The sequence below is a fragment of the Terrabacter sp. Root181 genome (genome assembly GCF_001428505.1).
Classification (GTDB): domain Bacteria; phylum Actinomycetota; class Actinomycetes; order Actinomycetales; family Dermatophilaceae; genus Terrabacter.
In genome coordinates this window covers 283,291-340,245 of the sequence record NZ_LMHU01000010.1, presented here as the reverse complement: position 1 = coordinate 340,245, position 56,955 = coordinate 283,291, and the positions used below count along the sequence as shown (strand labels likewise).

Sequence of the window (56,955 nt, the reverse complement as noted above, 5' to 3'; positions counted from 1 at the left end):
CGCCGTGGTGTGGACGTCGTGACCGCACGAGTGGCTCACGCCGTCGGTCCGCGACGCGAAGTCGAGCCCGGTCTGCTCACGGATCGGGAGGGCGTCGATGTCGGCCCGCAGCGCGATCCGGTGGGAGGGGTTCGGGGCGCCGAGGTCGGCGACGAGCCCCGTGCCGCGCAGCCGGCGGACGCCGATGCCGGCCCGCTCGAGACACTCGGCGACGAGGGCCGTGGTGCGCACCTCGCCGCGTCCGAGCTCCGGGTGCGTGTGCAGGTCGCGGCGGATCGCGACCAGCTCCGCGGCGTGCTGCTCGACGGTTCGGGCGATGGCCTCGAAGGGCAGCGAAGCGGAGCGGTCGGTCACGAGCACGAGAGTCTAGCGAGAGGATGGGGGGCGACCCCCGCAGGGTGGGTCGCCGCGGCCGGTCGGACGATGGATGGAGAGGTCACGCGTGGAGTCGGAGGCACCCACCGGGACGCCCCTGGGACCGGAGGCCGTCCGTCACGTCGTCGGGCTCGTCGACCGGGCGCTGCCCTTCACGACCGTGACGTGCCGTCCCTCCCCCGCGACCGTCTGGAACGCCGACGTCGTGGCCCACGTGCGGGCCGGCGCGGACCCCCTCGCACCATGGCGCTCGGCGCTGCACACGCAGATGGAAAGACGCAACGCCGCCACCGTGCGGCCGCACGTGCCCGCCGCGTTCGTGCTCCAGTGGTGGTGCGAGGTGGCGGCCACCCCGATCGCGTATGCCGCCGCGCTCGGTCCCTGGCTGCTCGTCCCGTCGCCCACCGGGCTCGGTCTCGAGCTCGCGCCGGCGCTCAACCCGTTCCGGGTCGTCGTCGCCCCGGAGCGGACGTCGCTGGAGGTGGACGACGACCCGGCGCGACGTCTGGGACGCGGCCACGCCGCATACCTCGCGCTCGTCTCGGAGGTCGTGACGGCATACGCCCCCGACGTGCGGATGGGCTCGCGGCAGCGGTGGGGCGTCGTCGAGGACATGTGGGACACGGCCGTGCGGCTCGCGCGCGGTGCGGCGGGCGAGAGCGTCGGGGCGGAGCCGACCCGGGTGTCGTGCTGCTTCATCTACGCGATCCCGGGGATGCGCGAGTGCGCGGCGTGCCCCCGCAGCGGTCGGGGGTACGTCGGCGTCCCGGGCCGGCAGAACTAGGGTGTCGGCCATGCCGCAGCACCTGCCGGAGTCCGACCTGCTCGTCGTCCACGAGGAGGTGCGCGAGGCCCTCGATGCCGGGGTCGGTGTCGTCGCCCTCGAGAGCACGATCCTCGCCCACGGCCTCCCCCACCCCGACAACATCGAGATCGGCGGGCAGATCGAGGGAGCGGTGCGCGCCGGAGGGTCCGTGCCAGCGACCATCGCCGTGCTCGACGGTGTCGTACACATCGGCCTCGGTGACGCCGAGGTCGAACGCGTGTGCACCGACCGCGACATCGCCAAGCTCTCGGTCAGGGACGTGGGTGTCGCTGCGGCACTGGGTCTTTCGGGCGCGACGACGGTGGCGTCGACCTCGGCGCTGGCGCACCTCGCGGGTATCCGCGTGTTCGCGACGGGGGGCCTCGGTGGCGTGCACCGCGGTGCGTCAGAGACCTTCGACGTCTCCGCCGACCTCGGGGTCATCGCGTCCACACCGGTGCTCGTCGTGTGCGCCGGCGTCAAGTCGATCCTCGACGTGGCCGGGACGCTCGAGACCCTCGAGACCCTGTCGGTGCCGGTGCTCGGCTACCGGACCGACGCGTTCCCCGGCTTCTACCTGTCCGACTCCGGACAGCCCGTGCCGTGGCGCGTCGAGTCGGCGGCCGAGGCGGCCCGGGTCGTCGTCGCGCGCAGCCGTCTCGGCACCGACACCGCCGGGGTCGTCCTCGCCAACCCGCTGCCCGCCGACCGCCAGGTCGAGCGAGGGCTGCACGACCGGCTCGTCGAGGAAGGACTGGCGCTGCTCGAACGTGAGGGCGTGCACGGCAAGGAGGTCACGCCGCGGCTCCTCGAGTACTTCCACGACCACTCCGGCGGCGAGTCGCTCCGCGCCAACGTCGAGCTCGTCCTGTCCAACGCGCGGCTCGCCGGTGAGGTGGCGGCTGAGGTCGCCACGCAGTCGGCTGGGACTACCGGCGGTGCTGGCGGTGCTGGCGGTGCCGGCGGTGCCGGCGGTGCCGGCGGTGCCGGCGCCCCGGCCTCGGGCGCATGAGGACCCGGCCGGTCGTCGTCGTCGGTGACGTCGGGCTCGACGTCATCACCCGCCCCTCCGGTGACATCCGGTGGCACTCCGACACGCCCTCCGCCGTCGCCCTCGTGCCCGGCGGTGCCGGGGGCAACTCCGCGTCGTGGCTGGCCGGCCTCGGCGCCGAGGTGACCCTCGTGGCCCGCGTCGGCGCCGACGCCGCAGGCGCGACGTGTCGGAGCGAGCTCGAGTCCGCCGGCGTGACCTGCGCGTTCGCCGTCGACCCGACGCTGCCGACGTGCATGGTCGTCATCCTGCTCGACGCGCACGGCGACCGGACGATGTTCCCCGACCGCGGCGCCAACAAGGCCTTCTCGGTGGCCGACGTCGACCTGGCCGCGCTCGGTCTGCCCGCCGACCCTCGGCCGCACCTGCACCTCTCGGGCTACGTGCTCTTCGACGCCGGGTCGCGCGCCGCCGGCCTCGAGTCGCTCCGCCAGGCGCGCTCGCTCGGGTGGACGACGTCGGTCGACCCGCAGTCACCGGCACTCATCGAGCGCGAGGGCATCGAGACCTTCCTGTCGTGGGTCTCGGGCGTGGACCTGCTGCTGCCCAACGAGAACGAGGTCGCCGCCCTGGGTGGGCTGGCGTCGATCCTCGACCACACGAACGAGGTCGTCGCGACGTACGGCGCCGCCGGAGCCCGATGGGTCGGCGCCGCCGGAGTCGACGAGTCGGCCGAGGCGCCGGTCGTCGAGAACGTCGACGCCACCGGGTGCGGCGACGCCTTCAACGCGGGGCTCCTCTCCGCGTGGCTGGGCGGCGAGGACCGGTCGAGCGCCCTGCGCGCCGGGGTCAGCGCCGGCAGCGCCGCGGCGGCCCGCGTCGGAGCGCGACCGAGCTAGACGGCATACGCCATCGTGCGTGCCCGCGGCACAACGGGCCGACCGGCCGGGTCGAACGGGGGTGAGGCCGCGGACGACGCGTTGCCGGCGCTCGTTCCGGCCGACCGGCTCCTGTGGAGGACGCCGGCGAGTGCCGGACTCCCCGGGGCACGATCGGCTGATGCGCGCAGTCACCGCCCTGGTCCGGCTCGGAGGCACCGCCACGCGACGACAGCTGCGCCTCGCCGTGCACTGGCGGCACATCGACGCAGCGCTCGAGGCGGGTCTCGTCGTGCGGACCTCGCACGGCCACTACTGCCTCGCCGGAACGGATGCCGCCCGCGCGGCAGCGCACCGGCTCAGCGGCGCGGCGTCGCACACGACCGCCGCACAGCACTGGGGCTGGAAGGTACGGCTGCCGTCGGCAGAGCCACACGTGACGGTCCGGTCCAAGCGCAGCCTGCGGCCCGGCGCCTCCGACGGGGTCCTCGTGCACTGGCGCGACCTCGATCCCGACGACGTCACCGAGGGCTGGGTGACCACTCCGGTGCGAACGGTCATCGACTGCTGCCTCGACCTCCCGTTCGCCGACGCCTTGTCCGTGGCCGACTCCGCGCGCCGTGCCGGGATGCGCTCGTCGGACGTGCTCGCCCGGAGCGACTGGCTGCTCCAGCGGCAGCGCCACCGGGTTGCGCGGGTAATCGCGGCCTCCGACGCGCGGGCGACCGGCCCGTTCGAGTCGTGCCTGCGGGCCGTCGCGCTGCAGGTGGCCGGACTCGTCGTCGAGCCGCAGACGCGGATCCGCTACGACGACTTCGATGCGCGGGTCGACCTCGCGGACGAGGCGCTGCGGATCGTCCTCGAGGCTGACAGTCACGAGTTCCACACCGAGCGTCGAGCCTTCGACCGGGACTGCCGCCGCTACAACGGCCTCGTCACCCGAGACTGGCTCGTACTCCGATTCACCTGGGAGCAGGTGATGTTCGAGCCCGAGGTCGTGCGGCGTGCCATCGAGGACGTCGTCGCACTGCGTCGTTCTCAGGGCAGGCGTCGCCTCCGGACGGGTCGGGTAACCGGAACGAAGTCCGGAAAGGCGTCGTGATGCGGCTTCCCGGACCTCGATCCGGCCGGTCGGCCCGTTGGCCGGGCCGGGACGGGTGGGACGGGCTCAGCGGACGGGCCGACGGCATACGACGGGCGTATACAGCCTGGCTCAGAAGGTCTCTCGGGGCTGGTAGACGCCCCACACCTCACGCAGCGCGTGCGCGACCTCGCCCCCGGTGGCGCGCGCGGCGAGCGCCTCCTTCATGGGGTAGAGCAGGTTGTCGGTGCCGAGAGCCGCGTCCTGGAGGCGGCTCAGGGCCGACTTCACGGCGTCGTCGTCGCGGTCGGCGCGCAGGGCCTCGAGGCGCGCCCGCTGGTTGGCCTCGATCGTCGGGTCGACACGGAGCGGCTCGTAGTGGTCCTCCTGGTCGAGGACGAAGCGGTTGACGCCGACGACGGTGCGCTCGCCGTTGTCGATCTCGAGCTGCACGCGGTAGGCCGAGCGCTCGATCTCGCCCTTCTGGAAGCCCTGCTCGATGGCCGCGACGGCGCCGCCCTTGTCCTCGACGGCCTGGATGAGGGCCAGGGCGGCCGTCTCGATCTCGTCGGTCATCGACTCGACGACGTACGAACCCGCAAACGGGTCAACGGTCTTCGTCACATCGGTCTCGTAGGCGATGACCTGCTGCGTGCGCAGCGCGAGGCGCGCGGCCTTCTCGGTCGGCAGGGCGATGGCCTCGTCGAAGGAGTTGGTGTGCAGGGACTGCGTGCCGCCGAGCACCGCGCCGAGACCCTGGAGCGCCACGCGGACCAGGTTGACCTCGGGCTGCTGCGCGGTGAGCTGCACACCGGCGGTCTGCGTGTGGAAGCGCAGCATCATCGACTTCGGGCTCTGGGCGCCGAACTCCTCCTTCATGATTCGCGCCCAGATGCGGCGGGCGGCTCGGAACTTCGCCACCTCCTCGATGAGGGTCGTGCGCGCGACGAAGAAGAACGAGAGGCGGGGCGCGAAGTCGTCGACGTGCAGGCCCGCGGCCTGGGCGGCGCGGACGTACTCGACGGCGTTGGCGATGGTGAAGGCGATCTCCTGCACGGGCGTCGCCCCGGCCTCGGCCATGTGGTAGCCGGAGATGGAGATCGTGTTCCAGCGCGGCATCTCCTTGTGGCAGTAAGCGAAGATGTCGGCGATGAGGCGCAGGGACTCGCGCGGCGGGTAGATGTAGGTGCCGCGGGCGATGTACTCCTTGAGCACGTCGTTCTGGATCGTGCCGGTCAGCTGGTCACCCGCGACGCCCTGCTCCTCCGCGACGAGCTGGTAGAGCAGGAGCAACGTCGAGCCGGGCGCGTTGATCGTCATCGACGTCGAGATCTTGTCGAGCGGCAGGCCGTCGAAGAGCGTGCGCATGTCGTCGAGGCTGTCGACGGCCACGCCGACCTTGCCGACCTCGCCGTGCGCGATGGCCTCGTCGGAGTCGTAGCCCATCTGCGTCGGGAGGTCGAAGGCGACGGAGAGGCCACCGGTGCCGGCCTTGACGAGCTGGTGGTAGCGCTGGTTGCTCTCCTTGGCGGTGCCGAAGCCGGCATACTGGCGCATCGTCCACGGACGACCGGTGTACATCGACGGGTAGACGCCGCGCGTGAACGGGTAGCGGCCGGGCGCGCCGAGCTTGCTGTCGGCGTCGAAGCCGTCGAGGGCCGACGCGTCGTAGACGGGCTCGATGGGCAGGTCGGACTCGGAGCGCGCACCAGTGCTGTCAGCCATGCTGCCGAGCGTATCGGCGTGACGGTCCCCCACTGCCGACCGGCGGGCGAACGTTGCCGATCTCACGTCACCGAGGGCGTATGCCGTGAGCCCGGGTCGCGACAGCCTGTGGCCTCTCGACGGGGCCAGACGGCAGATTGTGGCCTTTCGACGGTTGAGGGGTCAGGCGTCGACGGGCCAGCTGCGGGTGATCTCGGCCTTGTGGGCGGCCCACTCCCCCTCGAGCTCGCCGAGCCGGTCGGCGAGGAACTCGAGGAACGCGACCGACAGCTGCAGGCGCCGGCCGGCCTCGGTGTCGAGGCCACCGACGGCGGGCACACCCGCGCGCAGGCTCGTCTCGATCTGGGACAGCATCCGGTCGCGGGAGAGCATGGCTCCGTGCCACGCGTCGGCCTGCACGACGTAGACGTCGCGGCGCGACCCGCGCTCGCGCTCCTTGCCGATCATGTAGGTCTGGGTCAGGTAGCGCACGGCCCCGGACACGGCGGCCGGGCTCACGTCGAGCGACTCGGTCAGCTCCGCCGCGGTCATCCGGCCGTCGTCGTCGGCGAGCAGCTGGGCGAAGACGCGGGAGGCCAGACGCGGCATACCGGCGTCGGTGAGGGTGTCGCCGAGGCGCTCGACGTAGGCGGAGACCGCCCGCTCGTCCCGAGCAGCCCGCTGTCGCACCACCGTCACCACTCCTCCTCCGTCGCCTGCGTCGACCCTAACCCAGCTCTCATAGCATTCAGTAAACAGTGAAAGTTGTGTATTGTCGATCCATGACCTCCGCCATCCAGGTCCACGACCTGCGCAAGACCTTCGGTCACACGGTCGCCCTCGACGGGCTCGACCTCGACGTGGCCACCGGTGAGATCCACGGCTTCCTCGGCCCCAACGGCGCCGGCAAGTCGACGACGATCCGCATCCTGCTCGGCCTGCTCCGCGCGGACGGCGGCAGCGCCACGCTGCTCGGGGGCGACCCCTGGAACGAGGTGGAGTCGCTGCACCGCCGCCTCGCCTACGTCCCCGGCGACGTCGCCCTCTGGCCCAACCTCACCGGTGGCGAGGTCATCGACATCCTCTCCCGGCTGCGCGGGGGCGTCGACGAGAAGCGCCGAGCCTCGATGATCGAGCGTTTCGACCTCGACCCGACCAAGAAGGGCCGCTCCTACTCGAAGGGCAACCGTCAGAAGGTCGCCCTCGTCGCGGCCCTCTCGTCCGACGTCGAGCTGCTGCTCCTCGACGAGCCGACCTCGGGCCTCGACCCGCTCATGGAGGCGGTGTTCCGGGACGTCGTCCACGAGTTCCGGGAGGCCGGTGGCACGGTGCTCCTCTCGAGCCACATCCTCTCCGAGGTGGAGCAGGTGTGCGACCGCGTCAGCATCATCCGTGCCGGCGTCAACGTCGAGTCGGGCACGCTGACCGACCTGCGCCACCTGGGCCGGACGACGGTCCGGGCCACGCTCGCCCACCCCGTCGACCCTTCGACCCTCTCGGGGATCCCGGGAGTGGCCGATGTCGTCGTGACCGGGGACCGCGTGACGTGCACCGTCGGCGGCGACGACCTCGGACGACTCCTCGAGGTGCTGGGCGCCCACGGCATCACGGCCCTCACGAGCGCGCCGCCGACGCTCGAGGAGCTGTTCATGGACCAGTACCGCACGACCACGACGGCGACATCATGACCACGCTGGTCGCTCCCGCCCGCCCGGTCAGCATCGGCCTGACCGGGACGACCTCGCTGCTGCGCCTCGCGGCCCGCCGCGACCGGGTGCTCGTGCCGGTCAGCGCGTTCGGGCTCGCCGCCTTCGTCGCGCTGTCGGCCCAGGCGACTTTCGCCCTCTTCCCCGACCTGAAGTCGGCGCTGGCGTCGATGGCGTCGACGCTCGCCAACCCGGCGCTCGTCGCGATGTACGGGCCGATCTCGAGCCTCGGCATCGACTCCATCGCGACGCTCAAGTCGGTGCTCCTCGGGGGCGTCTTCCTCGCGCTGCTCGCCTACGTCGTCGTGCGGCGCCACACGAGGACCGAGGAGGAGGCCGGACGTCTCGAGCTGCTCGGTGCCGGCGTCGTCGGTCGCCGGGCCGCGCTGACGGCGGCCGTGCTGCTCGGCACGTCCGCCGTGCTGCTCACCGTCGTCCTCACCGTCGTCTGGTCGGTCGCCGTCGGCCTCGACCCCGCCGGCTCGGTCGCCCTCGGCGTCTCCTGGCTCGTCATGGGCCTGTCGTGGGTGGGCGTCACGGCCGTCGCCGCCCAGCTGACGTCGAGCACCCGCGGGACGGCGGCGTGGTCGCTCGGTGCCCTGGCCGTCGCGTTCCTCGTGCGCGCCGTGGGCGACACCGCCGCCGACGACAGCCCGGCGCGGTTCCTGTCCTGGCTGTCGCCGCTCGGCTGGGGCGTCAAGGTGTCGCCCTACGGAGCGAACCGCTTCTGGGTGGTCGTGCTCGGCCTCCTGCTCTACGTCGTCCTCGTGGCAGCCGCGTACCTGCTCCTCGAGCGCCGCGACCTCGGGTCCGGCGTGCTGCCGAGCCGCGCCGGCCACGAACGCAGCACCATCGGCACCGCGGGTGCCCTCACTCGTCGGCTCGCCCGCGGCACGCTCCTCGGCTGGGTCATCGCGTACGTCATCCTCGGCCTCGTCCTCGGGTCGATCGCCGGCAGCATCGAGACGTTCGTCGACTCGCCCGAGGTCGCCGACATGCTGCGGTCCATGGGCGGCGACGCCGGCTCCATCACCGACATCTACTTCGCCACGGAGCTGCACTTCGCGGCCGTCGGCGCCTCGGCCCTCGCGATCGCCCTCGTCACGCGGATGCACACCGAAGAGACGACGAACCGCCTCGAGGCCCTCCTCGCCACCCCGGTCCGGCGCGTCAGCTGGGCGCTCGGGCACGTCGCGCTCGCGGTCGTCGCGTCGGCCGTCGTCATGGTCGTCAGCACCACCGTGGCCGGACTCGTGCACGGAGCCGACGCGGGCGACGTCGGCGGGACGGTCGCACGCCTCACCGGAGCCGCGCTCTCGACCCTGCCGGCGGTGTGGGTCGTGATGGCCTGTGCGCTCCTGCTCTACGGCGCACTGCCCCGCTTCACCGGCCTGGCCTGGGCCGCGCTCATCGTCTTCCTCCTGCTCGGCGAGTTCGGCGACCTGCTCGACCTGCCGCAGTGGCTCGTCGACCTCTCACCGTTCACGCACCTGCCGGCGCTGCCGGGCGGCACGTTCGAGTGGGCGCCCCTCGTCGCGCTCACGGTCGTCGCCGCCGCACTGGGCGCAGTGGGCGTCGCGGCGCTGCGGCGTCGCGACATCGGCTGACCTCACCAACGGGTTCGGGCATCGCCGGACGGGTCGGTACGGTGTCCCCCATGACAGGCATCCCCGGCTTCTGGGCCGTGATCCCCGCCGGCGGCTCGGGCACCCGGCTGTGGCCCATCTCCCGGCGCAGCTCGCCGAAGTTCCTGCACGACCTGACGGGGTCGGGACAGTCGCTGCTGCGGGCGACGTGGGACCGCCTCGAGCCCCTCGTCGACGACCGGATCCTCGTGGTCACCGGGGTCGCCCACGAGGAGGCGGTGCGCCGCCAGCTGCCCATGCTCGGCTACGACGCCGTCATCGGGGAGCCCTCGCCGCGCGACTCCATGCCGGCCATCGGGCTCGCCGCTGCCGTCCTCGAGCGACGCGACCCCGAGGCCGTGCTCGGCTCCTTCGCGGCGGACCACGTCATCACCGAGCCGGACAACTTCCAGCGCGCCGTCGCCGAGGCCGTCGTCCTCGCCCGGCGCGGAGAGCTCGTGACGATCGGCATCGAGCCGACCGAGCCGGCCACCGGCTTCGGCTACATCCGGCTCGGTGCGCCACTCGACGTCGAGGGCGCGCCGAGCGCCCACCGGGTCGACGAGTTCGTCGAGAAGCCCGACCTCGAGACCGCGACGCGCTACCTCGAGAGCGGGGAGTACCGCTGGAACGCAGGCATGTTCGTCGTCGGCGCGACCACCCTGCTCGAGCTGCTGGCCGAGAACCACGTCGAGATGGTCGACCACCTGCGCACCATCGCCGGGGACCCCCGCCGGATGCGCGACCTCTGGCCGTCCCTGCGCAAGATCGCCATCGACCACGCGGTCGCCGAGCCCGCGGCAGCCGCAGGCCGCGTCGCGGTCGTGCCCGCGGCCCTCGGCTGGGACGACGTGGGCGACTTCAACTCGCTCACCAAGCTCGTCGCCGAGTCGACCGAGCTCCCCGGCATCACCGCGATCGGCCCGGTGGACGACATCATCAGCATCGACTCGACGGCCACCGTGGCCGCGGGCGGGCGTCTCGTCGCGCTCATCGGGGTCGACGACCTCGTCGTCATCGACACCCAGGACGCCCTGCTCATCACCCGACCCGACCGCGCCCAGGAGGTCAAGAAGGTCGTCGAGACCCTGACCGCCCGGGGTCGCACCGACCTCGTCTGAGCCGGGGCGAGCCGTGACGAGCGCCCCGGACACGTCCGTCACGAAGCCGGCTGCGGCGCCGGCCCCGGGGCGCAGCCCGACCGCCTCGGCGACGGCCCGCATCGCGACCGTCGGGGCCGTCGTCCTCGCCTGGGCCGTCACGCTGCCGCGGCTGGTGCCGAGCACCTTCGGCGACCACGGCACCTACGTCTCGGTCGCCGAGCGCCTCCTCGCCGGCGACCGCCTGTACGTCGACGTCTGGGACAACAAGGACCCGCTCTTCTACTACGCCCTCGCCATCGGCGGGCTCGTGTCCCCGCTCGCCGATGTCGTCCTCGAGGTGCTCTGGGTGCTGGGCGCCGGCGTGTCGGTGCTCGTCCTCGCCCGTGCGGCCGGGGCGAGGCGCGGCCTCGCGCTCGTGGCGGGTCTCGGCGCGACACCCCTGCTGCTCACGGGCCCGGCGTACGAGAGCGGGATGACCCACCTCCCCGGCCTCGCCCTGCTCCTCGCCGCCGTCGCGTGCGCGGTGCGCTCGCGCTGGGTCGTGGCCGGGGTGCTCGTCGGCCTGCTGCTGTTGACCAAGCTCATCCTCGCCCCGGTGGTCGCCGGGGCGCTCCTCGTCGTCGCCCTCCACCGTCGGTCGACGGGCGGACCGAGGGGGCTGGCCCGAGCCGTCGTCGGTGCGGTCGCCCTGCTCGCGGTCGGGATCGGCGCGATGTGGCTGCGCGGCGAGCTGCCCGGCTGGCTCGAGAACTTCCGGCTCAACGCGGACTACGCCGAGGGTGAGCTCGCGGCCTCCCAGTACGGCCCCGTCATCGGTCACCTCCTGCGCGCCTTCCCCGAGGACGGTCGCGGCGCCGGCATGGTCACGGTGGCCACGCTCGTCGTCGTGCTGCTCGCGATCCCGCGCTCGTGGCGACCCCGCGCGTCGGACACCGCGTCGCCCGTGCCCGACACGGCCCCCGACGGGACGCCCGACACCGCGCCCGACACCGCGCCCGACGCCGCCGGGCAGACCATCTCCCCCGCGGTCCTCTGGGACCTCGTCGTCGTCTCGCTGGCCCTCGGGCTCGTCGTCATCGCGGCCACCGCCACCTGGCCCCACCACGCCCAGACACTCTCCGGCCCGGGCGGGTTCGCGGTCGCGCTCGTCGCCGCGCGCCTCTCCGACCGGGTCACGCACTGGCGTGCCGTCGCCGTGCTGCTGCTGACCGGCTACCTCACGGCGGGGGCGCTCCACCCCTACTTCACCCTCACGGCCGCCCGCTCCGTCCCGGCGAACCTGCAGCTGCTCCAGCGCGACTCGCCGGACAGCGTCGTCCTCGACGCCCTGCCGCAGGTGCGCACCTACGCCCGTGCGGGCTCGAACGACGCCACCGCGCACGCGGTCGGGCTGGGTCACCTGCAGCTCGTCTGCCCCCGCTTCCACCAGTACTCGCTCGAGCCGGACGCGATCCTCGACCTGACAGCCGACTGCCTGCCGCGGGCAGACGCCGTCATCGTCGACGACACCGTGCGTCCCGAGGCCGGCGAGTCCGGCTGGAACGCCTACGTCGCGCGCGTCCGCGCCCTCGTGGCCACGGGCTACGACTGCGTGCGCACCACGGGGTCGCAGGTCTGCGTCCGCCGCGCCGGCTGAGACCGGCACGCCTGGCCGGGCCGCCGTGCCGCGCCCACCGATCCGGCCGAACCCGCACCACGATCCCGACCGCGGGACGATGGTGGTGGCATGAGCTCGATGCTGCCCGAGGAGGGCGAACACCTCACCACCGGCTGGGAGGACGACCTCGCACCGGCCGACTCGCTCGTGCGCCAGGCCGTCCTCGCGCACGTCTCCTGGGCGCGCGCCCTGACCACGGCCGCCCGCGGCGCGTTCTCCGAGGGCCCGACCTGGTGCGCCGGACACGGCGGCGGCGCCTCGGCACTGCTCAACTGGGCCATCGTCACGAGCCCACCTCGCGACTGGGAGCAGACCGTGGGACAGCTCTGGGCGGCATACCCCGAGGGCGTGTCCTCCATCGTCATCAGCCCGTTCCCGACGCCCGACCTCACCGCCCACGGGCTGGCGCTCGTCGGGCACCCGCCGCTCATGTTCCGACCCACGTCGACCGTCACCCCGGCGCCGTCGAGCTCGCTCGACGTCCGCGAGGCCACGACCGAGCAGCACCTGCAGGACGCGGAGCGGGTGCTCGTCGAGGGCTACCCCATGCCGGACATGGCGGACCTGCCGCCGGGGGACTTCTACCGGCCGGACGTCGTCGTCGGGCCGACGCGGGTCTTCGTCGGTTACGACGGCGACACCCCGGTCGCGACGGCCGCGGCCCACTCGGCTGCCGGCGTCACCGTCGTCGAGAACGTCGCGGTGCTCGCCACGGCCCGTGGCCAGGGCGCCGGCGCCGCGCTCACGTGGGCGGCGACGACGGCGTGGCCCGACCAGGGCGCCGTCCTCATTGCGAGCGACGACGGCCAGCCCGTCTACGAGCGGCTCGGCTACCTGCGCATCGAGCGCTGGACCTGCTGGCTGCGCCCCTGACGCACCCACCCGACGTCTAGCGTCAGGCTGGATCAGCTCAGGCGGTCCGCGTCAACGGGCCAGCCAGCTCAGCCAACGGGCGCTGGCACTCCTGTGGCTCGCACACGAAGGTCCACCAACGCTCGACCTCGCCGGGCGACGACGGGCTTCGGTCTGTCCGCCTCGGCGAGCTGCTCACGGTAGAGCGTGCCCCGTCGGCCCGACGGGTCGCCGACTTCGTCGGGAACCCCGACGAAGACACCGCGGCCGGAGGCGGGCTCGTGGCGCTCATCGGCGTCGACGACCTCGTCGTCGTCGACACCCAGGACGCCCTCCTCAGCACGGCGCCCGAGCGTGCCAAGCAGGACGAGCAGATCCTCGAGACCCTGACCGCCCAAGGACGCCTGGACCTCACCTGAACGTCGGCGCTCGGCGTAGCGTCAAGGGTGGCCACCCCCCCATCGAGAGGAGCCCCCCATGGAGGGCCTGCGCAGCAGCGAGTGGTACGGATCGGAAGACCGCAACGGCTACCTCCACCGAGCGTGGATGCGTCGTGGGGTGCCCTCGAACGCCCTGTCGGGAGAGCGACCGCAGATCGCGATTGCCAACACCGCCTCGGACCTCACGCCGTGCAACCTGCACCTCGACGAGGTCGCCGAGTCGGTCAAGCACGGGGTGTACGAGGCGGGCGGGATCCCCCTGAACCTGCCGGTCGTGTCCTTGGGCGAGACGCTCGTGCGGCCCACCGCGATGCTGTGGCGCAACATGGCCGCGATGGCCATGGAGGAGATGTTCCGCGCCAACCCGATCGACGGCCTCGTGCTGCTCGGCGGCTGTGACAAGACGATCCCCGCGCTGCTCATGGCCGCCGCCTCCGTCGGCATCCCGGCCGTCGTCGTCCCGGGCGGACCGATGCTCAACGGGACCTTCCGCGGCCGGCCGCTCGGGTGCGGGACCGATGTGTGGAGACTGAGCGAGGAGGTGCGCGCCGGGAACCTGTCGCAGGAGTCCTTCCTCCGCAGCGAGTCCTCGATGATCCGCAGCAAGGGTCACTGCAACACGATGGGGACCGCCTCGACGATGGCCGTCATGGCGGAGGCGCTCGGCACGACGCTCCCGGGCCTCGCCGGGACCCCCGCGGCCGACGCCCGGCTGCTGGAAGGGGCGCACGAGTCTGGCCGGCTCGCCGTCGAGCTGGTGCAGGAGGGTCGCACGATCGGCGACGTCGTCACCGCGGGGTCGTTCACCAACGCCATCGTCGCCCTCGCCGCCGTCGGTGGCTCGACCAACGCTGTCGTCCACCTCCTGGCAATCGCCGGCCGACTCGGCATCGAGCTCAGCCTGGATGACTTCGACAGGGTTGGTGCCGCCGTGCCGCTGCTCGTCAACCTCCAGCCCGCCGGCGAGTTCCTCATGGAGGACCTGTTTCGGGCCGGGGGGCTGCTCGCCGTCCTCGCTCAGGTGCGCGACCTGCTCGATCCGACGCCCATCACCGTCACCGGCCGGCCGCTCGTCGACTACCTCACCGACGCGCCGGTCTGGGACGAGACGGTCATCACGCCCCGCGACCGCCCCCTGCTGCCCGATGCCGGGATCGCGGTCCTGCGTGGCAACTTGGCTCCGCGCGGCGCCATCGTCAAGCCTGCCGCGGCGTCGCCGCACCTGCTGCGCCACCGCGGACCCGCCGTCGTCTTCGACTCGGTCGAGGACCTGCACGCCCGGATCGACTCCCCCGACCTCGAGGTCACCGCCGGCTCGGTGCTCGTGCTGCGGGGCTGCGGGCCGATGGGCTACCCCGGTATGCCGGAGGTGGCGAACCTGCCCCTGCCGCAGCGGCTGCTGCAGGAGGGGGTCCGTGACATGGTGCGGATCTGCGACGGACGGATGAGCGGGACGGCATACGGGACCGTCGTGCTCCACGTCGCGCCCGAGGCAGCCGCGGGTGGACTCCTGGCCCTCGTCCAGGACGGCGACATCATCGAGCTCGACGTCGCGAACCGGACCCTTCACCTCGACGTCCCCGAGGAGGAGATCGCCCGTCGCAGACCCCCCCAGACGCTCGTCGACGGGTTCGCCGCCCCCCGACGCGGCTGGGAACGGCTCTACGTCGACCACGTCCAGCAGGCCGACACCGGCGCGGACCTCGACTTCCTAGTCGGCGCCACCGGCCCGGGGGTGGCCCGTGAGTCCCACTGACCCCGTCATCGGCTCGGTGCGGCGCGTCGCGACGGCGGACGGACCACGCTGGCTGGTCCGCTCGGAGGACGGAGACCGGCTGCTCGACGGCAGCCTCAGCGACCTGCTCGCGCTGCCGCTCGACGATGCCCGCGCCACGGTCGAGGCGGCACCGTTCACCGACCTCGCCGGGCCGGTCCTCGCGCCCGTCGACGGCCAGGAGGTCTGGGCGGCCGGTGTCACCTACGCGCGCAGTCGCGACGAGCGGATGGCCGAGTCAGCGAGCGCCTCGGTCTACGACGAGGTGTATGCGGCGGAGCGGCCCGAGCTCTTCTTCAAGGCGCCCGGGTGGCGCGTGGTGGGCCCGGGTGACCACGTCGGCATCCGGGCCGACTCTGGCTGGGACGTCCCCGAGCCGGAGCTGGCCCTGGTCTTCACGCGCGACGGTGAGCTCTTCGGCTACGTCCCCGCCAACGACGTCAGCAGCCGGTCCATCGAGGGTGAGAACCCCCTCTACCTGCCGCAGGCCAAGGTCTACGACGGCGCGTGCGCCCTCGGCCCGGCCATCGTGCCGGTATGGGTCGCGCACGAGCCGTTTGCCATCGACCTCACCATCGAGCGCGGTGGTGAGGTCGCGTTCCACGGCGCGACCGACACGAGGCAGCTGACCCGAACGTCGGCGGACCTCGGGGCGTGGCTCACCGCGGCCACGTCCTTCCCGGACGGCGTCGTCCTGCTGACCGGCACCGGGATCGTCCCGGATGAGACCTTCACGCTGCGGGCCGACGACATCGTGACCGTCACCATCGACGGTCTGGGTGCCCTGACCAACCCGGTCCGGGTCGTCGGGCGGGACCTACGTGACCACGGAGGAACACGATGAGGACCCCCCACGAGCCCGAGACGCCCACCCCCGCCGGAGCCGCGGCGCAGCTCGGCGGGCTCCTCGACGTCGCGACGTCGGCGGCCCCCGTCCTCGCGGCGTCGGCGCCAGAGCAACGGGCCGGCTGGCTCCGGGCCGTGGCGCACCGTCTCGAAGCCGGGGCGACCAACCTCGTCCCGCTGGCGCAGCAGGAGACCCACCTGCCCGAGGCACGGCTGTCCAGCGAGCTGGCGCGGACGTGTTTCCAGCTGCGGCTGCTGGCCGACGAGATCACGCTCGGTTCCTACCTTCGCGCGACCATCGACCACGCCGACCCCGGCTGGGGCATGGGACCCCGACCCGACCTGCGACGGATGATGCGCCCGCTGGGGCCGGTCGCGGTGTGGGCGGCGAGCAACTTCCCGTTCGCGTTCAGCGTCGCCGGGGGCGACACGGCGTCCGCGCTGGCCGCCGGCTGTCCCGTCGTGCTCGTCGCCCACCCCGGCCACCCCCGGCTGTCCGCGGCGACGGGCGAGCTCGTAGGCGACGCGCTGTCGGGCGCCGGGGCCCCGGCCGGTGTGTTCGCCATGACCGAGGGGGTCGAGACCGGCAGGGCGCTGATTCGTGACCCTCGCATCACTGCCGGCGCGTTCACCGGCTCGATCAGCGGCGGCCGTGCACTGTTCGACCTCGCCGTCTCCCGGCCGGTGCCCATCCCGTTCTACGGTGAGCTCGGCAGCGTGAACCCCGCCTTCGTGACCCGCGGCGCATCGGAGCGCCGCCCGGTGGACGTCGCCGATGGCTTCGTGGCCTCGATGACCCTGGGGGCAGGACAGTTCTGCACGAAGCCGGGGCTGTTGGTCGTTCCGCGCGGATCGGCTGTCGTCGACCTCGTCGGCGAGCGGGTTGCGAAGGTCAGCGGGGCCCCGCTGCTGAACGAGCGGATCCGCCTGGGGTATGCCGCGTCGCTGGACTCGCTGGCCCGGCGTGACGGCGTCGAGGTTGCTGCCGGGAGGATGCCCTCCGCCGATGACCCCTCCGACGCCCCGGCGCCGACCCTGCTGCGCTCGACCGCGGCGGCGCTTCTGGCCGACGCCCGGCTGGGGGAGGAGGTCTTCGGACCGGCCGCCCTCGTCGTGGAGTACGACGACGAGGGCGAGCTCCTCGCCGTCGCCTCGGGTCTGGCCGGGCAGCTGACCGCGACGGTCTGCGGTGATCCGCAGGACGCACTGGTGGGGACGCTGCTGACCACCCTGGCCGGACGCGCCGGGCGGGTCCTGCTCAACGACTGGCCGACCGGGGTGTCCGTCACCTACGCCCAGCAGCACGGTGGGCCCTACCCGGCGACGACCGCGGTGGGCACCACCTCGGTGGGGATGGCAGCCATCGACCGGTTCGTCCGGCCGGTCGCCTACCAGGGTGTCCCCGAGCCGCTCCTTCCCCCCGCGCTCCGCGACGCCAATCCCTGGGGCGTCCCGCAGCGCATCAACGGACGACTGGGCTGACCTGCCAGGGCGCGAGCCCGGGGGCGAGCGTGGCGGCACAGCGGGGTAGGCCCGCGTCTGCGAAGCCGGCGGGCCTCCGTGCCACCCGCTCGACGGGCCGCGGGGAGAGCAGCGACGGGCTTCGACACGGAGGGAGTCGACGTCAGCCCCTTGGCGTGGGCACTCCCGTGGTCTCGCACACGAAGGCCCAGAACCGCTCGACCTCGCCCGGCGTCTCGACGAGCACCGGCGCGTAGTGCGTGGAGCGTCTCCGGCGGTCGTGCCAGAAGCCGCCCGAGCCGATCGGGTCGCCGGTCGCGGTCAGCCACACGGCGGTGTCAGCGCCCTGCTCGGCGTTGCGCAGCAGCGGCCCGGTGACCTTCGCGAAGCCGGGCAGCGACTCCGTCACGCCCGGCGTGTCGGCCCATCCCGGGTGCATCGAGGCAACCATGATGTCGTCTCCGGCCAGCTCCCGCGCCCACAGCGGGGCCAGCACGAGCTGCATCCGCTTCGTGCGGGCGTATGCCGCCGTCCCCGAGTAGGTGCCCTGTGTGTACTCGAGGTCGTTGACCTCCAGTCGCTGGGCGTACGCGCCACCGGAGGTCACGAGCACGACGCGGCCGCCGCCCCCGAGCGACTCGCGGAGCCCGAAGGTGAGCACGTGCGGACCGAGCACGTGCGTGGCGAGAGCCAGCTCGTGCCCCTCTGGCGTGACCGTCCGCGTCGGTGGCATGACGCCCGCGTTGTGCACGACGGCGTGCAGCCGCGGCACGTCGGCGACGAACCGGCGCGCGAACTCCGCGGTCGCGGCGAGGTCGCTGACGTCCGCGACGTGGGACGTGACCTCGGCGAGAGGCTGCTCCTCGAGCAGCCGCGAGCGGGCGTCGTCGAGACGCGAGGCGTCCCGGCCGGTGATGTGCACCACCGCACCGAGACGGGCCAGACCTCGCGCCGTGGCCAGCCCGAGGCCCCCGCTCGCGCCGGTGACGAGGACATGGCGTCCGACGAGGGCGCCCGGCACCGGGTCGTGCGGCCACCAGGCCCGACGCACGGTCGGCCCGATCTTCGTGTAACCGAGGACGAGGGACTTGTCCATGACCCAGTCGAGGACCGCGGTCGCTGCGTGGAGCACCATCCGCCCACCCTAGGTGGCGGCTCGCAGGCGTGGGGAGCGTCGCTCCACCCCCCGTGGCGCACGTCACACTAGAGTGTGCGACGGCGCCCGACCAACGACGGTGGAGGTTCGCAGGATGAGTGAGACGAGGCTCGACCCGGCTTCCGGCGGAGGAGGGTCCGTCGCCGGAGGCGTCGGCTCTCCGGGACGGGCGCAGATCCCCGAGCGCACCCTGCGCGGCGACCGGTGGTGGGTCCAGCCGGTCATCATCGTCACGCTGCTCGTCCTCTGGCTTCTCTACGCGCTGGTCCGGACCTCCATGCAGCGGTACTACTTCGTCGAGACGTACCACTACCTCACACCGTTCTACTCCCCCTGCGTGACCGCCTCGTGCGTCCCGGATGCGCGCCACCTCGGCACCTGGATGGGTGAGCTCCCGCCGCTCGTCCCGTATGCGTTCTTCCTGCTGCCGATCCTGCTCGGCTTCCGGCTCACCTGCTACTACTACCGCAAGGCGTACTACCGGTCGTTCTGGCTCTCGCCGCCCGCCTGCGCCGTTGCCGAGCCGCACGCGAGGTACACGGGCGAGACGCGCTTCCCACTCATCCTGCAGAACGTCCACCGCTACTTCTTCTACGCCGCGCTCGTCGTCTCCGGGATGAACACCCTGGACGCCTTCGACGGCTTCCACGGCAAGGACGGCGGCATCGGCATGGGGCTGGGCACGCTCATCATGCTCGTCAACGCCGGCTTCCTCTGGCTCTACACGGCCTCGTGCCATTCGTGCCGACACCTCATCGGTGGCCGGCTCAAGCACTTCTCCAGGCACCCGGTGCGCTACCGGGCCTGGACCGTCGTCTCGCGCCTCAACACCCGGCACATGCAGCTGGCCTGGACCACGCTGGCCACTCTCATGGTGACCGACGCCTACATCGCCCTGGTCGCCTCCGGGGCCGTCACGGATCTGAGGTTCTTCAACTGATGGCCGCCGACCTGGAGCACTTCGAGTACGACGTCGTCATCGTCGGGGCCGGCGGGGCGGGCCTGCGGGCCGCGATCGCCGCGCGCGAGGCAGGACTTCGCACGGCCATCATCTGCAAGTCCCTCTTCGGCAAGGCGCACACCGTGATGGCCGAGGGCGGCATCGCCGCGAGCATGGGCAACGTCAACAGCAACGACAGCTGGCAGGTGCACTTCCGGGACACGATGCGCGGCGGCAAGTTCCTCAACTCGTGGCGGATGGCCGAGCTGCACGCCAAGGAGGCCCCCGACCGCGTGTGGGAGCTCGAGACGTACGGCGCCCTCTTCGACCGCACTCCGGACGGACGGATCAGCCAGCGCAACTTCGGGGGCCACGAGTACCCCCGCCTCGCCCACGTCGGCGACCGCACCGGGCTCGAGCTGATCCGCACCCTGCAGCAGAAGATCGTCTCCCTCCAGCAGGACGACGAACGTGAGACCGGCGACCCGGAGAGCCGGCTGAAGGTCTTCGCCGAGGTGACGATCACCGACCTGCTCCAGGACCCGAGCGGGGCCATCGCCGGCGCCTTCGGCTACTGGCGCGAGTCGGGTCGGTTCGTCCGCTTCAACGCCCCCGCCGTCGTCCTGGCCACGGGTGGCATCGGCAAGTCGTTCAAGGTCACCTCGAACTCATGGGAGTACACCGGCGACGGACACGCCCTGGCCCTGCGGGCGGGATCAACCCTCGTCAACATGGAGTTCATCCAGTTCCACCCGACCGGCATGGTGTGGCCGCCCTCGGTCAAGGGGATCCTCGTCACCGAGTCGGTGCGCGGTGACGGCGGCGTGCTGAAGAACTCCGAGGGCAAGCGCTTCATGTTCGACTACGTGCCCGACGTCTTCCGCGGCCAGTACGCCGAGACCGAGGAGGAGGGCGACCGCTGGTACACCGACCCGGACACCAACAAGCGGCCGCCCGAGCTGCTCCCCCGTGACGAGGTGGCGCGCGCCATCAACTCCGAGGTCAAGGCCGGGCGCGGGTCACCGCACGGCGGCGTGTTCCTCGACATCGCCTCGCGGCGCCCCCCGGAGGAGATCCTCAAGAAGCTGCCGTCGATGCACCACCAGTTCAAGGAGCTGGCCGACGTCGACATCACGAAGGAGGCGATGGAGGTCGGCCCCACCTGTCACTACGTCATGGGCGGGGTCGAGGTCGACCCGGACACCGCCGCCGCCGCAGGGGTGCCTGGCCTCTTCGCCGCCGGAGAGGTGTCGGGCGGCATGCACGGGTCCAACCGCCTGGGCGGCAACTCCCTCTCGGACCTGCTCGTCTTCGGCGCCCGCGCGGGAACCGGCGCCGCGGCATACGTCCTGGCACTGGGCGACCGTCGGCCAGACGTCGACCAGGCGGTCGTCGACGCCGCCGCAGCCGCTGCGCTCGCGCCGTTCGAGGAGGAGGGCGGCGAGAACCCGTACACCCTCCACCAGGAGATGCAGCAGACGATGAACGACCTCGTCGGCATCATCCGCACGGCCGCGGAGATCGAACGCGCCCTCGAACGGCTCGAGGACCTCAAGGCCCGCGCCGAGCACCTGACCGTCGAGGGCCACCGGCAGTTCAACCCCGGCTGGCACCTCGCCCTCGACCTGCGCAACATGCTCGCCGTCAGCGAGTGCGTGGCCCGGGCCGCGCTGCTGCGCCAGGAGAGCCGCGGGGGTCACACCCGCGACGACTACCCGACGATGGACCCGCACTGGCGGGGCCGCAACCTCATCTGCTCGGCGGACGGCGACGGCATCGTGGTGCGCGAGCAGCCCATGCCGTCCATGCGCGGCGACCTGCTGGCCCTCTTCGACACGGGCGAGCTGGCCAAGTACCTCACGCCGGACGAGCTGGCCGCGGTGCCGGCACCGGCGACGCCCACCGACGGGAGCGGGTCATGAGCTACGACGCGAGGTTCCGGGTCTGGCGCGGCGACGCCGACGGCGGCGAGCTCGTGGACTACACCGTCGAGGTCAACGAGGGCGAGGTCGTGCTCGACATCATCCACCGCCTCCAGGCCACCCAGTCGGGCGACCTCGCGGTGCGCTGGAACTGCAAGGCCGGCAAGTGTGGATCGTGCAGCGCCGAGGTCAACGGCATGCCACGGCTGCTGTGCATGACCCGCATGTCGACCTTCACCGAGACCGAGACGGTCACGGTCACGCCGCTACGCGCCTTCCCGGTGATCCGCGACCTCGTCACCGACGTGTCGTTCAACTACGCGAAGGCCCGCCAGATCCCCGCCTTCGCCCCGCCGGACCTGGCGCCGGGCGAGTACCGGATGCAGCAGGTCGACGTCGAGCGCTCGCAGGAGTTCCGCAAGTGCATCGAGTGCTTCCTCTGCCAGGACACCTGCCACGTCGTGCGTGACCACGAGAGCAACAAGGAGGCGTTCGCCGGACCCCGCTTCCTCATCCGCGCGGCCGAGCTCGACATGCACCCGCTCGACGCGCGCGAAGACCGTGCGGACTTCGCCCGCGACGAACAGGGCATCGGGATGTGCAACATCACGAAGTGCTGCACCGAGGTCTGCCCCGAGCACATCAAGATCACCGACAACGCGATCATCCCGATGAAGGAGCGCGTGGTCGGCCGTCACTACGACCCGCTCGTGTGGCTGGGCACGAAGATCGGTCTCCGCAAGCGCTGAGTGCGCTGACGGCGCTGACGGCGCTGACGGCGTTGACGGGCGCATGACAGTGGAAATAGTCACACTCGGCGTCTACCGGACGGTAGCCGTCGGACCCTGCGAAGCCTCGGGGATAGGGTTTCGACCGTGGCCACCAATACTCTCCCGGTGACGGGATCGAATCGACCTGCATCGGCCCGCCGGAACACCGTGTTCATGAAGATGCTCATGGCCGGCTCGGGCGCGCTGTTCGTGTTCTACGTCCTCGTGCACATGTACGGCAACCTCAAGATCTTCGCAGGCGTCGACGCGTTCAACGAGTACGCCGAGCACCTCCGGACGTTGTTCACGCCCTTCCTGCCGTACGCCGGCTTCCTCTGGCTCTTCCGGGTCCTCCTCATCGCGGCGCTGGTGGCTCACGCGTGGTCCGCGTTCTACCTGTGGAGCCGTGCTCGTGGCGCCCGGACGACGCGCTACGTGGCCAAGGCCGCGGCCCGTGCCACGGTCAAGAGCAAGATGATGCGCTGGGGCGGCGTTGCGCTGCTCCTCTTCCTCGTGTGGCACCTGCTCCAGTTCACGATCGTGAAGTTCAACGTCGGCTCGCTTCCGGCAGAGGGCAACCCGGGCCTGCTCGTCATCAGCAGCTTCCAGGTGTGGTGGGTCGTCCTGATCTACCTGCTCGCCCTCGTCGCCCTGGGCCTGCACCTCTACCACGGCGTCTGGAGCGCCACCCAGACCCTGGGCTGGGCCGGCAACGCCGCCGCCCGCCGTCGCGCCAAGACGCTCGGGACGGTCATCGCACTCGTCACGAGCGTGGGGTTCGCCCTCCCCCCGCTCGCCATCCTCTTCGGACTCGTCAAGGGAAGCTGACCAGTGACCACGACCTCCACAACGCCCTCCTCGTCGGTGCCCGGTCTCGTCCACGGCGTGTACGCCGAGGGTGAGCCGATCCGCGACACGAAGGCCCCGCCCGGCCCGATCGACCGCCGCTGGAACACCCGCAAGTTCGAGGCCTCCCTCGTCAACCCGGCCAACCGCCGCAAGCTCTCCGTCATCATCGTGGGCACCGGACTGGCCGGTGGCGCAGCCGCCGCGACGCTCGGCGAGGCCGGCTACCAGGTCAAGTCCTTCTGCTACCAGGACTCCCCGCGCCGCGCGCACTCGATCGCGGCGCAGGGCGGGATCAACGCCGCCAAGAACTACAAGGAGGACGGCGACTCCGTCTACCGCCTCTTCTACGACACCGTCAAGGGCGGCGACTACCGCTCGCGCGAGTCGAACGTCTACCGCCTCGCCGAGGTCAGCACCAACATCATCGACCAGTGCGTCGCGCAGGGCGTGCCCTTCGCCCGTGAGTACGGCGGCCTGCTCGACAACCGCTCCTTCGGCGGTGTCCAGGTCTCGCGGACCTTCTACGCGCGCGGCCAGACCGGCCAGCAGCTGCTCATCGGCGCCTACCAGGCGCTCGAGCGCCAGGTCGCCGCCGGCACGGTCGAGATGTTCAGCCGCCACGAGATGCTCGAGGTCGTCGTCGTCGACGGCAAGGCGCGCGGCATCATCGCCCGCGATCTCGTGACCGGTGAGATCGAGACCCATCTGGCCGACGCCGTCGTGCTCGCATCCGGCGGTTACGGCAACGTCTTCTACCTCTCGACCAACGCGATGGGGAGCAACGTCACGGCGACCTGGCGCGCGCACCGCAAGGGAGCGCACTTCGCCAACCCCTGTTACACGCAGATCCACCCGACGTGCATCCCGGTGGCCGGTGAGCACCAGAGCAAGCTGACGCTCATGTCGGAGTCGCTGCGCAACGACGGCCGCATCTGGGTGCCGAAGAACGCCGCGGACTGTGAGAAGGACCCGCGCGAGATCCCCGAGGAGGACCGCGACTACTACCTCGAGCGGATCTACCCCTCGTTCGGCAACCTCGTCCCTCGTGACATCGCCAGCCGCCAGGCCAAGAACGTCTGCGACGAGGGCCGCGGCGTCGGCCCGAAGGTCGGCGACTTCCGCCGCGGGGTCTACCTCGACTTCACGGACGCCCTGAAGCGCATGAGCGCCGAGGCCGTCGCGGAGAAGTACGGCAACCTGCTCGACATGTACCAGCGGATCACGGGTGAGAACCCCTACGAGGTGCCGATGCGCATCTACCCCGCCGTGCACTACACGATGGGCGGCCTCTGGGTCGACTACGACCTCCAGTCGAGCATCCCGGGCCTCTTCGTCACCGGCGAGGCGAACTTCTCCGACCACGGCGCCAACCGCCTCGGGGCCTCCGCCCTCATGCAGGGCCTCGCCGACGGCTACTTCGTGCTCCCGCACACGATCCGCGACTACCTCGCCAGGGGCCCGTTCGAGAAGCTCGAGGAGTCCCACGAGGCCGTCGTCGAGGCTCGCGCCTCCGTCGACGCCCGGGTGCAGAAGTTCCTGTCGATCAAGGGCGACCGCTCCGTCGACTCCTTCCACAAGGAGCTCGGCAACATCATGTGGGAGTTCTGCGGCATGGAGCGCTCCGAGGAGGGGCTGCTCAAGGCCATCGACCTCATCCGGGGCCTGCGCGACGAGTTCTGGCGCAACGTCAAGGTGCTCGGCGCCGCCGACACCCTCAACCAGAGCCTCGAGAAGGCCGGCCGCGTCGCCGACTTCCTCGAGCTCGGTGAGCTCATGTGCATCGACGCGCTGCACCGCCGCGAGTCCTGCGGCGGTCACTTCCGCGCTGAGTCCCAGACCGAGGACGGCGAGGCGCTGCGTCACGACGACGAGTACGCCTACGTCGCCGCGTGGGAGTGGGGCGGTCAGGACGGTGCGCCGGTCCTGCACAAGGAAGACCTGGTCTACGAGTTCGTCGAGATGAAGCAGCGGAGCTACAAGTGACGATCACCCCACGCAGTTCTCCGTTCGTACCTCACTCCGATACCTTGCGAGGACCCCGATGAACCTGACCCTCAAGATCTGGCGCCAGGCCGGCCCCAAGGCCAAGGGCGAGATGGTGACCTACCCGGTCACCGACATCTCCGAGGACATGTCGTTCCTCGAGATGCTCGACGTGCTCAACGAGCAGCTCAACGCCCGCGGCGAGGAGCCGATCGCCTTCGACTCCGACTGTCGCGAGGGCATCTGCGGCATGTGCGGCCTGATGATCTCCGGCAAGGCCCACGGCCCCGAGGTCACGACGACCTGCCAGCTGCACATGCGCAGCTTCTCCGACGGCGACGAGATCACCATCGAGCCGTGGCGCGCCGACGCGTTCCCGGTCATCAAGGACCTCGTCGTCGACCGCGGCAGCTTCGACCGGATCATCCAGGCCGGCGGCTTCATCAGCGCCAACACCGGCTCCGCGCCCGAGGCCCACTCCGTACCGGTGCCCAAGCCGAAGGCCGACCGCGCCTTCATGGCAGCCGCCTGCATCGGCTGCGGTGCGTGTGTTGCGGCGTGCCCCAACGCGTCCGGCATGCTCTTCATGGGCGCGAAGATCACCCACCTCGGCGAGCTCCCCCAGGGCCAGCCGGAGCGCGACGCCCGCGTCGTCAACATGGTGAGCCAGCACGACCACGAGGGCTTCGGCGGCTGCACCAACATCGGCGAGTGCTCCTCGGCGTGCCCCAAGGAGATCCCGCTCGACGTCATCAACCAGCTCAACAAGGACCTGCGCGGCGCGCTGATGCGCGGCGAGTGAGGCGCGACGCGCCCACCGCGGGACCACCGACGACCCGCCCCGGATCCATCCGGGGCGGGTTAGTCTTTCCCGGCGATGACGCCTCAAGACGCTAGCCGACGTCGCCCGTGGACGGTGACCGCCGCGGGCGCCTCGCTCAGCGCGCTCGGGCTCGGGCTCGCCCTGACGACGACGTATGCCGTCCCCCCGGCAGCCGGGACACCACTCCCCCGCGCCGCGACCGCGGCAGCACCCGTCGCGGCGCCGACCTGTGCGCCGTGGCAGACCCGGCAGGCCGTGCCGGTCGGCGTCACGCTGACGCCGCGGGTCTTCCCCACCGACGAGCCCGCCGCCCCGCCCACGACCTCGGCTCCGAGCGCGCCGGGCGCGACGAGCGCGACGAGCGCCACGGGTGCGGTCCCGCGGGCCACGACGGCCTCGACTGCGGCGAAGCCGCCCAAGGTCCGGCTCGTGTGCCGCAACGCGCCGCCGAAGCCGTTCGCGCACCCCGCGTGGGAGCCGGAGTCGGTCGTCGGCGGCTCGCGTCTGGCTGAGCCCGGTGTCCTCGTCGACCGGACCACCTCGGGGGACCCGCCGCCGGAGGTCTACGACGTGTCCTACGTGCTGGCCGACCTCGAGACGGGCGAGATCCTCGCCGCCAAGTCGCCGCACGCGTGGCTGCGCCCCGCCAGTACCCTCAAGACCCTCACGGCCCTGACGCTCATGCCGCGGCTCGACCCGCGACGGGTCGTCGTCGCCGGGCAGGACGCGCAGGACGCTGCCGGTTCGCGCGTCGGCATCCTCGCCGGCAACCGCTACCCCGTCTCGAGCCTCTTCGACGCCATGCTGATGTTCTCGGCCAACGATGCGGTCTACGCCCTCGCCGACGCCGCGGGTGGCTACGACGCCACGGTGGACCTGATGAACCTCAAGGCCCGCGAGATCGGGGCGCACGACACGCTCACCGTCGACCCGAGCGGCCTCGACGAAGGCGCCCAGCGATCGAGCGCCTACGACCTGGCGCTCATCGGGCGCGACGCCATGCGACTGCCGGCGTTCCGCAGCACCATCACCAAGCGCGACGCCGTCTTCCCCGGCGGCAAGGACGAGCGCGGGAAGGTGTGGCCCGCCTTCCACGTCTACAACATCAACGAGCTGCTGCGGCACTACCCCGGGGCCGTCGGCATCAAGCCCGGCCGCACCGACCGCGCGCAGCACACCTTCATCGGGGCGGCGACCCGCGGGGGTCGCACGCTCGTCGTCGCCCAGATGGGCAGCGTCACCGGCTCGTGGAAGCCGACCGCCGCCCTGCTCGACTGGGGCTTCGCCAACGCCGACCGGGTCACGCCCGTCGGGCAGCTCGTCGAGCCCGGGGAGTCCACCGGCCCGGTCGCGGCCCCGGTCCTGCCCGAGCTGCCCACCGGCGGCGTCACCGGCGCCGGGACGGGAACGGCAGGTACGCAGACGCCCGGCACCGCGGCCTCCTCGTCGGGGACCGGCACCCCCGCCCCACTGGCCGCACCCGCGACCGAGGCGACGGCATACGACCGCACGATGTCGCTCGTCGTGCTCGCCTCGGCCGGGGTCGTCGTCACGGCCGGCGTCGTGCTCCTCGCATTTGCCCGGCGCCGCCGCCGGCCGATCTGACGATCCCGGTCCGTGGTCGACGTGCCGGGTCAGCCAGCGCGTCGAGGCTGGGCCACCACGACGAAGTGCACGAAGCGCATGTTCCCGAATGGCACGGGAAGCACCCGTGCCGCCGCCTTCAGCACCTTTCTGTTGCTCGCCGCCCACCGCCTGCCCATGGTGTTGGCACCCACGCAGGAGAGCACGTCGTACCCGCAGGTCTCGAACATCTCGACCATCGTCGCCTTGGTGAAGAAGCGGACGTGGGTGCGGTCAAGCGTGCCTTGGTCGACGTAGTCCCACCGTCCACGCAGCAGCTTGAACACCACCGGGGCGTACTGGATGCTCGGGATCGCGGCCACGACGCAGCCCTCGTCCGAGAGGAAGCGAGGCACCTGTCGCAGCACCGACCACGGGTCGACGATGTGCTCGAGGACGTCGTTGAAGAAGATGGCGTCGAACGCGTGCGGGTAGCCGTCGAGGGCCTCCGGGAAGTAGCCCGCGACGACGTCGTCGAACCCGTGACCACGCCGGGCCGACTCGGCCTGGGTGGCCACGGCCTCAAGCCCGACGATGGTCGCGTCATCACCCAGAACCGCGCGGAGGGTCGTGCCGAAACCCCCCGCGCCGCAGCCGACGTCGAGGACCCGTGTCGCCCCCGGCGGGATGAACGGGGCGACGTCGAGCCGCGCGTTCTCGACGTAGACGTCTTGTTGCGGAGGCTGCACATCGATCCCTTCAGGCGTGACGCAAGGGCCCTTCCGGAACCCTACTGACGCCTGACCCTACGCACAGACCGGACCGCAAGGGTGGCAAATGCCCCGATGACGGCGCCCGCTGCCAGGCTCAGGCGGTCCGTGGACCTCGAAGTGCCGCCGCGGGTCCCGGGGGGTGCCGCCGTGGTCACGGGGGCTGCGGCATACGGCACGAGGCCCGGGTCCGCACGGGCGGCGGGCGGGGCGACGAACACGGGACGCAGGGCTATGGACAGGGGCGAGCGCTCGCTGTCGTCGCCCAGTCGGTCGAGGTCGACGTCGTTCGCGGCCCACGCGGCCGAGATGAGGATGATCTTGGACATGAGGTCGAGCCAGAAGAGCAGCCCGACCGAGAGCGCGACGGCCCCGAGCAGCGGGTTCGCGGTGGCATGGCTGACGATGAACCCTCCGAACAGCTTGAGCAGCGTGAGGACGACGGCACCGATCACCGCTCCTTGACGGATGTCGCGCATCGGCAGCGGGGCCCCCGAGAGGACCCGCAGCAGGACGACGAGGATGAAGGTGTCGAAGACGACGCCGATGAGCAGCGCCAGCAGCCCCACGAACAGACCGTTGACCTCGACACCGATCCACCCCGGGACACGATCGGCCAGACCGCCGAGGCTGCTCGTGAGGATCGCCGACACTGCGACGGCCAGACCGACGGTCGCGAGGACGAAAAGGTCACGGGCGTTGGTGCGCACGAGGTCGTCGGGGATGGTCCTGAGACCGAAGACACCACGGATGCCGGTGCGCAGCGCCCGCACCCAGCCCAGTCCGGCGAACAGCAGCGTGACGAACGCGATGATGCCCGTCAGGGTCAGGGTCAGGCTCTCGGGAGCCGCGATGCTGATGATGCCGTCGGGGTTGCTCGGGGTCTGGATCATCCCTGGGAAGGCCTGGTTGAGCGAGTCGGCGATGGCCGCGACGAGATCGGGCCGGCCCTGCAGGACGAAGCCGAAGATGGCGAACGCCAGCGCCAGCGCCGGGAAGATGGAGAAGAACGCGTAGTAGCTGACCCCCGCGGCGAGCAGGTTGCCGCTCGACTCGCGATAACGGGTCCAGGCTCGATGTGCACGGGTGGCCATGAGCCGGTCCATGAGGGGCCCCAGCGCCGGCACCCGTCAGCCCCCGGTGAGGGTGAACTCGTGCACGGGACGCCACACGTCGTCCTCGCCCAGCTCGTAGAGCTGGTACGCGCCGACCTCGAACGCGACGGAGTAGCCGGCGAGGTCGGTGAAGGCGAGGTCCAGCGACTCGGCCGGCACGTTGTGTGCCACGGTGACGTGCGGATGGTAGTAGAACTCGAGGTCGCGGCTCACCGGGCCCGAGCGCAGCGACACCTCGAGCGCCTCGCAGTTCGAGACCCCTTGGGCCACCTGGATGAACACCACGTCGGACAGCGGACGGAACGTGCCCGTACCGCGCAGGACGACGTCGAAGGCCGCGTGGCTGGCGGCGACGTCGGCGCAGTGGCTCCGGAAGGCGGCGTAGGCCGCCGCGTCCACCTCTGTGGGCGGGAGCAGCGTGATGTGTGCGGGGATCTGCCAGGCCTGGGGGTCGCCGAAGTCGGCCCGGCGGCGCTGGAGGTAGTCGCCGTGCGGGGCCGGGATCGGGATCGAGACGCCGATCGTCGTGGGACGCGCAACACTCACGCACCCGACCGTACCGAACTCATCCCGCTGCCGCGGTTCCGGGCCCGGCCTTTCGCAGATCCCGTCGACGCGCGCTCCTAGTCTGGGCGCATGACGGATGACAGGGGGAGGCGGAAGCGCCGCCCACGCTTCGGCTCGGAGCCGGGCCTGCGCATCGCGGCCCTCTTCGTGTCCGACTGGGGCCACGAGTTCGAGAGCGTCGCTGCGGGACGCGTGCCCTCGCACCGGCTCTTCGGGATGCGCGAGCTGGGCAGCCTCGGGCACCACGTCGTCCACCACACCCGGCCTGTGACCTCGAGACTCACCCGCCGCGTGGGCTGGCGCGTGTCGCAGCTGTGGTGGCTCTTGGGCGTCCAGCGAGAGGTCGATGTCGTCATCGCGACGCACGAGGCCGCTGCGGTCCCCGCCCTCCTACTCCGCCGGCTGGGTCTCATCCGTCGCCCGGTGATCGCGATGACCGTCGCGGCCCTCGACGCGACGTCGCGGCCGGGACCCGGCGGCGTCCTGCAGCGCACCGCCTTGCGGGGAGCAGACCTGATCACGGTCTTCTCGTCTTCGCACCGCGAACCCCTCGCCCGCCGGCTCGCGCGCCCGGCGGAGACCGTGCGTTGGGTCCCGCTCGGCGTCGACACGCAGTACTTCTCCGCGAGCACGCGCCCCCGCGACGGCGGCCGGCTGTCGGTGGGCACCAACGCGGGCAAGGACTACCCGACCCTGATGGCGGCCCTGCGTCCAGGCGAGCAGCTCGTCGTCGTCACCGATGCGTGGAACCGCTCCCAGGCGCGTGAGTCGGCGGACGGTCTCGACGTCTCCTTCCGCAGCGACGTTCCCATCACCGAGCTGCGCGAGCTCTATGCCCGCGCGGACGTCATGGTGCTTCCTCTTCGGGAGTGCGAGATGTCGTCGGGCCAGACCGTCCTCCTCGAGAACCTCGCCTTGGGCACACCGGTCGTCATCAGCGGCGTCAGCGGCGTCGCCGACTACGTCGATCCGTCGATCATGCTCGTCGTCCCAGCGGGCGACCCGTCCCGGCTCAGGCAGGCCCTGACAGACACCTCGTGGCACGACCGTGCGCGCCGGGGGCCGGAATTTGTGGCCCGACGGTTCACCGTGGAGCACCTGGCATCGGCCCTCGAGGCGATCGCAGACGAGTTGGTCGCCCGGAGAGGTTGAGCGCGCCGGTCCCAACCTGCACGGCCCCCGTGCGACTCCTCAGGAGCGCAGGGTGCTGGGCAGCAGGCCGACCTTGTCGTAGACGCGGCGGACCGTGGCCTCGGCGACCGCCCGCGCACGCTCGGCGCCGTCGGCGAGGATGCGGTCGAGCTCTGCACGATCCGTCATCAGCTCGAGCGTGCGGATGCGGAACGGCGTCACGGCCTCGACGACGACCTCGGCGACGTCCTTCTTGAGGTCGCCGTAGCCCTTGCCGGCATAGGCCTCCTCGAGGAGCGACACCGGAGTGCCCGACAGGGCGGAGTGGATCGAGAGCAGGTTGGAGATGCCGGGCTTGTTGTCCTCGTCGAAGCGGATTTCGCGCTCGGCGTCGGTGACGGCCGAGCGGATCTTCTTGGCGATGCGCGACGGCTCGTCGAGCAGGCTCACGAGTCCCGCGTCGGACGTCGCCGACTTGCTCATCTTGGCCGTCGGCTCCTGGAGGTCCTGGATCTTGGCCGTCGCCTTCATGATGTGCGGCTCGGGCACGACGAGCGTGTCGCCGAAACGCTGGTTGAAGCGGCCCGCGAGGTCGCGCGAGAGCTCGAGGTGCTGACGCTGGTCCTCGCCGACCGGCACGACGTTCGCGTCGTAGATGAGGATGTCGGCGGCCTGGAGCACGGGGTAGGCGAACAGGCCGACGTTGGTGTTGGTGCCCTTGGCGGACTTGTCCTTGAACTGGGTCATCCGGCTCGCCTCGCCGAAGCCGGTCAGCGTGCCGAGCACCCAGAAGAGCTCGGTGTGCTGGGCGATGTGGCTCTGCACGAAGAGCGTCGAGCGCGACGGGTCGACGCCTCCCGCGATGAACTGGGCCGCCGTGATGCGGGTGCGCTCGCGCAGGACCGCAGGATCGGGGGCGACCGTCAGGGCGTGCAGGTCGGCGACGAAGTAGAAGGCGTCGTGCGTCTCCTGGAGACGCACCCACTCGACCAGCGCGCCGATGTAGTTGCCGAGGTGGAGCGAGTCGCTCGTCGGCTGCATGCCCGAGAGGCTGCGCGGCGTCGTGGTCGGGAGGGAGGGCGTCGAGGACATGGGTGCATTCTGGCCCATGGGAGCCCGCGGTCCCCAAACCGGTCCGCTGCGCGGCGTCGCCGGGTGGGGCGGGTCAGCCCTCCTCGAGGGCGTAGTCGACGACGACGGGCGCGTGGTCGCTCCAGCGCTCGGCGTACGTCGGCGCGCGTCCGACGAAGGTGTCGGTGACGGTCGCGGCCAGTCGCCGCGTCGCCAGCTGGTAGTCGATGCGCCACCCGGCGTCGTTGTCGAAGGCCTTGCCCCGCCAGGACCACCACGAGTACGGGCCCGCGACGTCGCCCGCGTGACGGCGCTGGACGTCGACCCAGTCACCGCCGGCGAACCAGCCGTCGAGCACCGCCCGCTCCTCGGGCAGGAAGCCGGCCTTCTTGAGGTTGCCCTTCCAGTTCTTGAGGTCGGCCTCCCGGTGCGCGACGTTGAGGTCGCCCGTGACGAGGACGAGCTCGTCGGCCTCGGCCGCGCGCGTCATGCGCTGCGTCATGGCCCCGAGGAAGGCCATCTTGACGTCCTGCCGCTCGGTGCCGGCCTCGCCCGTGTGGACGTACGCGGAGACGACCGTCAGCGGACCGGCCGCCGTGACGACGTCGGCCTCGACCCAGCGCCCCTCGTCGGCGAACGCCCCGTCGATGCCGACCCGCACCACCGCCTGGGGCTCGCGCGTGACGACGGCGACGCCCGCACGCCCCTTGGCGGAGCCCTCCGTGTGCGCGACCGACCAGTGGACCAGGCCGGCGTCGGCGAGCACCTTGGCGAGCTCGACGTCGTCGGCACGCACCTCCTGGAGGCACAGGACGTCGGGCTCGGCCTGCTGGACCCACGGCACCATGCCCCGTCGCGCCGCTGCTCGGATCCCGTTGACGTTGGCCGTGACGACGCGCATGGTCCCCGATTGTGCAGGAGGCGACCGACAGGTCGCCGTCCGCCCCGTCGGATCGACCGATCACCCCCGGTGGTATGCCGTCCCCTGCCTAGAATGCGACGTGCCCACCGATGCCCTCGCCCTCGCGCCCGTGATCCTCGCGGTCGTCCTCGTCGTCAGCGCGGTCGGCAAGCTGCGCTCGCCCAGCGCGTCGGCCGAGGCCTTCCGTGACCTCCGTGTGCCGGCTCCGCTCTCCGGGAGGTTCGTCGTCGAGGCGCTGCCGTGGGGTGAGCTGCTGCTCGCCGTCGTCCTGCTCCTCGTGGGCGGGCCCGTGGGCGTGGTCGCCGGCGTGGCCGCGGTCCTGCTCTTCACGGCATACCTCGTGCTCGTGGTGCGTGCCCTCGCCTTCGACGAGGACGTCGAGTGTGCCTGCTTCGGAGAGTTCGCGCCCGGACGCATCACACGTCGCACGGTCGTGCGCAACGCCTGGCTCGTGGCCCTGGCGGCCGTCACGCTCGGGGTGGCGACCCAGGGCTCATCGGTGGCGGCGCGCGTCGCCGACGAGCGGCTGCCGTGGTGGTGGCTCGTCGCGGCCCTCGCCACCGCCGTGACGACGTGGCTCGTCGCCGGGCCGGCCACGGCACCGGAGCGGCGGGAGGACCCGCCGGCCCACACCGACGAGGAGGGCGACTACGTCCGCACGCGCACACCCGCCCTGCCGGTGACGCTGGGCGACGGCTCGGTCACCCACCTGCGGCGCCTGAGCGAGGCACGCCCGCAGCTGCTCCTCTACGTGTCAGAGGGTTGCGCCAGCTGCCAGGACGTCATCGCGGGAGCACCGGGCTGGCGAGACGACCTCCCTGCTCTCGACGTGCGCCTCGTCGTGCGGTCGGCGCCAGACGAGACGGCCCTGGCCTCGCCCGTCGAGCCGCAGAGCCTGCACGACACCGAGGGCCTGGTCTACGAGTCCTTCGGCCTGCGTGGGACGCCGAGCGCCGTGCTGTTGGGGGCCGACGGTCTGCTGGCCGGTGGGCCCGTCGTCGGTGCCGCGAACGTGACCGCCTTCGTCGACGACATCCGCGTCGAGCTGGGTCTCATGACGTCGTGACGCTCGCGGGTCGCGACCGAGTGGCCGCGGACACGACGCAAGCCGCGACCACGGGGTGGTTGCGGCTTGCGTCCTGAACCTGGTGCCCGAGGGCCCCTGGTGCCTCAGGTCGGCGGCGTCGGGTCCACGATGGTGCACGGGCCCTGAACCGGCGGGGTGCTCGAGATGACGGTCGAGGCGCTCCCGTTGGTGGGTGCCCCGCACGTGCTGGTGTTGTTGCAGTCGAACTGACGGTAGGTCACCGTCACCGTCGCGTTCGCGCTGTTGCCCGTGACGTCCGCGCTGGTGAAGATGAGGATGCGCTGGTTGAGGTGGCCGTCTGCGGTGCAGAAGGTGTGGGCCAGGACCGTCCCGGGACACGGGCCGCAGGAGCACGAGTCGTTGGGGCCCTTGACGACCACGGCGAAGGCGCCGAGGTCGGGGAAGCCGGACACGCTGATGCCGGTGATCTCCGTGATGGCATCTCGGGGCAGAGGTCCCGCCGCGTTGTTGGCGAACAGCTCGAAGACGTAGCCCTTGAAGACGCTCTGGGAGTTGCCGGGAAGCTTGCACGCGTTGCCGCTGAAGGTCAGGAACCCTGCTGACGCGGCGACCGTGGGCGCAGCCCCGGCAACCACGACGGCAGGCACGGCCCAAGCCGCGCCCTTGACGACCGAGCGACGGCTCGGAGGCGCCGAGTCGGCACCGTGATTGTGTGACATGTATGTATCCCCCACTCGATGACTGAAACCCCCAAGTGCTTCGTCAACATACCGGAACAGGGCGCCCTCGATGCCGGAAATCGCACACCTTGGCACCCTCCAGGGAGATCACGATCGGATGTCGCCCGAATTGTCGTCTTTGGGCACCTGACCTGCGACGACGACCCCCTCGTCGACCAGCGAGTGCACGGCTGAGCGGACCAGGTCAGACAGGTCCCCGGTCGGTGGCTGCCCCAGGAGAGACACGAGCTCGACCTCGAGCTCGGCCAGCGTCCGCCCCGGTCCGACGGCAGAGTGGACGGCGTGGCCCAGGGGCGAGAGCCGCACGACGCGGTGCCCCGCGGCCCCTGCGACGAGGACGACCGTTCCGTCGTCGGTCGAGTACGTGTCGAGCAGGTCGCCCCGAACCAGGACGGTGTCGGGCCCGAGGACCGGCTCCGTGTCGCTCACCGCGACCTCCCGAGGACGTCGGCGACGACCGGCTCCACGTCAGCCGCGTCGTGGTAGCGGACCCGTCGCAGCCCACCGACCGACTCCACGAGGTCGGCCAGCCGATGGAGCGGGCGGTCGAACGACGCGAGCGAGGAGGACTCCGGGGCCAGCAGGACGAGGGCGTCGAGCAGGTCGACCTGCTCGACGACCACAGGTTCGCCGGCCTCGCGGTCCCGTCGCAGCAGCACCATCCCGGCGAGCCACGGCTGCACCTGCGGTGGTCGGAGTCCTAGAGAGGCAGGTGCGACCTCGTCCTTGGGCTGCCCGGGCTCCGTCCGACGCACGGACAGGGGCTTGGAGTACGCGGCGACGGAACGGTCCGCAGCAACCGCGACGGTCTCGTCGGTGACGTAGCCCCGGCCCGGACCGAGCGTGCGCACGAGCGTCGTCTTGCCCGTGCCTCCGGGTGCGACCATCGCGATCGTCGCACCCGACCGCTGGTCGCTGAGCGCGGAGGCGTGGAACATCATCAGCTCGCCGGCACGGGCCAGGATCGCCGCACGGGTGACGAGCTGCGTCAGGGACTGGAGGGCCCGGGCGATGTCGTCCGCACCGGCGTCCACCACCAGCGCGGGCGCCGTCACCGAGGGGCACTCGACGACGGGCGGCGTGCGGCACGCCGACCACGCCTGTCGAGCGGGTGCCCGGAGTCGGTGGTCAGGGAGCGCGATCGCGATCGTCGCCCCGAGCGCCGCGACGTGCAGCACGGCCTCGTCGACGTCCGGGGCCGTCACTCGACGGCCCCGCGCTCGCGCAGCCGCTGGAGGACCACGTCGACCTGGTCGACCCGGCGGGCCCAGTCGGCGTCCGCCGCCCGCTCCCGGTCCGTCGCCGCGTGACCGTCGCCACCGGCGTCCGCGAGCGCCCTGACGACGGCGGCCGCGAAGGTCTCGTGCCCGGCGACGGTGACGAGCTCGTCGACGACGTCACGGAACCCGGCCACCGGCGTCGAGACCACGGGCCGACCCGCGGCCTGGTACTCGTAGAGCTTGATCGGGTCGAGGCTGTCCGTGAACGGGGTGACGACGTGGGGCACGACGAGCACGTCGGCGTGCTGGACGTAGGCCGGCACCTCGGAGCTGGGTCGGGCACCGAGCATGACCACACCGGCATCGTCGAGACGCGAACGCTGCTCAGGCGCGAGCGCGTTCGGTCCGACGAGCACGAGGTGGCGGGTCACGTCGAGCGCATGCGCCGTGGCGACGCAGAGGTCGATGTCGAGCCGGTCACCGTGAAGGGTCCCGACGTAGACCGCCACCGGTCCGTCGGGCAGGTCGGTCGGTCGGTCGTGCGCGACGCGATAGGCGGCGGTGTCGACGCCGTTGGGCACGAGCGTCACCTCCCGCAGCGCCCCCTTGCTCGCTGCGAGCGCGGGCGAGCACACGACCACCTCGTCGCACCGGGTCAGCAGGACCTGCTCCTGGGCAAGCACCCGCTCGGTCTCGGCCGTCGATCGCTCGGCGAGGGTCCAGTCGTCGGTGACGTCGTAGAGAGATGGCCACTGCGTGGCCTCGACGAGCAGCGACCCCGTGGGGTCGTTGACCCAGAGCAGCGGATCTGTCATGTCGAGAGTGCGCGTGGCGCGCAGCACCTGTCGGGCCCAACGCTCGTCGAGCCGACGGTCGACCCGGCGGGGCAGCCACTTCGTGGGTTCGAGCAGCCACAGGGCCTCGGCGCGGACGCCGTCGAGCGGCGGCCCGGCACGGAGTCCCCGACCGAGTCTCGGCTGACTCGCGCCGAGGGCGGCATGGAGCGGGTCGGTGGCCGGCTCCACGAAGAGCACTCGCAGGCCGGGGTCGCGGCGCAGCAGGCCGGCGACGAGGTGCTGGTTGCGACGCCACACGCGGTCCCAGGCCTCGAGGGAGGTGACGACGAGGTCCATCAGACCACGCCCCGGTAGACCGCCGCGGTCTCCTGCGCCTGGTGCGCGGGCGTGAAGCGGTCGCGCTGGACACCCTGCAGCGCCGCGGCGTACCCGTCGCGACGCTCCGGGTGCCCCGCGAGCTCGCGGAGCAGCTCTCCGGCCCGGTCGGCGTCGCCGGGCGGGTGCAGTGCGGCCCCGGCAACGGCTCCGACGGTCTCGAGGTGGCCGCCAGCGCCGACCGCGACGACCGGCAGGGCGGCGGCCATCGCCTCGAGCACCGTGAGTCCGAGGCCCTCGATCTGGCAGGGCGCGAGCAGCACGCCAACGCGCTCCATGAGGGCCGGGACGTCGCTGCGGTGCCCCAGGAAGCAGGTCGCCTCGGCGATGCCCAGATCGTCCGCGAGCTCCGTCAGCCGCCGGCGCTCAGCACCGTCACCGGCGACCTCGAGGCGCCACCCGTCCGCGGCGATGCCAGAGGCCGCGAACGCGCGGAGCGCCACGTCGGTGTCCTTCTCGGGTTCGAGCCGCTGGGCCACGAGCACGACGCGGTCGCGGTCCTGCGCGGTGCGGGTGCTCGTGGTCGAGTCGACCCCGGGATGGATGACGACACTCGCGCCCGCGATCATCTCGGCCACGTAGTGACTGATCGCGATCTGGGCGTCGACCCGGCGGGCGGCGGCTGCCGCCGCGACGGCCGAGACGCGGTTGCTGCCGCGGTCGCGGGCGAAGTGCCGGGTGACGACGAGGGGCGTACGGACCCCGACCAGCGCTGTGGCACAGGCGATCTCGGCTGCGGTCATGTGGGCATGGACGACGTCAGCATGGCTCGCCCACTGGCGCACGGTCGCGAGCACCTGGGTGACGGTGGCCGCAGGACGGGTGCGGACACCGGGTCCGGCGGCGTCGGTCATCCGGTCGGGGTCACCGCCGAGCACGAGGACCTCGTCCCCGGCTGCGAGCTGCGCTCTGGCCAGTCGGGCGACATGGCTCTCGACGCCTGCGAACGCGTCGGAGCGGATGGCGTGCAGGATCCTCACGCCGCTGCCCCGCCGACCCCGGCCGACGTGGAGCGCCCCGGACGCAGTCCGGTCAGCAGGTCGAGATAGCGCTGGGCGACGGTGGCCCACGAATGCCGCTCCGCGCTCTCCCGCGCCGCCGCAGCCGCAGCAGCCGGGTCGAGTGCGAGGACGCGCGCGAGACCTGCGGCGAGCTCGTCGGGGTCGGCCCCGACGACGGCACCGTTGACACCGTCGGTGACGACGTCGGGGACGCAGCCGGTGGGGGTGGCGACGACAGGAACGCCGCAGGCGAGCGCCTCGAGGACGACGAGCCCATAGGACTCGTAGGCACTCGGCATGGCGAGGGCGTCCGCGGCGTGGAGCCAGGGCCGGGGGTCGGAATGGGCGCCGGCGAAGACCAGGCGATGGGCAAGCGCGGTGGCGGGCTCCCGGGCGGCCTCCGACGCGATCATGTCAGGAGTGCCCCCGACGACCACCAGACGGACCTCTGGCCCTAGCCGCGCGACCGCGTCGACGAGCATCGGCAGGCCTTTGCGCCCGAACTCGTTGCCGATGAAGAGCACCATCCGGTCGTCGCCGCCGAGCCCCAGCTCACGACGGGCCGCGTCCCGCTCGGTGGGAGTCGGCGGCCGGAAGCGCTCGACGTCGACACCGTTGCCGATGACGACGGTCGGGATCGCGAGGCGAGGGTAGGACTCGCGGAGCAGCCGCTCCTCTTCGGTGACGAGGTTGACGACGACCCGGTGGCTGCCTGCGTGCGAGTATCGGCGCCGGTCACGGGTCGTCGTGAAGAGGTGGAGGGGGTTGCGGGCCATACGGACCCAGTGGTGGCCACGCGCCCGCATGGCGGCCTGGACGATCCCGTGGTTGACGTAGACGTCGCCAGCCACCGCGTCGTTGTGGCACACCGACAGCTGCTCCGGATGGTCCCGCAGGTAACGACGCGCGCGGGCCGTGCCCACCGTCGAGAACCAGACCACGCGCCCGACAAGCGCCAGCCGCCCCGACACGCCCCCGCGGGGTGTCGAGAGCCAGGCGCCGCCCGCCTCATCGAGAGTAAACCGCCGGACGTCGACGCCGAGCCGCAGCCATTCCTGCTCGAGGTGGTACGCCACCGCCCCCACCCCCGTGCCCGGACCGATCTCGGGTGTGATCTGGACGATGGTCGTCACGCCGTGCCCACCGGTAGACGAGAGCTGATGGCGACATCGGTGGTCGTCGCGATCTCTCGTTCCGCATGCCAGCTCGCACCCAGGCAGAGCCCGAGAACGACGAAGGGCAGGGAGCCCTGGACCGCCGACCAGAACAGGTCGAACTGGCCCTGAACCACGCGCGACACGAGCACGGCAACCGCCATGGAGCCATACGCCGGGTCGAGCCGCCACGCCACTCGCAGGGAGACGACCATGAGCAGCACGAAGGCGGCGAGCCCGACGACCCCGACGGAGGTCAGCACCTCGATCTCGGCGTTGGGCGGCTGGAACTGGAACGGGAACCTGTCGGTGTACCACCAGCGCAGCCCGACGCCGAACCAGGGGTCTGACGACCACACGGTCATCGAGTCCTGGAACCACGTCAGACGCTGGAAGACCGAGTTGAACTGGTTGCCCGACTGGACCTGGTCCTGCACGAGGTTGGTCACGAAGAGCACGAGTGGGGCGGCGAGGAGCAGCACGAGCTTCGACCTCCTGCGATCGGTCTTCGACCGGAGCACGAGGACGAAGACCGCCGCCACGAGACCGATGACCGCCTGTCTCGACTGTGTGAACAGCACGGCGGCGAGCATCAGAGCCATGAGCAGGATTGACCATCGCCGGTTGATGCCCGCCCACGTCGGCCTGGCGTAGACCATGACCGCTCCGGTGGCACACACCGTGCCGGCGAAGTTCTTGTGCATGCCGTAGGGAAAGGTGGGGTAGACCGCTGAGAAGTCTCCCTGGGCAAGGTGCACGCTGCCCTCGATGACGGTGATGAGAGCCAGAACCGCGATGGTGCCGACGAGCAGACGCACACCGGCCCGGCCATGGCCGTTGGCGCCGACGGCCCAGCCGACGAGAAGGGACCCGGCCACCAGGACCCATGCGTGCGCCCACTCGACGGCATTGGCGGCGTACGGGTTGTTGACGACACTGATGAGTGTGGCGAACTGGTAGAGGGCCGAGGCCCAGAGTACGGCGCGCAGCCCCGATGAGAACGGGCGCTTGGCGAGGAAGAGCGCCGGGATCACCGCAGCGGCGAGAGCGAAGTCAGACAGGGACAAGTCGATCCCCCCACTGCCGATGCGCAGGACCACGAGCAACAGGGGCAGGACGGCAAGCGGGATGAGCCCCGGCTGGACCGCGGTGACTCCGATGGCGAGCACAGCGACGGCGATGATGACGGCGGCCTCGGGCATGGTGACCGCGAGACGCCCGACGAGCGCGACGAGGGCGACACCAGCGAGTGTGAACCCGACCTGCGCGAGGAGGTCGGTGCGGCCCGGACCGCGGAGCCGCTCGGGGAACAGACTGCTCACGACGCCTCCGACCGGACGGGCGTCGCGGTGTCGGGACGGGCGGTGCCCGTCGGCGCAGGGCGCCGCGCGTCGTCGGGACGCACCTCGGACCGGACGGGACCGGCGAGGTAGAGCCGCGCCCGGGATCGGGCGGAGCGCCCACGCTCACCACGGAGCAGGACTCCGCGCACGGTCGAGCCGGTGACCTGCCCAGCGCGGGCCACCTGCCAGCCGAGGGCGCCGAAGTGCTTCCGGAGATAGACCTCCTGGGCCGCGTGGAAGTGCCCCTCACGCCGGGTCGGGTCGGTGCTCGTGGCCGCACCCACGTGCGTGGCTCGTGCAGCCGGCACGACCGCGTGCCGCCAACCGAGCAGGCTCGCGCGCTGCGCCCAGTCGGTCTCCTCCGCATAGAGGAAGAAGCGCTCGTCGTCGAAAGGCCCGACGTGCTCGATGGCCTCGCGGCGGAGCAGCAGCACCGCGCCGATGACGTAGCGGCTGCGCCTCAGGCGGCCGAGTCCGGCCGCCTCGACCCACGTCCCGAGGGGCGACGGGAAGGGCCACTCGACGCGCGCCGGTGTGCCGGTGGCATCGACCTGTGTCGGTCCGACGCTCGCGAGGTCGGGCTCGGCGAGCAGGGCGGCGCGCAGCAGCGCGACGTCTCCCGTGCCGACGACGGCATCCGGGTTGACGAGGAGCACGTCGGCGCGCGGATCGACACGTCGCAGCGCCTCGTTGACACCGGCGCCGAAGCCGCCGTTGCGCCCCGGGTCGACGTAGCGGACCCCGGCGGCCTCGGCGACGGCCCGCACGTCAGGTGACGACGAGTTGTCGACGACGGTCACCGACAGCGCGCCGAGCGGCTCGAGCGCCGAGGCGAGCAGCTCGGGCCGGCCGTACGCGACGACGACGACCTCGAGCCCACGCTCGTCGGTGACGTCCGTGGACCACTGCTTCGTCGCGGCGCGGTACATCGCGTCGTGCTCGACCGCGACTCGGTCCCAGGACGTCGTCGCAGCCCGGGCGAGCCCCGCGGCACGCAGCCTCTGCGCGACGTCGGGGTCGTGCACCACGGCTCCGATCGCCTTGGCGAGCTCGGCGGCGTCGCCCTCGGCGACGACGATGGCGGCCTCGCCGACCACCTCGGGCAGCGCCCCGCTGTCGCTGACCACGACGGGGGTGCCGCAGGCCATGGCCTCCAGGGCGACCCGGCCGAACTGCTCGACCCAGGAGGGGGTCGTCAGCGATGGGACGACCAGCACGTCGAGGGAGTGGTAGAAGTCGGGCAGCCCCTCGGGTGCGAGCGCGCCGAGGAGCTCGACGCGGTCGGCGACGCCGAGCCCCTCCGCCAGCTCGACCAGCCGGTGCCGCTCGGGTCCGTCACCGGCGAGGCGTACGCGTACGGCCGGCTCGAGGGCCACTGCGCGCAGGAGCACGTCGGCCCCCTTGGCCGCGTCGAGGCGTCCCGCGAACCCGACGACGGGCACCTCGCGAGGCGTGACGGCATACGCGGGTGGTGTGTAGACGTTGAGGTCGGTGCCGAGGTCGATGGTGCGGGCCCGACCCGGGAAGCCCTTGCGCTCGGCGATGTGCCCGGCGGCCTCGTTGCACACGTTGAGGCCGCTCGCGTGCCTCAGCGCCATCCGCTCGAACCAGCGGAACGGGACGGGGTGGCGCTTGTCGAGGTTCTGGGCGGAGTAGAGCAGGTACGGGGCGCGCTGACGGCGCAGCCACCGGAGCAGCAGCACCTCGGCGGTCGCGAGGGCGAAGGGCTCCTCGTGGACGTCGATGACGTCGACGGGCCGGCCGAGAGCCCGCCACAGCGGACGCGGGTCGTAGAGGAAGAGGGCCGGGTGGGAGCCGATGGTCCGTGCGGGGACGACGGGTTCGTCAGGGCGCACCGACAGCGCGACGCGGCGCCCACCCTCCGACCACGCGGCAGCCGACACGACGTCGACGCGGTGGCCCAGGCGACGCAGAGCCCGCTCCCGTTCACGCCACGCGTCGACGACGGCGCTGTGGGACACGCGCAGTGCCCACATGACCACTCACCCCTCTCCCCGTGCCGAGCCCCGGATGTCTGCGACTCGGCACAACCCCTTGGATGATATGGGAGGATCGCCGCACGTACTGTCGAGTTGAGGCGTGGGGGGCAAAGTGACGTTCCGGGAGTTCCTGGGCGTTCTGGGGGCACGGTGGCGGGTCATCGCGGTGAGCCTGCTCGCCGTGATCGCGGCCGCAGCGGTCCAGACGATGGTGACGCCTGCCGTCTACACCGCCAGCGCGAAGATCTTCCTGTCCGCCACGCAGCCGCCCGGGGCGGGCACGAACAACCAGGTCGTGACCTACGCCCTGAGCGCCGACGACCTGGCCAGGTACATCGACGTCCTCAACGCGCCGTCCGTCATCGAGCCCCTGCGCGACCGACTCGGTCTCGAGCCCGGGACGCCCATCGCGGTGTCCGCGGAGGTGGGTCAGACCTCCAACGTCATGACGATCACCGCCACCGGGGGCAGCCCGGAGCTGATCGCCCGCATCGCCAACACGGCGGGCCCCGTGCTCGCCGAGGTCGCGACGAAGAAGTTCTCCCCGCTCCTGGCCGCCAACGGGCAGTCGGTCGAGGCCACGCCGATCGCGCCGGCCACCGTGCCCACCGAGCCCGTGTCCCCCAACGCCAAGCGCAACCTCATGCTCGGTGCCCTGCTCGGCCTGGCCCTCGGCATCGGCCTCGCGCTACTCCGACACACCTTCGACACGAAGGTGCGCACCGAGGACGACGTCAAGGCCCTGTCGAACCGTCCGATCCTCGGTGACATCCCGATGGTCAAGTCGGTCAAGAGCGGCCTGCTCTCGCTCGAGAGCGACCCGCACGGGCGGCACGCGGAGTCGATCCGTCGCCTGCGCACCAACATCCTCTTCGTCGACGTCACCACGGCCGGCCACTCCTTCGTCGTCACGTCGTCGGTGCCCGGTGAGGGCAAGACGACGACGACGATCAACCTCGCGCTCGCGATGTCCGACGCCGGGTCCAAGGTGCTGCTCATCGACGGCGACCTGCGCAACCCCTCGGTCGCGAGCACGATGGGTCTCGACGGCTCGTTCGGACTGACCACCCTCCTGCTCGGTCAGGCCGACCCCGAGGACGTCGTCCAGCGGTGGCGCGAGACGACGCTGCACGTGCTGCCGGCCGGGCCCGTCCCGCCCAACCCGAGCGAGCTGCTCGGCTCGGAGCCGATGGAGATCCTCTTCGGCAAGCTGTCGCACGACTACGACTTCATCCTCGTCGACAGCCCCCCGGTCGTCCCGGTCATCGACGCCGTGCTCATCAACAAGCTGACGCACGGGCTCATCATGGTCGTCGGGGCCGAGCGCACGAAGAAGCGCGACCTCGCGAGCGCCGTCCAGTCCCTCGAGACGGTGGACGCCCCGGTCGCGGGCTTCGCGCTCAACATGGTGTCGGCCGGCTCGTCGACCGCGCACCGCTACGGCTACTACGGCTACAACCGGGGCGCCGACGCGAAGCCGAGCCGCCGCGAGAGGCGAGCACAGGCCAAGCGCCACGCCTGACCCCGGGCCACGGTGGGGCGGGTGGCGCCCGCGACGCCCGGCGCTCGGGCTCAGCCCGGCGTGCCGGGCGCCTCCGTCGGTGCAGTCACGAGCAGATCCCGCGCGCCCAGGTCGGCGACGAACGCCGCGACGTCGGCGGCGATGACCTCCTCGGACTGCCCGAAGGCCTCGGCGACGCGAGCGACCCAGCCGGTCGCGGGCTCCGTCGTCGCCTCGACCCAGATCAGCGCAGCCGCACCTTCGAGCACGACGATCGGTCCGCCGGGCAGGTGTGCGACGTAGACGCACTGTCCGTCGTCGCTCACGGTGACCCCTGCATCCGGTCCGGGCCGGTAGGCGGCGGTCACTGCTCTCGCTCCCCGGTCGCCCGGGAACCACGGGCGCGACGCGCGACCTGCTCCCGCAGGCCGCGTGCCGGCCGGCCGAAGAACTCGGCCACGATCTCGCGGCGCGTCACCGGTCGGCCGCGCACGATCGTCAGGTGCTCGACGTTGACGAGCACCGACCGTGACGCGACCGTGAGCTTTGCACGCAGCCCGTGCGCCGCCCGGACCCGGGCCCGCCACTCGTCCATGCGGGTGCCGCCCCGGGACGCGACGCGCCAGAGGTCGTAGGCCGGGTCGTCGCGGTGGTCGTCGAGGGTGCCCGTGATGACGGAGAAGCCCAGTCCGGCGTCGAGCCGCTCGACCCAGTCGAGGATGCGGGCGCGCCGGGCCTGGTCGGCGGTTGTCCACACCCAGTCGACGTCGTGGGCGGCCTTCGGGTCGCTGCCCCCGCGCGCGGCATGGAGCAGCAGGAGTGCGGCTTGGGCGTCCCGCGAGGGGACGGCGCACTCGACGCCGCCCAGCACCCTCGTCGTGCGCTCGGCCCAGAGGGTGTCGAAGGCGCGCCCGGGCGTCGGCCCGGTGCCCGGGTAGATGCGGTGCAGGTCGAGCAGTCCGAAGTCGCTGTGCCGCAACGTCGCCGAGTGCTCGAACGACGAGCCGTACGCGAAGGAGTTGATCAGCTCCCACCCGTGGTGGCGCAGCTCGTCGAGCAGCATCCGCACGTGCTCGGGCCGGGCCAGCACGTCCGCGTCGGAGAAGCCGCGGCCCGGCACCAGTGTCGGGTCGAGCGCCGCGCCTTTGACGTGCAGCAGGTCGGCGCCGCACCGGTCGGCGATCCACTGGAGGCAGGCGTGCGCGAATCCGATCCGGACCTCGAGAGGCACCGTGGCCCCCGCTGCGGGGGCCTCCGTCGCCTCGTGGGTTGCCATCGCGCGAACCCCCATAGACTGCAAGCGGACTGGTCGATCGCACCATAACAGCCCCGCAGGAGGCGCACGTGCCGCATGGCGATCGCCTCCGCTGGGCCGGTCTCGCGGTCGCCGCCGCGGCGGCCTTCGTGGTGACGGCGCTCGCGTCGACCCGCACCGGAGTCGGGGTGTCCGTCGACGAGGCCACGCGCAACTGGGTCCTCAACGAGCTGCCCGTGCCGCTGCGCCAGGGTCTGGACCGGCTGGCGCGTCCGCTCGTCATCGTCGTGCTTACTCCCGCGGTGCTCGTCCTCGCGCTCCTGGCCCTGGTGCGACGTGGCTGGCAGCGGGCCCTCGCCGGCGTCGTCATCCCTGCGGCAGCGACGTTCATCGCCCTCGAGCTGCGCGTGCGCGACACCTTCGGCATCGGCGGGGACGCCTTCCCGTCCAACCACGCGGCTGCGGGCCTCGGCCTGCTCGTCGGGGTGGCTGTCGTCTGGCCGCGTCCGGTCACGCGACACGGTCTGGTCGGACTGGGTGTGGCCGCGTTCTGCATCGGTCTCGGCAACGTCACGTGGTACGCCCACCAGCCCCGTGACGTCGTCGGCAGCGCGCTGCTCGTGGTCGCCGTGGCCGCCGCGACCTTCGCCGTGGTCGGCGGCGACTCCCCCAACCTCGCAGCGGAGGTCCGGGCCCGCGGCTCGGCGGACCCTGCCGGCACCAGCGACGCCCGCGAAGGCGGCGACCCCGACCGGGTCGCCTGAGTCAGTCGCCGACCGAGCGCCAGACCCGGGCGTGCCCCTCGGCGCTCGCCTCCCAGGTGAAGCGACGCGACCGCTCGAGGCCGCGGCGCGCCATCGCCTCGACGTCGTCGCCACCCGCGAGGACGTCGAGGATCCCGTCGGCGAGCGCCCCGCCGGTGGGCTCGACGAGCAGGCCGCCGTCGCCGACGACCTCGGGCAGCGACGACCGGTCGGAGGCGACGACGGGCACGCCCGTGGCCATGCCCTCGAGCGCCGGAAGCCCGAAGCCCTCGACGAGAGAGGGGACGACGACGACGGACGCGGCGGCGTACAGCCTCGGCAGCACCTCGTCGGAGACGCGCCCGACGAAGCGAACGCCGGGCAGCGCGCCGAAGAGCTCGGTGCGCCGGGCGTGCGGCGGCCCGGCGAGGACGAGCGTCACGTCGGGGCGGGCGGAGTGCACCCGCGGCCACGCCTCGGCCAGCGCGGCGAGGTTCTTGCGCTCGGACGCCCCGCCGGCCGTGAGGACGTACGGGCCCTCGACCCCCAGCCCGGCCAGCGCGTCGGCGCCGAGCGGCGCCGCGCCGAAGTAACGGTCCTCCACCCCGTTGGGCACGACGACGGGGTCCTCCAGCCCGAGCAGGTCGACGGCCTCCGCCGCGGTGAAGGCCGAGACGCAGACGACGGCCGCGGCCCGGCGCAGCTCGTGGGCCGCGGCGGCTACGGGCGCGGACTCATCGGCGTAGCGCCACGCCACGACGTCGTGGAGGGTCACGACCTCGCGGGGCGCGGGCGGCAGCTCGAGGTTCATCCGGTGCACGAGACCACCGCGGGCGTACGCGAGACGGCCGGCCGCCGCGCGAGCGCTCGGGGACGCGTCCCCGAGCCAGCCCATCGGCAGACGGAGCGTGCCGGCCAGGGGCGACCGCAGCGAGCGCGCCACGACGTGCCGGACCCGCCAGTCCTCATCCGGCCCGGCGAGTGCCGCCAGGGCGGCTGCCGCACGCGAGACGATGTGTCGCTCGTAGGCCTGCGCGCCCATGGGCACCGCCGTCGCGGTCGTGACGATGGTGAGCCGGGGCACGCTTGTTCCTGCCTGTCGGGGTGCTGGTCGAGTGCGGGACGGTCCGCCCTCGCATCGTAGGGTGATACCGCACGCGAGCCGGTCAGCTCGCGGCGCCGACCGAGAGGAGCCGCGATGGGTGGTGTCGGTAGGCCCCGCATCGCGCTCGTCACCTCGTCCTACCACCCGCACCTCGGCGGGGTGGAGTCGCACGTCCGACACGTCGCGCGCGAGCTGCGCGGCCGGGGCACCGAGGTCGAGGTCTGGACCGTCGACCGCGGCGAGCACCTCGGAGTCACCGAGCTCGACGGCACCGTCGTGCGCCACCTGCCGACTCCCATGCCGGCACGGTCCGGCAGAGCCCTCATGAGCTTCGGGCTGGCCGCGCCCCGCGCCTGGAAGGCGTGGAGATCGGCGTTCCGCGCCTTCCACCCTGACCTCCTGCACGTCCAGTGCTTCGGCCCCAACGGGGTATATGCCGCCGCACTGGCCCGCAGAGCAGGGGTCCCCCTCGTGCTGTCGAGTCACGGCGAGACGACGGCGGATGACCACGACGTCTTCGGCACCTCAGCCCTGCTTCGACTGGGACTGCGGTGGGCGATCTCCGCGGCTGCGACGACAACAGGCTGCTCGGAACCCGTGCTCGAGGACCTTCGGAATCGCTTCGGCCTCATCGGTGGGGAGGTCGTACCGAATGGTGTGGGACCGGCCCCGACGAAGACATCCTCGAGCGTCCTGCCCGACGATCTCGACCTCGGTGACGGCCCCTTCGTACTCGGCGTGGGCCGACTCGAGATGACGAAAGGCTTCGACCTGCTCGTCGAGGCGGTCGCCGGCATGGATCCCGACCTGCGCGTCACGCTCGTCCTCGGCGGCGACGGATCGCAGCGTGAGGCTCTGCGGTCCCTGGGCGACGGGCTCGGTCTCGGCGACCGCCTCAGGCTCGTCGGTCCTCTCGACGAGGCCGCGGTCGACGCGTGGATGCGGCGGGCGGACGTCGTCGTCATGCCGAGCCGTCGCGAGGCCTTCGGCATCGTCGCCCTCGAGGCGTGGCGCGCCGGGACCCCCCTCGTCGCCACCAGCCTCGGCGGCCCGGCGTCGTTCGTCACGGACGGCGTCGACGGCGTGCTCGTCGACCCGGTCAACACCGCGGCGGTGGCCCACGTCGTCGAGTCGCTCCTGCACGACCCTGCTCGGCGCTCGGCCCTCGGCGCGGCCGGCGAGGCGTCCGCTCGCCGCTACTCCTGGCAGGCGGTGGCCGAGTCCTACGCGGCGCTCCACGCGGACGTCCTGCGACCCGAGAACGAGGGTGCCGCGGACCAGGGGTCCGTGAGCGCCGGCGGACCCGGCCGCGAGGGGCCGTCGAGCCGCTGAGCCTCGAGCCGTCAGGACGTGCCGGGTGCGTCGAGGGCGCGGCCGGTGAGCAGTCCGAGCACCCACGGGCCGACACGACGCGCCGGTCGGGGCAGCGCCCGGATGATGGCGTCGGCGTCGGGCACCGTCAGGCCCGAGCGGGTCACCCGCAGGACGGCGACGTAGACCAGGCCACCCACGACCGCGACGCCGAGGGCGCGCAGCCACTCGTTGCCGGGGGTGACGTCACCGGCGACCATCAGGACGCCGGCCAGGGCTGCCCCGACGAAGCATGGCAGGGCGTCGCGCATCGCCAGCGACACCGTGATGCCCAGCCCGCGCAGCTCCGACCGGGTCAGCAGCAGCAGGCTCGTCATCGAGCCGCCGACGTTCGCGATGACGGCACCCCACACCCCGAGAGGCGGGATGAGGGCGAGGGCGAGGACCACGTCGACGACGAGCGCCACCGACGTCGCCTTGAGCATCTCGCCGGCCGACAGCCGGGCCGAGACGAAGGCCACGACCGGGCTCGCGACGGTGACGAAGCCCGCCGAGACGCCGAGGGCGACGACGACCGGGCCGGCCTCGACGAACTCCGGACCGTAGAGCACGGGCACGAGCACGGCGAGCGGCACGACGGCCACCGCCTCGACGAGCCCGACGACGGTGGCCCCGGCCCGCAGCACGCGCCGGAAGGCCGGCCGCACGGCCGGTGCGTCGACCTCCATGAGGCCCGAGATGGCTGGCACGAGCGGGCCGACGAAGGCCTGGGCGGGCGCGAAGACGTGCCCGGCGAGCCCGAAGGCCAGGGCGAAGACCCCGACCGCGGCCGGCGCCGCGAGCCAGTTCATGAAGAAGATCTCGCTGCGCGACATGACCAGCCCGCCGATGACGCTGGCCAGGCCCACGGGCACGGCATAGCGCCAGAAGCCGGTCGGCATCCCCGTGGGCAGGACCGGTCGCAGCACGGCCCGGCGGTAGACGGCCGAGATCGGCACGAGGCAGAGTGCGACGGCCGCCCCGCTGACGATGAGCCGTATCGTCCAGACGGCGTCGGGGGTTCCGACGACGAGCACGACGGCGACGACCGCCACCTGGGTGGCCAGCGACGTGACGAGCGCGATCTTGGCGCCGTCGGCGGTCTTGTTCTCGATGGTCAGGCAGGCGACGGCACCGTCGAGCGCCGCTGGGACGACGATGCCGAAGACGATGGCGATGACCATGGCGCTCGTGGACACGTCGGCGAAGAGCAGCACGACGACCGAGAGCACGGGCATGACGACGAGGAGTCGGAAGCCCTGCGACTGCGAGAGCAGCCTGGACACCGCCTCGGTGCGCCCGGCGGCGTGGGCCTTGGCGCCGAACTGGATGACGGCAGAGCCGAACCCGGCCGTCAGCATCCGGGAGACGACCTCCATCAGGGCGGTGAGGAAGGCGAGGCGGCCGTAGTCGGCGGCACCGAGCACGCGGGCCATGAGCAGGTTGACGAGGAAGGCGACGGGGATGGCGATGAAGGTGTGGATGACGGTCCAGACGGCACCGCGGACGGCACCCTCCTGCAGACCCTCCCGGCTCATCTGCCCCGCGGGCTGCGCCTCGAGGTCGTCGACCTGGCGGTCGGGGAGGAGCAGGTCCGCCTCGACCTCGGCGGCCGCGGGCGTGCTCGGGAAGCCCGCCGGGGTCGCGTCGTCGGGGCGCGGGTCGGCCGCGCCCTCGTCGGGTCGGTCACTCGCCACGTCCGACCCCGTTCACCCGGTCGAGGGCGTCCATCAGCTCCGCGCTGCGCACCGTGTGGACCTTACGGCAGAAGGGTGAGCCCGAGGCCCGGATCTCGTCGAGGTCGTCGATGCCGAAGGTCCGCGTCGTGTCGTCGCCCGCCATCCACACCGAGTACGACACCGGGCGCGCGACGGCCGGCGGTTGCTGCCGGGCCAGCACCGTCTGGACGGCTGACTCGTCGGGGATGACCGAGCGCTCGTAGACCCGTCGCAGCGGGCTCCCCTCACCGAGCTCGCGCAGCACGAGATCGAGGCGTTCCCGGTCGAGCGCCAGCCACTGGGAGCCGAGGTGGATCGCGGAGGAACCGGACGGCATACGGCCGCGGAGGCCCACGTGCGCACCACGGCCCCGCGCGACGACGCGGAGCGACACGAGGGGCTCGGTGCGGTGGGCCAGCGCCCAGAGCGCCCGACCGGGGAGGCGTCCGGAGCGCAGGACCCCGTCGAGCGCACCGACGGGGTACCAGCGGTGGGTGTAGCGGGTCAGCTCGTCGTCGCCGGTGCCGTGGCGGCTCCCCCAGGCGCGGGCGTAGGCGAGCTCGCGTGCGGTGCCCTGCCAGCCGCCGGCAGCGAGCAGCTCGTGCTCCCAGGCCGAGAGCGGCCGCACCGGGTAGCACTGGCCGGACACGAGCACCAGGAGGTCGGGGTCGACGGCGTCACGGGCCTCACGCATCGCCTCGAGGGTGACCTCGACGAGCTCCCACGACCCCCAGTCGGTAGCTCTGCCGTGGCTGCGGACGTGCACGCGTTCGTCATCGATGACGGGGGCCGGGGTGCGGCGCGCGTCGTGGGTGACGAAGACCGTCGCCTCGGGGCTCGACCGCAGGATGGCGTGCACGAGCCGGGTGACCTGGTCGGCCTCGGTGTGGCTGAGGACGACGTATGCCGCGGGCACTGGTCAGGCCCGGGCCGTATGCCGGTCGCCGAGGCGGGTGCGGACGGCCGCGGTGGTGCCGGCGGCGAGGCCACCGAGCGCTGCCGAGGCGTGCAGCGCCCGGCCGCCGATGGTGCGGACGCGCTCGCGCGGGGTGCGCTCGCCGTCGACCACGGCCTTGGCGGCGTCGACGGCGTTGCCCCCGACCTCGCGCAGGGCCGTGCCGTAGAAGCGCCGCAGGATCGGGGCGCCCATGCCGAACGTGTGCGACAGGAGCACGACGTGGTTGCGGTGACCGTAGAAGGTGTAGCGCACGTCGAAGCGGCGCCCCCGGGTGTAGGGCGCCGCGACGTGCTCGACGAGGGCCGTCGGCGTGTAGACGATGCGATGGCCGGCCCGACCGAGGCGCAGCATGATGTCACTCTCCTCGCGCAGGCAGGTGCCCGGGAAGAGATCGATGATGCCGCCGATCTGCTCGAGCGCCGATCGCCGCACCGACATGTTGGCGCCGAGGACATGGTCGACGTCGAGGTCGCGACCGGTGTCGGCGGCGAAGTTGCCGGTCAGCGTGCCGTCGGGCAGGAGGCGTCCGACGGCGTCGAGCCCCTCGTGCTCCTCGCCGGGTCGCCCGTTGCTCGCGCGTCCGCCCACCGCGCCGACCGCCGGGTCGGCGTAGCGGGCCACGATGTTCTCGAGCCAGTCGGGCTCAGCGTAGGCGTCGTCGTCGACGAAGGCGATGATGTCGGACCGCGTCTCGGCGACGCCGATGGCGCGCGACGTCGCGAGCGTGCCCGGGCCGGCGTCGTTGCGGATGTAGCGCACACCCGGGAAGTCGGCGACGACGTCGGCCGTCAGGCGGTGCGGCGACGAGTCGACGACGACGATCTCGTCCGGCGTGAGCGTCTGGCGACCGAGGTGCTCGAGGCAGATCCGCACGTTTTCGGGGCGGTTGAACGTCGCGACGACCACGTCGGCGGAGGGCGAGGAAGCCGGCATGTGCGGAAGTATGTCAGCAAAGCTGCACGGACCGACCGAGTTCGGGAAGGTCGTGGGTAGCCTCAGGATGTGCCCACAGCCCCCACCTTGCCCGACCGGCCGCTACGTGTGGCGATCCTCGATCACACGGCCGAGCTGGGCGGCGCGGAGCTCGCCCTCGTGCGTCTGCTGGAGAGTCTGGATCCCTCGCGGATCGAGCCTGTCGTGCTCCTCTTCTCGACGGGTGCGCTGGAGGAAAGGCTCCGGCTGGCGGGCCATCGGGTCATCGTGGTGGCGCTCGACCCGGGCATCCGGGACGTGGATCGCGCCGTCGGCCCGGTGGCTGCCTTGCGCGCAGGCGTGGCAGGGGCCGGGTTCCTCACGCGACTAGTCGCGACGTTGCGGCGCATGGAGGTCGACGTGATCCACTCGACATCTCTGAAGGCCGACCTGCTCGCCGTGCCTGCGGCGATGGCGCTGCGCACCCCACTCGTCTGGCACATCCACGATCGCATCGCCGACGACTACCTCCCGGCGCGGACCGTGCGCGCGATCCGCACTCTGGCGCGTCGCCTTCCCTACGCGGTCGTCGCCAACTCCGCCGCCACCGCGGCCACGCTGCCCGGGGCCCGCCGGCTCACGGTGGCCCACCCGGGCGTGTCCGACAGCCAGCTGGCCGCCGCTCCGAGGGACCACCAGCCCATCGGTGCCGGCGTCATCGGCATGGTGGGACGTCTGAGCCCGACCAAAGGTCAGCTCGTCCTCGTGCGGGCGGCGAGACGGGTGGTCGACGCCCGTCCGGGCACCCGCTTCAGGCTGCTCGGTGATGCGGCGTTCGGCGCCGAGAGCTACGCGCGCAAGGTCAGTGAGACGATCGAGGAGCTGGGCCTCGGCGAGCACGTGGACCTCGTGGGGTTCGTGGAGGATCCCCGCAGGGAGCTCGACGCCCTCAGCGTCTGTGTCCACGCATCTACCGTGCCGGAGCCGTTCGGGCAGGTAGTGACCGAGGCGATCGCGTGGGGCGTGCCAGTCGTCGCGACGAGAGGTGGCGGTGTCGACGAGATAGTGCGCACGACCCCCGTCGGTTCGCAGACGGGTCTGCTTGTCGAGCCGGGCGACGAGGTCGGCCTGGCCGACGCGATCCTGGAGGTGCTCGACCACCCCGACGACGCCCTCGCACGGGCGGCGCGCGCCCACGCCGACGTCTCCCGGCGGTTCACCGCAACGCAAACCGCTGAGACCATTACGTCCGTGTGGCAGTCCGCTGCCTCATTCGCGGCCCCCCGACCGCGGGTCGCCATCGCGCACGACTATCTCACGCAGCGCGGCGGCGCCGAACGGGTCGTCCTCGCGCTGCACCGCGCCTTCCCCGACGCGACGATCCACACGACCCTCTACAACCCGGACGGCACCTACCCGGAGTTCGGCGACGCGCACGTGGTCGTCTCCCCCCTCAACCACATCGGCGCGCTCCGCCGTGAGCACCGGGCTGCTCTCCCCCTGCTGCCGTATGCCGTGTCGCGCCTTCGCGTAGATGCCGACGTCGTCGTGGCGTCGAGCTCGGGGTGGGCGCACGGGGTGCCGACGACGGGCCGCAAGCTCGTCTACTGCCACGCCCCGGCCCGATGGCTCTACCAGGCCGACGCCTACCTCGGGGACGAGGCAGGCCGCTCGTTGCGGGCGCGTGCGCTGGGACTGCTCGGCGGGTGGCTACGCCGCTGGGACCGTCGAGCCGCGGCGTCCGCCGACCGCTACCTCGCGAACTCGACCGTGGTGCGCGACCGCATCGCGGCGGCATACGGGATCGACGCTGAGGTGCTGCCCCCGCCCTATGGCATCGACCCTGCCGACCCGCAGCAGCCGGTGCCCATGCTGGAGGACTGGGCCGACGGCGGCTACCTTCTGCTCGTCTCGCGTCTGCTGCCCTACAAGAACGTCGACGTCGCGGTTGCGGCCGTGCGCGGCCTGCCCGAGCGGCTCGTCGTTGTCGGATCCGGCCCGCTCGAGGCCCGGCTGCGCGCCCAGGCACCCGACAACGTCCGCATCGTGACCGGGCTCAGCGACGCGCAGCTGCGGTGGACGTACGCCCACGCCCGCACGCTGCTCGCGCCGAGCCTCGAGGACTTCGGGCTCACCCCGCTCGAGGCCGCGGCCTTCGGGGTACCCACGCTGGCCCTCCACGCCGGTGGCTACCTCGACACGATCGACGAGCGCGTCAACGGGACCTTTTTCGAGGAGGCGACCGCCGCTGCGGTTCGTGCCGCCGTCGTGGCCGACCGTGGCCGAGCGTGGGACGCCGCGGCGATCCGGGCGCACGCGGAGCATTTCTCGGAAGAGCGCTTCAACGAACGGATCCGCGCAGAAGTCGCCGCTCTCGACATCTGACCTGTTGGATCACTCCCCGGCTGGGAGCCGGCGCCGAACGCTCAGGAACAGGCTGCGCCCAAGCACCTGAGGGCTGATTCCGGCAGCCGCGCGGAGGTGGTGTGCCGCATCGATCCGACGTCCCTGCGCGAGGGCTGCCCGCGCTGCATCAACGGCTTGGGAACCGTAGATCTCCTTGCTTCGCCGTAGCCCTGCCTTTGCCGCACGTACCGTCTCGCGGTCGCCCCTTGCCTGGGCGCGCAGGCGGTGCTGCTCGAGGATCAGGCGCCGCTCGCGCGATCCGCGGGCGTAGTCGCGAGATGCGTTCTGACCGTGCAGGTGCACGTCCACGAGGGCCTCATGGACCACGACCGGCGCATGTCCCGAAAGGAGAAGGCGCAGGAAGAGGTCCCAGTCCTGGGTTTGGGCCAGCAACGGACTCTGGCCGCCGACGCGGAGGTAGTCGGAACGACGGACCATTGCGCTGCTCTGGCACACCATCTGGTCTGCCAACAGCTTGCGGTAGCTCAGGTCGCGCTGGTCTCCACCGACCCGGGACCCGTCGACGACCCAGGTGAACCACGTGCACCAGAAGCCGGCATCGGGGTGCTCAGACACAGCCGTCAGCTGCCGCTCGAGCTTCTCTGGGTGCCACAGATCGTCCTGGTCAATGAAGGCGACGAGCTCCGCCTTGGCGACCTCCACGGCGACGTTCCGTGCCACCGAGACGCCCTGGTTCTCCTGGCGCAGATGCACGACCCGGGGATCCACGTCCCGCACCCAGTCGACGGGGGTGTCGGAACCGTCGTCGACCACGATCACCTCGAGGTTCGCGACCGTCTGGCCGAGGACGGACGTCAGAGCGAGGGAAAGGTCAGTCCCCGGGTTGTGGACAGGGAGGATGACGGACACCTTGGGCATCAGATGAAAGTAGCGCAGTGCTGCCTCGCGCACGCCACCAAGAGGTCGTGGCTAGCCTCCACCGACCTTGCGCGCGCGACATGGCAGCCCGCTGCGCTCCACGGGCCAGTAGATTCCATGACGTGACCGACCTTCCGCAGCAGGACCTTTATCACGACAACCCACGGCTGGATGTCGCACCCTTCATCCCCACCGGCGCGCGCTCGGTGCTCGAGGTCGGGTGCGGCAAGGGTGGCTTCGGTCCTACACTTCGCCGCACGCTGGGCGAGCAGGCGCGGATCGTCGGTATCGAGCCGGTCCCTACTCAGGCAGCCGTGGCTCGCACCGGCCACGGATTCGACGACGTAATCGACGGGTACTTCCCGCAGGGGCTGAGAACCGAGGACACGTTCGACCTCGTGTGCTTCAACGATGTCTTGGAGCACGTCGTCGACCCCTGGACGACTCTGGCGTCGGCAACCGAGCGCCTCAACCCCGGCGGTCACGTCGTGGCGGCGATTCCAAGCATCCAGTACGCGCCCGTGACGATCGCCTTGCTGCGAGGCCATTGGGACTACACCGACGACGGGACATTGGACCGAACCCACGTACGCTTCTTCACCCGGCAGACGATGGTGGAGATGTTCGAAGGGGCGGGCCTCGAGGTCACGGCGTGCGAGGGTGTCAACTCCGTGTACGACGAGCGCTGGAACCGCCGTAGTCCGCTACGCCGCGCCTGGACCGCCATCATCCCCGACTCCACCTGGCTGCACTTCGTCGTGGTGGGGCGCCGACCATCCTGAGGTCTGTCACACCCGACTAGCTGACGGCGCGCACCACGAGGAGCCAGGCGACGACGGGGGCGCCGACGACGAGGATGATCGCGAGGACACGAAGCGCGGCCGCGTGGCTGTAGACCTTGGCGACGACCGCCCCGAGGATCCCGACGGCGAAGATGGCGAGGGAGTAGTTCGCGAACATCGCGCTCAGCTCGACGATCTCGGGCGACTTCGTGATGTTGGCGATCGTCGCGGCCTTGCCGGCCGGCCCCCACGGCGCGGGCAGAGGCACCTGGGCCAGCAGCAGGGCCGCGAGTCCGAGCACGTCGGTGCGCACGTAGGAGCGCCTCAGGGCCGAGGCCTGCCGACGGCTACGCACCGACGGCTGCACCGACGGCCTGGGCGGGGTGAACGCGCGCGGAAGGGTGAGCAGCAGCCCCGGCAGGCCCGCCAGCCCCGCGAGGAAGGCGGCGTAGAGCTTGGGGTGACCGTCGGAGGCGAAGGCGAAGACGGTCACCAACGGGACCGTGGCGTGCATGAGCACCCACACGTAGCCCACGAAGGCCAGGGACGCCCCGATCGCGAGGGGGACGTCGGCGCTCACGCGTCGTGTCAGTCCTCCGGGCATGGCGCATAGTGTAAGCAGCCGTGCGATCGGCTTCTGACACCTAGACTTGCGCCGTGGACAGCACCCGAGAGCGCGACACCGACCTGTTCGAGCCCCAGGTCGCGGCCGGCGCCGGCTCCTCCGGAGGATCCGGCGGGTCCGACGGCGACGACTGGGACGGAGACTCGCCTGCCGACGGTGGCTC

The 56,955-nt window shown here is 72.0% G+C and carries 53 protein-coding genes (2 of these 53 cut by a window edge); 28 read left to right on the top strand and 25 right to left on the bottom strand.

Annotated elements, in window-relative coordinates:
• Positions 1–360: the 5' portion of an amidohydrolase gene (locus ASD90_RS21540; RefSeq protein WP_056761084.1), read on the bottom strand. It extends 900 nt beyond the left edge of the window; the window shows 360 of its 1,260 coding nt (coding positions 1–360); it begins with the start codon at positions 358–360; the stop codon falls past the left edge of the window.
• An 82-nt stretch (positions 361–442) separates the two neighbouring features.
• On the opposite strand from ASD90_RS21540, the gene ASD90_RS21535 reads away from it, so the two are divergent.
• The 4 genes from ASD90_RS21535 to ASD90_RS21520 all read left to right on the top strand — a co-directional run bounded on the left by ASD90_RS21535 (position 443) and on the right by ASD90_RS21520 (position 4,151).
• Positions 443–1,159 (top strand): (2Fe-2S)-binding protein, encoded by a 717-nt coding sequence (locus ASD90_RS21535; protein WP_056761080.1) that lies wholly within the window; start codon positions 443–445, stop codon positions 1,157–1,159.
• Positions 1,160–1,169: 10 nt separating this feature from the next.
• Entirely contained in the window at positions 1,170–2,192 is a 1,023-nt protein-coding gene (locus ASD90_RS21530) for a pseudouridine-5'-phosphate glycosidase (RefSeq protein ID WP_235506861.1), read from the top strand.
• On the top strand, positions 2,189–3,070 hold the full coding sequence (locus ASD90_RS21525) for a carbohydrate kinase family protein (protein WP_056761077.1): 882 nt from the start codon (positions 2,189–2,191) through the stop codon (positions 3,068–3,070). The genes ASD90_RS21530 and ASD90_RS21525 overlap by 4 nt, the downstream gene beginning before the upstream one ends.
• A 160-nt stretch (positions 3,071–3,230) precedes the next feature.
• Positions 3,231–4,151 carry a DUF559 domain-containing protein gene (locus ASD90_RS21520; protein WP_056761074.1) on the top strand — a complete coding sequence of 307 codons (921 nt, stop codon included), beginning with the start codon at positions 3,231–3,233 and terminating at the stop codon, positions 4,149–4,151.
• A 111-nt stretch (positions 4,152–4,262) separates the two neighbouring features.
• Here ASD90_RS21520 and ASD90_RS21515 read toward each other — a convergent pair whose 3' ends face one another.
• Both ASD90_RS21515 and ASD90_RS21510 read right to left on the bottom strand, forming a co-directional pair.
• Positions 4,263–5,855: a methylmalonyl-CoA mutase gene (locus ASD90_RS21515; protein WP_056761201.1), complete on the bottom strand. Its 1,593-nt coding sequence runs from the start codon at positions 5,853–5,855 to the stop codon at positions 4,263–4,265.
• Positions 5,856–6,017: 162 nt separating this feature from the next.
• Positions 6,018–6,533 carry a GbsR/MarR family transcriptional regulator gene (locus ASD90_RS21510; protein WP_235506859.1) on the bottom strand — a complete coding sequence of 172 codons (516 nt, stop codon included), beginning with the start codon at positions 6,531–6,533 and terminating at the stop codon, positions 6,018–6,020.
• An 83-nt stretch (positions 6,534–6,616) separates the two neighbouring features.
• Here ASD90_RS21510 and ASD90_RS21505 point away from each other — a divergent pair, with 83 nt between their 5' ends.
• From ASD90_RS21505 to ASD90_RS21470, 9 genes are all read left to right on the top strand, one after another.
• The gene (locus ASD90_RS21505) at positions 6,617–7,522 is read left to right on the top strand and encodes an ABC transporter ATP-binding protein (protein ID WP_056761071.1); all 906 of its coding nucleotides are present in this window, start codon (positions 6,617–6,619) and stop codon (positions 7,520–7,522) included.
• Positions 7,519–9,147, top strand: a complete 1,629-nt coding sequence (locus tag ASD90_RS21500) for an ABC transporter permease (protein WP_056761068.1) — start codon at positions 7,519–7,521, stop codon at positions 9,145–9,147. The genes ASD90_RS21505 and ASD90_RS21500 overlap by 4 nt, the downstream gene beginning before the upstream one ends.
• Before the next feature lie 50 nt (positions 9,148–9,197).
• Complete coding sequence (locus tag ASD90_RS21495; protein ID WP_056761065.1) at positions 9,198–10,286, top strand: mannose-1-phosphate guanylyltransferase; 1,089 nt, start codon at positions 9,198–9,200, stop codon at positions 10,284–10,286.
• Between the two features lie 13 nt (positions 10,287–10,299).
• The gene (locus ASD90_RS21490; protein ID WP_056761061.1) at positions 10,300–11,904 is read left to right on the top strand and encodes a DUF2029 domain-containing protein; all 1,605 of its coding nucleotides are present in this window, start codon (positions 10,300–10,302) and stop codon (positions 11,902–11,904) included.
• Between the two features lie 90 nt (positions 11,905–11,994).
• Complete coding sequence (locus ASD90_RS21485) at positions 11,995–12,798, top strand: GNAT family N-acetyltransferase (protein WP_056761058.1); 804 nt, start codon at positions 11,995–11,997, stop codon at positions 12,796–12,798.
• A 260-nt stretch (positions 12,799–13,058) separates the two neighbouring features.
• Positions 13,059–13,196 carry a hypothetical protein gene (locus ASD90_RS23670; RefSeq protein ID WP_157623247.1) on the top strand — a complete coding sequence of 46 codons (138 nt, stop codon included), beginning with the start codon at positions 13,059–13,061 and terminating at the stop codon, positions 13,194–13,196.
• Positions 13,197–13,254: 58 nt separating this feature from the next.
• Complete coding sequence (locus ASD90_RS21480) at positions 13,255–14,973, top strand: IlvD/Edd family dehydratase (protein ID WP_056761055.1); 1,719 nt, start codon at positions 13,255–13,257, stop codon at positions 14,971–14,973.
• Complete coding sequence (locus tag ASD90_RS21475; RefSeq protein ID WP_157623246.1) at positions 14,960–15,835, top strand: fumarylacetoacetate hydrolase family protein; 876 nt, start codon at positions 14,960–14,962, stop codon at positions 15,833–15,835. Before ASD90_RS21480 ends, ASD90_RS21475 begins: the two co-directional genes overlap by 14 nt.
• Positions 15,832–17,319 carry an aldehyde dehydrogenase (NADP(+)) gene (locus ASD90_RS21470; protein ID WP_056761050.1) on the top strand — a complete coding sequence of 496 codons (1,488 nt, stop codon included), beginning with the start codon at positions 15,832–15,834 and terminating at the stop codon, positions 17,317–17,319. Before ASD90_RS21475 ends, ASD90_RS21470 begins: the two co-directional genes overlap by 4 nt.
• Before the next feature lie 142 nt (positions 17,320–17,461).
• On the opposite strand, the gene ASD90_RS21465 is transcribed toward ASD90_RS21470, so the two are convergent.
• Positions 17,462–18,433 carry an SDR family NAD(P)-dependent oxidoreductase gene (locus ASD90_RS21465; RefSeq protein ID WP_056761048.1) on the bottom strand — a complete coding sequence of 324 codons (972 nt, stop codon included), beginning with the start codon at positions 18,431–18,433 and terminating at the stop codon, positions 17,462–17,464.
• Between the two features lie 115 nt (positions 18,434–18,548).
• On the opposite strand from ASD90_RS21465, the gene ASD90_RS21460 reads away from it, so the two are divergent.
• From ASD90_RS21460 to ASD90_RS21430, 7 genes are all read left to right on the top strand, one after another.
• On the top strand, positions 18,549–19,394 hold the full coding sequence (locus ASD90_RS21460) for a hypothetical protein (protein ID WP_056761046.1): 846 nt from the start codon (positions 18,549–18,551) through the stop codon (positions 19,392–19,394).
• Entirely contained in the window at positions 19,394–21,316 is a 1,923-nt protein-coding gene (locus ASD90_RS21455) for a fumarate reductase/succinate dehydrogenase flavoprotein subunit (RefSeq protein ID WP_056761042.1), read from the top strand. The genes ASD90_RS21460 and ASD90_RS21455 overlap by 1 nt, the downstream gene beginning before the upstream one ends.
• Positions 21,313–22,065, top strand: a complete 753-nt coding sequence (locus ASD90_RS21450) for a succinate dehydrogenase/fumarate reductase iron-sulfur subunit (RefSeq protein ID WP_056761039.1) — start codon at positions 21,313–21,315, stop codon at positions 22,063–22,065. The genes ASD90_RS21455 and ASD90_RS21450 overlap by 4 nt, the downstream gene beginning before the upstream one ends.
• 195 nt (positions 22,066–22,260) lie before the next feature.
• The gene (locus ASD90_RS21445) at positions 22,261–22,914 is read left to right on the top strand and encodes a succinate dehydrogenase cytochrome b subunit (protein WP_200958672.1); all 654 of its coding nucleotides are present in this window, start codon (positions 22,261–22,263) and stop codon (positions 22,912–22,914) included.
• A 36-nt stretch (positions 22,915–22,950) separates the two neighbouring features.
• Entirely contained in the window at positions 22,951–24,918 is a 1,968-nt protein-coding gene (locus tag ASD90_RS21440; protein WP_157623249.1) for a fumarate reductase/succinate dehydrogenase flavoprotein subunit, read from the top strand.
• A 58-nt stretch (positions 24,919–24,976) separates the two neighbouring features.
• Positions 24,977–25,720 carry a succinate dehydrogenase/fumarate reductase iron-sulfur subunit gene (locus ASD90_RS21435; protein WP_056761029.1) on the top strand — a complete coding sequence of 248 codons (744 nt, stop codon included), beginning with the start codon at positions 24,977–24,979 and terminating at the stop codon, positions 25,718–25,720.
• A gap of 75 nt (positions 25,721–25,795) precedes the next feature.
• Positions 25,796–27,346, top strand: coding sequence for a D-alanyl-D-alanine carboxypeptidase family protein (locus ASD90_RS21430; protein WP_082588949.1), 1,551 nt, complete (start codon positions 25,796–25,798; stop codon positions 27,344–27,346).
• A 29-nt stretch (positions 27,347–27,375) separates the two neighbouring features.
• Here ASD90_RS21430 and ASD90_RS21425 read toward each other — a convergent pair whose 3' ends face one another.
• From ASD90_RS21425 to ASD90_RS21415, 3 genes are read right to left on the bottom strand one after another with little or no spacing between them, the layout of a single operon-like run.
• Complete coding sequence (locus tag ASD90_RS21425) at positions 27,376–28,053, bottom strand: bifunctional 2-polyprenyl-6-hydroxyphenol methylase/3-demethylubiquinol 3-O-methyltransferase UbiG (RefSeq protein WP_056761023.1); 678 nt, start codon at positions 28,051–28,053, stop codon at positions 27,376–27,378.
• Between the two features lie 41 nt (positions 28,054–28,094).
• On the bottom strand, positions 28,095–29,168 hold the full coding sequence (locus ASD90_RS21420) for a YihY/virulence factor BrkB family protein (protein WP_162260234.1): 1,074 nt from the start codon (positions 29,166–29,168) through the stop codon (positions 28,095–28,097).
• A gap of 36 nt (positions 29,169–29,204) precedes the next feature.
• The gene (locus ASD90_RS21415) at positions 29,205–29,735 is read right to left on the bottom strand and encodes a 2'-5' RNA ligase family protein (protein ID WP_056761019.1); all 531 of its coding nucleotides are present in this window, start codon (positions 29,733–29,735) and stop codon (positions 29,205–29,207) included.
• A gap of 90 nt (positions 29,736–29,825) precedes the next feature.
• Between ASD90_RS21415 and ASD90_RS21410 the strand changes: the two genes are divergently transcribed.
• Complete coding sequence (locus ASD90_RS21410; RefSeq protein ID WP_056761016.1) at positions 29,826–30,908, top strand: glycosyltransferase family 4 protein; 1,083 nt, start codon at positions 29,826–29,828, stop codon at positions 30,906–30,908.
• A 39-nt stretch (positions 30,909–30,947) separates the two neighbouring features.
• On the opposite strand, the gene trpS is transcribed toward ASD90_RS21410, so the two are convergent.
• The gene (trpS, locus tag ASD90_RS21405) at positions 30,948–31,997 is read right to left on the bottom strand and encodes a tryptophan--tRNA ligase (protein WP_056761013.1); all 1,050 of its coding nucleotides are present in this window, start codon (positions 31,995–31,997) and stop codon (positions 30,948–30,950) included.
• Between the two features lie 55 nt (positions 31,998–32,052).
• Positions 32,053–32,859 carry an exodeoxyribonuclease III gene (locus tag ASD90_RS21400; RefSeq protein WP_056761011.1) on the bottom strand — a complete coding sequence of 269 codons (807 nt, stop codon included), beginning with the start codon at positions 32,857–32,859 and terminating at the stop codon, positions 32,053–32,055.
• A 100-nt stretch (positions 32,860–32,959) separates the two neighbouring features.
• On the opposite strand from ASD90_RS21400, the gene ASD90_RS21395 reads away from it, so the two are divergent.
• A complete protein-coding gene (locus ASD90_RS21395; protein WP_056761009.1) occupies positions 32,960–33,946 on the top strand; it encodes a MauE/DoxX family redox-associated membrane protein in 987 nt (328 codons plus the stop codon).
• Positions 33,947–34,050: 104 nt separating this feature from the next.
• Here ASD90_RS21395 and ASD90_RS21390 read toward each other — a convergent pair whose 3' ends face one another.
• The 8 genes from ASD90_RS21390 to ASD90_RS21355 all read right to left on the bottom strand — a co-directional run bounded on the left by ASD90_RS21390 (position 34,051) and on the right by ASD90_RS21355 (position 42,540).
• Positions 34,051–34,647: a hypothetical protein gene (locus ASD90_RS21390; protein ID WP_056761005.1), complete on the bottom strand. Its 597-nt coding sequence runs from the start codon at positions 34,645–34,647 to the stop codon at positions 34,051–34,053.
• A gap of 108 nt (positions 34,648–34,755) precedes the next feature.
• Positions 34,756–35,097, bottom strand: a complete 342-nt coding sequence (locus ASD90_RS21385; RefSeq protein ID WP_056761002.1) for a hypothetical protein — start codon at positions 35,095–35,097, stop codon at positions 34,756–34,758.
• Positions 35,094–35,873: a hypothetical protein gene (locus tag ASD90_RS21380; RefSeq protein WP_056761000.1), complete on the bottom strand. Its 780-nt coding sequence runs from the start codon at positions 35,871–35,873 to the stop codon at positions 35,094–35,096. Before ASD90_RS21380 ends, ASD90_RS21385 begins: the two co-directional genes overlap by 4 nt.
• The gene (locus ASD90_RS21375; protein ID WP_056760997.1) at positions 35,870–37,021 is read right to left on the bottom strand and encodes a glycosyltransferase; all 1,152 of its coding nucleotides are present in this window, start codon (positions 37,019–37,021) and stop codon (positions 35,870–35,872) included. Before ASD90_RS21375 ends, ASD90_RS21380 begins: the two co-directional genes overlap by 4 nt.
• A complete protein-coding gene (locus ASD90_RS21370; protein WP_056760994.1) occupies positions 37,021–38,040 on the bottom strand; it encodes a glycosyltransferase family 4 protein in 1,020 nt (339 codons plus the stop codon). Before ASD90_RS21370 ends, ASD90_RS21375 begins: the two co-directional genes overlap by 1 nt.
• Positions 38,037–39,194 carry a glycosyltransferase family 4 protein gene (locus tag ASD90_RS21365; RefSeq protein ID WP_056760991.1) on the bottom strand — a complete coding sequence of 386 codons (1,158 nt, stop codon included), beginning with the start codon at positions 39,192–39,194 and terminating at the stop codon, positions 38,037–38,039. The genes ASD90_RS21370 and ASD90_RS21365 overlap by 4 nt, the downstream gene beginning before the upstream one ends.
• Positions 39,191–40,537, bottom strand: coding sequence for an O-antigen ligase (locus ASD90_RS21360; protein WP_056760988.1), 1,347 nt, complete (start codon positions 40,535–40,537; stop codon positions 39,191–39,193). Before ASD90_RS21360 ends, ASD90_RS21365 begins: the two co-directional genes overlap by 4 nt.
• Positions 40,534–42,540, bottom strand: a complete 2,007-nt coding sequence (locus ASD90_RS21355; protein ID WP_235506855.1) for a glycosyltransferase — start codon at positions 42,538–42,540, stop codon at positions 40,534–40,536. Before ASD90_RS21355 ends, ASD90_RS21360 begins: the two co-directional genes overlap by 4 nt.
• A gap of 118 nt (positions 42,541–42,658) precedes the next feature.
• On the opposite strand from ASD90_RS21355, the gene ASD90_RS21350 reads away from it, so the two are divergent.
• Complete coding sequence (locus ASD90_RS21350) at positions 42,659–44,080, top strand: polysaccharide biosynthesis tyrosine autokinase (RefSeq protein WP_235506854.1); 1,422 nt, start codon at positions 42,659–42,661, stop codon at positions 44,078–44,080.
• A gap of 50 nt (positions 44,081–44,130) precedes the next feature.
• Here ASD90_RS21350 and ASD90_RS21345 read toward each other — a convergent pair whose 3' ends face one another.
• Both ASD90_RS21345 and ASD90_RS21340 read right to left on the bottom strand, forming a co-directional pair.
• Positions 44,131–44,385 (bottom strand): PqqD family peptide modification chaperone, encoded by a 255-nt coding sequence (locus ASD90_RS21345; RefSeq protein WP_157610644.1) that lies wholly within the window; start codon positions 44,383–44,385, stop codon positions 44,131–44,133.
• Positions 44,386–44,423: 38 nt separating this feature from the next.
• Positions 44,424–45,335, bottom strand: a complete 912-nt coding sequence (locus ASD90_RS21340) for a nucleotidyltransferase family protein (RefSeq protein WP_056760979.1) — start codon at positions 45,333–45,335, stop codon at positions 44,424–44,426.
• Positions 45,336–45,403: 68 nt separating this feature from the next.
• On the opposite strand from ASD90_RS21340, the gene ASD90_RS21335 reads away from it, so the two are divergent.
• Positions 45,404–46,078, top strand: a complete 675-nt coding sequence (locus ASD90_RS21335; RefSeq protein ID WP_056760976.1) for a phosphatase PAP2 family protein — start codon at positions 45,404–45,406, stop codon at positions 46,076–46,078.
• Between the two features lies 1 nt (position 46,079).
• Here the strand turns inward: ASD90_RS21335 and ASD90_RS21330 are convergent, their stop codons facing one another.
• A complete protein-coding gene (locus ASD90_RS21330) occupies positions 46,080–47,141 on the bottom strand; it encodes a glycosyltransferase family 1 protein (protein WP_056760973.1) in 1,062 nt (353 codons plus the stop codon).
• A 114-nt stretch (positions 47,142–47,255) separates the two neighbouring features.
• On the opposite strand from ASD90_RS21330, the gene ASD90_RS21325 reads away from it, so the two are divergent.
• Positions 47,256–48,494 (top strand): glycosyltransferase family 4 protein, encoded by a 1,239-nt coding sequence (locus ASD90_RS21325; protein ID WP_056760970.1) that lies wholly within the window; start codon positions 47,256–47,258, stop codon positions 48,492–48,494.
• 11 nt (positions 48,495–48,505) lie between these two features.
• Here the strand turns inward: ASD90_RS21325 and ASD90_RS21320 are convergent, their stop codons facing one another.
• From ASD90_RS21320 to ASD90_RS21310, 3 genes are read right to left on the bottom strand one after another with little or no spacing between them, the layout of a single operon-like run.
• On the bottom strand, positions 48,506–50,209 hold the full coding sequence (locus ASD90_RS21320) for a lipopolysaccharide biosynthesis protein (protein WP_056760967.1): 1,704 nt from the start codon (positions 50,207–50,209) through the stop codon (positions 48,506–48,508).
• Positions 50,199–51,146: a hypothetical protein gene (locus ASD90_RS21315; protein ID WP_056760965.1), complete on the bottom strand. Its 948-nt coding sequence runs from the start codon at positions 51,144–51,146 to the stop codon at positions 50,199–50,201. Before ASD90_RS21315 ends, ASD90_RS21320 begins: the two co-directional genes overlap by 11 nt.
• 3 nt (positions 51,147–51,149) lie before the next feature.
• Entirely contained in the window at positions 51,150–52,121 is a 972-nt protein-coding gene (locus ASD90_RS21310) for a glycosyltransferase family 2 protein (protein ID WP_056760962.1), read from the bottom strand.
• Between the two features lie 69 nt (positions 52,122–52,190).
• On the opposite strand from ASD90_RS21310, the gene ASD90_RS24475 reads away from it, so the two are divergent.
• Positions 52,191–54,485 carry a glycosyltransferase gene (locus ASD90_RS24475; RefSeq protein WP_082588942.1) on the top strand — a complete coding sequence of 765 codons (2,295 nt, stop codon included), beginning with the start codon at positions 52,191–52,193 and terminating at the stop codon, positions 54,483–54,485.
• A gap of 9 nt (positions 54,486–54,494) precedes the next feature.
• Here the strand turns inward: ASD90_RS24475 and ASD90_RS21300 are convergent, their stop codons facing one another.
• Positions 54,495–55,385: a glycosyltransferase family A protein gene (locus ASD90_RS21300; RefSeq protein ID WP_157610645.1), complete on the bottom strand. Its 891-nt coding sequence runs from the start codon at positions 55,383–55,385 to the stop codon at positions 54,495–54,497.
• A 122-nt stretch (positions 55,386–55,507) separates the two neighbouring features.
• Here ASD90_RS21300 and ASD90_RS21295 point away from each other — a divergent pair, with 122 nt between their 5' ends.
• Complete coding sequence (locus tag ASD90_RS21295) at positions 55,508–56,167, top strand: bifunctional 2-polyprenyl-6-hydroxyphenol methylase/3-demethylubiquinol 3-O-methyltransferase UbiG (protein ID WP_056760957.1); 660 nt, start codon at positions 55,508–55,510, stop codon at positions 56,165–56,167.
• A gap of 16 nt (positions 56,168–56,183) precedes the next feature.
• On the opposite strand, the gene ASD90_RS21290 is transcribed toward ASD90_RS21295, so the two are convergent.
• Positions 56,184–56,771 (bottom strand): hypothetical protein, encoded by a 588-nt coding sequence (locus ASD90_RS21290; protein ID WP_235506853.1) that lies wholly within the window; start codon positions 56,769–56,771, stop codon positions 56,184–56,186.
• A gap of 53 nt (positions 56,772–56,824) precedes the next feature.
• On the opposite strand from ASD90_RS21290, the gene ASD90_RS21285 reads away from it, so the two are divergent.
• On the top strand, positions 56,825–56,955 hold the beginning of the coding sequence (locus tag ASD90_RS21285; RefSeq protein WP_056760951.1) for an LCP family protein. Its footprint extends 973 nt past the window's final position; 131 of the gene's 1,104 nt are visible here — the first part of the coding sequence; it begins with the start codon at positions 56,825–56,827; the stop codon falls past the right edge of the window.

Coding starts and splice junctions, on each gene's coding strand:
- ASD90_RS21340 (WP_056760979.1), bottom strand. CDS start 45,335: ATGGCAACCCACGAGGCGACGGAGGCCCCCGCAGCGGGGGCCACGGTG.
- ASD90_RS21530 (WP_235506861.1), top strand. CDS start 1,170: ATGCCGCAGCACCTGCCGGAGTCCGACCTGCTCGTCGTCCACGAGGAG.
- ASD90_RS21500 (WP_056761068.1), top strand. CDS start 7,519: ATGACCACGCTGGTCGCTCCCGCCCGCCCGGTCAGCATCGGCCTGACC.
- ASD90_RS21390 (WP_056761005.1), bottom strand. CDS start 34,647: ATGTCACACAATCACGGTGCCGACTCGGCGCCTCCGAGCCGTCGCTCG.
- ASD90_RS21525 (WP_056761077.1), top strand. CDS start 2,189: ATGAGGACCCGGCCGGTCGTCGTCGTCGGTGACGTCGGGCTCGACGTC.
- ASD90_RS21290 (WP_235506853.1), bottom strand. CDS start 56,771: ATGCCCGGAGGACTGACACGACGCGTGAGCGCCGACGTCCCCCTCGCG.
- ASD90_RS21465 (WP_056761048.1), bottom strand. CDS start 18,433: ATGGTGCTCCACGCAGCGACCGCGGTCCTCGACTGGGTCATGGACAAG.
- ASD90_RS21430 (WP_082588949.1), top strand. CDS start 25,796: ATGACGCCTCAAGACGCTAGCCGACGTCGCCCGTGGACGGTGACCGCC.
- ASD90_RS21435 (WP_056761029.1), top strand. CDS start 24,977: ATGAACCTGACCCTCAAGATCTGGCGCCAGGCCGGCCCCAAGGCCAAG.
- ASD90_RS21505 (WP_056761071.1), top strand. CDS start 6,617: ATGACCTCCGCCATCCAGGTCCACGACCTGCGCAAGACCTTCGGTCAC.
- ASD90_RS21310 (WP_056760962.1), bottom strand. CDS start 52,121: ATGCCGGCTTCCTCGCCCTCCGCCGACGTGGTCGTCGCGACGTTCAAC.
- ASD90_RS21325 (WP_056760970.1), top strand. CDS start 47,256: ATGGGTGGTGTCGGTAGGCCCCGCATCGCGCTCGTCACCTCGTCCTAC.
- ASD90_RS21470 (WP_056761050.1), top strand. CDS start 15,832: ATGAGGACCCCCCACGAGCCCGAGACGCCCACCCCCGCCGGAGCCGCG.
- ASD90_RS21480 (WP_056761055.1), top strand. CDS start 13,255: ATGGAGGGCCTGCGCAGCAGCGAGTGGTACGGATCGGAAGACCGCAAC.
- ASD90_RS21515 (WP_056761201.1), bottom strand. CDS start 5,855: ATGGCTGACAGCACTGGTGCGCGCTCCGAGTCCGACCTGCCCATCGAG.
- ASD90_RS21300 (WP_157610645.1), bottom strand. CDS start 55,385: ATGCCCAAGGTGTCCGTCATCCTCCCTGTCCACAACCCGGGGACTGAC.
- ASD90_RS21410 (WP_056761016.1), top strand. CDS start 29,826: ATGACGGATGACAGGGGGAGGCGGAAGCGCCGCCCACGCTTCGGCTCG.
- ASD90_RS21400 (WP_056761011.1), bottom strand. CDS start 32,859: ATGCGCGTCGTCACGGCCAACGTCAACGGGATCCGAGCAGCGGCGCGA.
- ASD90_RS21460 (WP_056761046.1), top strand. CDS start 18,549: ATGAGTGAGACGAGGCTCGACCCGGCTTCCGGCGGAGGAGGGTCCGTC.
- ASD90_RS21375 (WP_056760997.1), bottom strand. CDS start 37,021: ATGGACCTCGTCGTCACCTCCCTCGAGGCCTGGGACCGCGTGTGGCGT.
- ASD90_RS21485 (WP_056761058.1), top strand. CDS start 11,995: ATGAGCTCGATGCTGCCCGAGGAGGGCGAACACCTCACCACCGGCTGG.
- trpS (WP_056761013.1), bottom strand. CDS start 31,997: ATGGGCCAGAATGCACCCATGTCCTCGACGCCCTCCCTCCCGACCACG.
- ASD90_RS21495 (WP_056761065.1), top strand. CDS start 9,198: ATGACAGGCATCCCCGGCTTCTGGGCCGTGATCCCCGCCGGCGGCTCG.
- ASD90_RS21455 (WP_056761042.1), top strand. CDS start 19,394: ATGGCCGCCGACCTGGAGCACTTCGAGTACGACGTCGTCATCGTCGGG.
- ASD90_RS21445 (WP_200958672.1), top strand. CDS start 22,261: ATGAAGATGCTCATGGCCGGCTCGGGCGCGCTGTTCGTGTTCTACGTC.
- ASD90_RS21420 (WP_162260234.1), bottom strand. CDS start 29,168: ATGGCCACCCGTGCACATCGAGCCTGGACCCGTTATCGCGAGTCGAGC.
- ASD90_RS21520 (WP_056761074.1), top strand. CDS start 3,231: ATGCGCGCAGTCACCGCCCTGGTCCGGCTCGGAGGCACCGCCACGCGA.
- ASD90_RS21450 (WP_056761039.1), top strand. CDS start 21,313: ATGAGCTACGACGCGAGGTTCCGGGTCTGGCGCGGCGACGCCGACGGC.